This is a genomic window from Myxococcales bacterium, assembly GCA_016717005.1.
Classification (GTDB): Bacteria; Myxococcota_A; Polyangia; order Haliangiales; family Haliangiaceae; genus UBA2376.
This window is the reverse complement of sequence record JADJUF010000039.1, coordinates 690,320-747,990: the sequence shown is the minus strand read 5'-3', so window position 1 is coordinate 747,990 and position 57,671 is coordinate 690,320. Positions and strand designations below refer to the sequence as shown.

Sequence of the window (57,671 nt, the reverse complement as noted above, 5' to 3'; positions counted from 1 at the left end):
CGATCGTCGGGCGCGCGCACGTCACGATCGAGGGCTGCGGCGCCCGGACCCGGTGGCGCCCCGACGAGGGCAAGCCGTGGACGCTGCTGGTCGTCGGCGGGCACGATCTGATCGTGCGCGACCTCCTGATCGACGCCGGCGAGGCGTTCGGCATCGTCCTGTTCGACGCCGCCAAGGGCGCCAACGTCGGCTCCATGGCCGACGCCGCCTGGTCCGGCTTCGAGCGGCGCCTGGCCCGGGTCCGGCTCGAGGAGCTGCGGATCGAGGTCCTGGGCCGGAGCGCGATCGCCGCGATCGGCGGCGTCGACGTCACGATCCGCGGCTGCGAGCTCCTGGCCGGGCCGCTGGCCAAGGTCATCGACGGCAGCTCGGACCTCGGCCGGTGGCCGACGATCCTGTCGTTCGCGGACGACGTGGCCATCCTCGACAACCGGGTGCTGGCGCGGGTCGAGGACACGACCGTGCCCGGGGCCGTGAACGCGGCCGGCCAGGTCACCTACACCCGCACCGCGCTCGGCGGCGTCCAGCTCGGCGGCGGCACCGAGCGCGCGCAGGTCCGCAGGAACCACGTCGAGGGCGGCAACGGCGACGGCATCACGCTCGGGTCCTGGGCCTGGGTGCGCCGCAAGGTCCGCGACGACGGCGCGTGGTCCGACTGGGCCGACGACTGGAGCTGGCTGGCCGGGATCAGCATCACGATCAACGAGGCCGGCTGCATCGAGATCGACTGGGATCCGCCGCCGCCCGACGACGACGGCGACGAGTGGGTGCCGGTGTCGATGGGCGACCTCTACGACGTCCGCATCACCGACAACGACATCACGCGCATGGGCCGGGCCGGCGTCGGCGTGGTCCGGTTCTTCGACCTGGCCGGCGTCGACGAGATCGTCGGGGTCCACGGCCTCGAGCTCAGCCGCAACCGGATCCACGGCTGCGTGCGCCTGGCGGTGCCGGCCGTGCCGCTGGCGATGCGCGACGTGTCGGCGGCCGGCGCGATCGTGCTGGCCGACGTCGACGAGCTGACCGTGCGCGACAACGACGTCGTCGGCAACGGGCGCCGCCACACCGAGCCGATCTGCGGCGTGTTCGCGCTGCGCTCGTCCGGGGTGGTGATCGAGCGCAACCGCATCATCGACAACGCGCCGTTCGCCGCGACCGAGGAGCCGATCCGGCCGGGCTGGCGCGGCGGCGTGGTGCTGTACCGGGCGCTGCCCCCGGCGGTGACGCTCGACGTCGGCCTGAAGCAGCCGCTCTTGCGCCAGGACGGCCAGCCGTCGGCCCGCATCGCCGACAACGTGATCGTCGTCCCCAGCGGCCGCGCGATCCTGGCGCTGGCGGTGGGCCAGGTGGCGATCGTCGACAACCACCTGACCGTGCGCGGGGCCGCCCGGGCCGACGTCGGTCAGATCTTCGGCGGCCAGCTCGGCGAGGACGTCCTCGTCAACGCCGAGGCGATCGCGGCCAACCAGGGCACGGCGCTGCAGACCCTGCTCGACTTCATCGGCGGGGTCGCGGTCCTGGTGGTCGATCTCGGCATGAGCAACGAGCTGTTCGGGCTGCAGATCTTCTCGTACCTGGGCGCCAAGGACGTCGAGCCCGGCGGCGATGGCCTCGACGCCCAGCCGCCGATCGCCGCGAGCGGCCAGATCCTGTTCGACGACAACGTGGTCGGGGTCGACCTGCTCGGCCCGCCGCTCAACACCGTCCTGTCAGCGGTGGCGCTGATCTCGCTCGATGACGTCGGGATCGCCGACAACCAGATCGAGATCGATCGGGCCTACGACCGCGTGCTGGCGACGGTGATCGCCTTCGGGCTGACGACCCGGATGACCGGCAATCGGGTCAAGGAGGCGATCCTGCCCGGCACCGCCGCGGCCGTGCTCGGGCAGCTGTTCGGGGTCTCGGCGCTGACCGTGGGCCTGTTCATGAACAACACCTCGGCCAACCAGACCACGCGCTGCTTGACCATCGCCGGCGCGCGCAAGATCGACGCCCCCAACCAGGTGTTCCTGTCGTTCTTCAGCAAGTCGGCGTGCGAGGGCGCGGCCGACTCCCAGCGCGTCGTGGCGCCCTTCCTGTACCAGCGGAAAGACTGAACGGAGCCGGCCATGTGGAAACTCACCAAGCTCGAGCAGAACGTGCCCGACGGCGGCGGCGGCGGCGGGACCACCGGCGAGGGGCCGGTCACCCCGCGGTCGGGCAAGACCGCCGTCGTCACCGCGGCGGCCTTCGCCGGGGCCGAGCTGGCGCTGCGCGCCGTGGCCGGTCGCGCCGCCACCGTCGAGCGCACGCGCGCCGGCCAGGCCGCGCGCGAGGCCGGTCGGCTCACCGCCAAGCACGGCGCGACGTCGGCGCCCGCGACCGCCGCCGCGGCCCGCGCCACGGCCCGGCGGGTCGAGGCCTCGTACGCCAAGGTCGCGGCGGCCCGGGCCGAGGTGCCGATCGTGACGGCCGCGGCCGACGCCGCGGTGTTCCACGGTCGGGTCGTCGATGGCAAGCACGACGGCGTGGCCGGGGTCGACGTCGAGGTCCGGGTCGACGCGCGCACCGTCGTCAAGACCACCACCGATCGGGACGGCTACTACCGCGTCGACGTGCCGGTCGCGGCCGCCGCACCCCCGGGGCGCATCCCGATCGTCGGCGCGCGCCCGAGCGCGGCGCGCCTGATCGCCGCCCGCGGTAGTCGATCGCTGACCCGCGACGGCGTCGAGCTGACCGTCGCGGCTGGCCGGGTCGCGTACCGCGAGCTGGTGGTCGACGACGATGGCCCGGTGCGGTGATGCTCCCCGACGCCGCGCGGGTCGGTCGGCCGCCGAGCGATGGCGTCGCTTGTGCCTGCCCGCACATCTCGACGACGAACTCCGGAGCATCATGACGCCCATGACGCGCAGTACTCTCGCGGTGCTGACCACCGTCGTGCTCGGCTGCAACGGCCACCGCAGCACGACGCCGTCGCCATCCCCCGGACGCGATGCGGGCGGCGATGCCGCGATCGACACCGGCGCGACGGTCGATGCGCCGATGACGTGGACGCCAACCGATCGCCGCCCCGACGACCACGAGTTCGTGGCGTTCCCGTACCTCGATCGGCTCGTCGACGACGGCGTACCCTGCGCGGACACGTTCGCCCTGGCTCCCCACGACGAGCGGATCGGTGAGAGCCCGCACGGTTCGATCGCCTTCCGGATCGGCGCGTTCCACCGCGGGTGCTTCTCGCGCAACCTGTTCAAGGGCTATCTCCTCGACCATCGGCCCGCGCTGGTCGCGTGCTTCCACGCCGCGACACCGGGCGTGGCCGGCGCCGCCACAATCCGCACGTACTGGGTACCCCCCGATCGGTACGACGAAGCGCCGCGTCTCCTCGCGCGCGTCGAGGTCCTTCATGCCCGCGGGGCCCGCGACTTCGACGTCGGCGTACTGCAGCAGTGCCTGCAACACGCCCTCGGAGATTTCCGCGAGCTGAGCAGCGATCCCGCGCTGCCCGCCGAGCTCGACCTCGCCCTGGTGTTCATCGAGCCTCCCGGCCCCGCCGCGATTGGGGGTGGCTCGTGACCCACGGTGCGCTCCTGGGACTGATCGCCACGGTGTGGGCCTGCGCGGCGCTGGTCGTAGCCGCCGCGTGCGGCAGCAGCGGTGGCGGCGCAGGCCGCGGACCGCGCCTCGATCCGGCTGTGCTGCCGAGCGAGCTGCGCGGCCTGGTGCCCGGCGTCAGTGGCGAACGCGAGGTCATGGCGGCTTGGCCGGACGCCAAGGTGATCCGTGACCGCGCCTTCGGTGGATCGGGCACCGCCGCCCGCCAGGGATGGCCCGCGATCGTCGTCGAGCACGCCGCCAGCCGCGCCCACGTCGACCTGATCGAGCGCGACGGCGCGGTGCGCATCGTCCGCCTCAGAGTGCCGGTCGCCCGCGCGTGCGCCGAGGTCTTCGCCGCGTTCGGGACCGGCCTGCGCCCGGGGCCGTGCGGCAACCGCGTCCCCGACGACGGCGAGCACGTCGCCTGCACCGCGACGCCCGACAGCAAGCACGCCGTCGCCGTCACCTGCCGCGACGCGGGGATGCTCGACCTCCTGGTCGCGTACCCTCTGGGCCACTATGGCGACTGATCTGATGTCTCGCGACGCGGGGCCGCCACTGTCGGCGGTCGGCCCGATCGTGGTCGACGTGCTGTTGGGCTTCCCGGCCGCGCCCGACCCGTGGTGGCGCGCCGCGTCCGCGCGCCCGACCGGTCAGGTCAGGTCGTAGGTCACGACGATGTCGATCGTCAGCGGCTGCAGGTCGCCGCCGAGCGCGGCGGCGCCGGCGCCGCTCGACGGGAAGTACTCGTTGGAGAACAGGAAGCTCTGGTTGGCCTCGGCGACGGCGGTGACGGCGCCGAGCCGGACGCCGAGCGCGGCGGCGGTCTCCTGCGCCTTGGCCCGGGCGGCGGCGATGGCCTTGGCGCGGACGTCCTTCTTGAGCGCCTCGAGATCGGAGCGCCGGAACCGGCTGCTCATCTCGGTCGCGCCCGCGTCCGCGGCGGTCTCCATCAGCGGCGCGATCTGGTCGAAGGCGCGCGTGGTCGCGGTGATCGTGGTGTGGGCGCGGTAGCCGCGCAGCACGCTGCGGCCGGCGGTGTAGTCGTAGACCGGGTCGACGCCGAGGTGCGCCAGCGTGACGTCGGCGTCGGCGAGGCCGAGCTGCTTGAGCGCGGCGACGAGCGCGGTCTGGCGCTCGCGCACCTGGGCGATCGCGTCGCGGGCGTCGGGCGCCTCGCGGCTGATCGTCAACGTCAGATCGGCGCAGTCGGGGCTGACGCCGATGGTGGCGGTGCCGGTGGCGGTGAGCCCGGCGGCGCGATCGCCGGAGCCGGCGCGGACGACGACGCTGGGCGCCGGGTGGTTGCAGGCGGTGGCCGCCAGCGGCAGCAGGGCGAGGGAGAAGGCGAGGGCGAGGGCGCGGGTGCGGGTCACGGGTGTCTCCTTGGGGTTCACCCGGACAACGAGCCGCGCGCCCGATCGGCGCACAGAAATTCGCGGGCCACGTCAAGGCTGGCGCTGCCACAGTCTGCAGGCCCGACGCGGGAGGACCGAGACGGCCGAGTGATAGGCTGCGGCCATGAGAATCGGATATTCGTGGAGCACGGTGACCGGTGACCCGTGCGACGTGTGCAAGAAGGACGTCGTCACCAAGAACAAGCGCCTGTGGCTGTTCGGCATCCCGCTCGGCAAGGGGTACACGACCGTCACGTGCGGTTGCCCCAAGGGCGGCGCGCAGCCCCCGGCGGCGACCCCGTAGGGCTCGACGGCGGCGCAACGCGGCCGCGTTCGAGGGCTTTGCCTTGGCGCCCGAGACGCCGACCTGGTCTGGATGAGACCTCGGACCTCGGAGTACCCCCTGTACCTGCCTGGGCGTGGCGACAGGCCCTCTGAAACTCAGGTCAGAGCTTGGTAACTTTTTCGGTCGTGCACCGGTCGACGCGCCGGGAGTTTCGCGTCCTGGGTGGGGGCCCTCATCGGGGCTTGCCCCCGATGGGGGAGGGTTCGGCGACGAACCCTCTGAAACTCAGAACAGAGCTTGGTAACTTTTTCGGTCGTGCACCGGTCGACGCGCCGGGAGTTTCGCGTCCTGGGTGGGGGCCCTCATCGGGGCTTGCCCCCGATGGGGGAGGGTTCGGCGACGAACCCTCTGAAACTCAGAACAGAGCTTGGTAACTTTTTCGGTCGTGCACCGGTCGACGCGCCGGGGTTTGGCGTCCTGGGTGGGGGCCCTCATCGGGGCTTGCCCCCGATGGGGGAGGGTTCGGCGACGAACCCTCTGAAACTCAGAACAGAGCTTGGTAACTTTTTCGGTCGTGCACCGGTCGACGCGCCGGGAGTTTCGCGTCCTGGGTGGGGGCCCTCATCGGGGCTTGCCCATGGGAGGACCCTTGTCAGAACAGACTTGGTAACTTTTTCGGTCGTGCGGTCGACGCGCCGGGTTTCGCGTCCTGGGTAGGGGCCCTCATCGGGGCTTGCCCCTGGGGTAAACTCAGAACAGAGCTTGGTAACTTTTCGGTCGTGCCGGTCGACGCGCCGGTTCGCGTCCTGGGTGGGGGCCCTCATCGGGGCTTGCCCTGGGGGGGCGACCCTTGGAACTCGAACAGACTTGGTAACTTTTTCGGTCGTGCCGGTCAACGCGCCGGGGTTCGCGTCTGGTGGGGGCCCTCATCGGGGTGCCCTGGGAGGTCGGCACCCTCTGAACTCAGTGGGGAGCGGGCGGGGGTGGCGGCGCGCGGCCCGTCGGGGTTGGTGCCCGCGCCGGCGTTGTGCCGATGATCCACTGCTTGCCGACCGGGATGCCGGCCTCGGTAGCCGTGATGTCGGTCGTGGCGTTGCCGTAGGCCAGGTCAGGCGGCGCCGTGGCCTCGTCGTCAGCCACCGGCCTTGGCCCACCGCGGGGATGTCGGCGTTGGAGTCGGCGGTGTGGATCGGGCCGGGCGCGAAGCCGAGCCGGGTCAGCCAGGCGCGGGTCATCGGCAGGAGCCACGCCGGCCGGCCGGTCAGGTACACGACGACGTGGCCGCGCTCGGCGTGGGCCTTGGTCAGCGCCACCGCCGACGGGTACGCGGTCGGGACGTAGCTGCCGTCGAAGAGCTGCGCGAACAGCTCGGTGTCGCTCGTCGTCATCGTGCCGTCGATGTCGGTGACCGCGACGTGGGTGCCCGCGGCACCCAAGGTGAGCGTGGTGGCTGGTCGCCGCGGGCGCGGCGGACCTCGTACTCGCCGGCGGCAGGCCGAGCTGACGGCAGCGTGGCGAGCCGTCGCCGTCGGTCCGGACCGTCGCGACCTCGACCCAGCGGGCGCAGTTGTCGAGGTAGACCGTCGCGTTCTCGTCCTCGGTCCCGCCGGCCCGTAGGCGCGACCAGCCGGGCGCCTGGGGTGCACGATCGTCTGGGCGTGGTGGCGAGGCGCCGCCAGTTGCTGGTGGTGTGGCGAACCGCCGCGCCGGGTGAACGGACGTCAGTGCGCGCAGGGCCCGTGGGCTGCCCCCCCTGGGACCGGATCGGCTGCGTCGGCACAGGCCGCGGCGAAGGCGATCGCGAGAGACACCGCAGCGGTCACGACGAACGTGGTTCGGGACATCCGACACTGCGTACACCAACCGACATACAGCTGTCGATAGCCAAGTTCTCACCTTGTGTCCCCCGTCGGGGACGGCTACAGGGCGGCATGCCGTTCACCCAGGCCCACCCAGGGCTCCAGGCCGCGCTCACCGCAAGGGCCTACGCTGCGCCGACCCCGGTGCAGGCCGCGATCCTCGATCCCGAGGCGCGCGAGCGCGATCTCCTGGTGTCGGCGCAGACGGGCTCCGGCAAGACCGTGGCGTTCGGCCTGGCCCTCGCGAGCACGCTGCTGGGCGAGGCGACGAAGTTCGCCCAGGGCCCGGTGCAGGCGCTGGTGATCGCGCCGACCCGCGAGCTGGCGCTGCAGGTGCAGCGCGAGCTGGTGTGGCTCTACGCCAACACCGGCGCGCGCATCGTCTCGTGCGTCGGCGGCATGGATCCTCGGCGCGAGGCCTACCTGCTGCGCGAGGGCGCGCACATCGTCGTCGGCACGCCCGGGCGCCTGCGCGATCACGTCGATCGCGGCAACGTCACGTTCGGCGAGGTCAAGGCGGTCGTCCTCGATGAGGCCGACGAGATGCTCGATCTCGGGTTCCGCGAGGACATCGAGGCGCTGCTCGACCTGACCCCGGCCACGCGCCGGACGCTGTTGTTCTCGGCGACCCTGCCGCGCGAGATCCAGGCGCTGGCCAAGCGCTACCAGAAGGACGCGGCGCGGATCGCCACCGTCGACGAGCGCGAGCCCCACGTCGACATCGACTACCAGGCGATGCTGATCTCGCCGCGCGAGCGCGAGCTGGCGGTGGTCAACGTGCTGAGGTTCGTCGACGCCGGCGGCGCGCTGGTGTTCTGTGCGACCCGCGACGGCGTCACCCACCTGGCCGCGAACCTCAACGAGCGCGGCTTCGCGGTCGTGGCGCTGTCGGGCGAGCTGTCCCAGGCCGAGCGCACGCGCGCGCTGCAGTCGCTGCGCGACGGGCGCGCCCGGGTGTGCATCGCCACCGACGTGGCGGCGCGCGGGCTCGACCTGCCCGACCTCGGGCTGGTGGTCCACGCCGACCTGCCGCAGAACGGCCAGGTGCTCCTGCACCGCAGCGGCCGCACCGGCCGCGCCGGCAAGAAGGGCCAGGCGATCGTGCTGGTGCCGGTGCCGGCGCGCAGCCACGCCACGCGCATGTTCTCGACCGCCGGCGTGCGCCCGCGCTGGGTCACGCCGCCGACCGCCGATCAGATCCGCGCCGGCGACGGCACGCGGCTCCTGGCCGAGCTCCAGGCGATGGTTGGCGACGCCTCCGACGACGAGCGGGCCGCCGCCGCGGCCCTGGCCGCCGAGCGCAGCGCGCTGGATCTGGCGACGGTGCTGGTGCGCTGGCACCGGGCGCGGTTGCCGGCGCCCGAGGAGCTATCGGTGATCGCCCCGCCGGCGGCCAAGCAGCGGCCCAACCAGCGCGAGCGTCCGGCGTTCGTGCCGCGCGCCGGCGCCGGCGGTCCGCCGGTGTGGTTCCGGATCGACGTCGGCCGCCTGCGCAACGCCGATCCGCGCTGGCTGATCCCCGTGATCTGCACCCGCGGCGGCATCACCAAGGCCGAGATCGGTTCGATCCGCGTGCTGCCGCGCGAGACCCGGTTCGAGATCAGCGGCGCGGCCGTCGAGCACTTCGAGCGCACCGCGGCGCGCGCGCCCAAGGAGCACCCCGATCGCACGGTCCGCACCGCGCGGATCGATCGCGCGGTGTTCGACGAGTTCGAGGGCGCTGATCGTGGACCGCCGCGCGGCCCGGCCCCGCGCCGGCCGCCGCCGCGCGGTACTAAGGCACGGCGCCGAGACTCGGAGCTCGTACCTTCTTTCTGGTCGAGCACCGGTCCACGCGCCGGGAGTCTCGCGTCGTGGGTGGTCGTGGGTGGGGCCCGTCGGGGCGTGCCCGTCGAGGCGCCGACCTGGTCCGGAACGAAGTCACCAATCTCCGAGTCCCCCTGCACCGGCCTGGGTTCGGTGACGAACCCGCTGAGGCTCAGGGCGACGCGAGCTTGCGGAAGCCGCCGCCGTTGATGACGCGCGTGAAGCCCGCGGCCTCGAGCACCTGCTTGGCCTTGCTGGCGCGGCCGCCGGACTTGCAGTAGACGACCACGGGCTTGTCCTTGCCGCCGGCGAGCTGGGCGATCTCGTCGACGTGCTGGTCGATCGAGCCGACCGGGTAGAGCTTGGCCGTGGGCATGTGGCCCTCGTCCCACTCGTCCTGCTCGCGCACGTCGATCACCGTCGCGCCGCCGGCGATGAACTGCTTGGCGGCGGTGGCGTCGTCGACGGCGCCGGTCGGGGTCCCGGGGGCGGTGGCGCCGGGCGGGGTCCCGGGATCCTTGTCGCAGCCAACAGCGGGGAGCGCGAGGGCGAGCACGAGCGTGGCGATCGAGGCGAAGCGCATGGCCACACCCTAGCGACGTTCGCGCCCGCGCGCACCTGCGACCGGCGGTCGCGTCGCGGTCAGGGCGCCGGGGGCGGACAGGCGCCGGGGCTGGTGGCGCCGCCCTGCAGGCAGTAGCGGGCCGGCGCCGTCGGCCCCTGGGACATGCCCAGCACCACCTCGCACTGTGCGGGCGCGGTCCGGAGGTCCGCGCCCTGGAACAGCTTGACCGTGTCGGTGCGGCGGTCGCCGACCTCGGCGCGGCTCAGGCTCATGAAGAACGCGTCGGTGGTGTCGGTGTGGCCGTCGCAGGCGGCCTCGACCGTGACGTGGGGCGCGACGTGCGGCATCGGGCCGGTGACGGTCAGCTCGATCGACACCGACAGCTCGTGGCCGAACGCGGACGGCGCGAGCCGCAGCGTGACGGCGTCGAACTTCACCGCCGGGCGCCCGTCGCCGGGCGGCGGCGGGGTGTCGGTCACGGGCACCACCGGCGTCGGCCCGGCGTCGCCGTCGGTGGGCGTCGGGGCCACCGGCGTCGGCGTCGATCCGGCGTCGTCCGCGGGGGCCGGGACCACCGGCGTCGGGGCCAGCGGCGTCGGCGTCGGCACCGGCCGATCCGGCGACGGATCGATCGGCTCGATCGGCTGGTCGTCGTCGAACCCGAGCTTCTTGCGCTGGTTCGCGTCGAGCTTGCGGATCGCGTCGGCCCCCAGCTCGACCAGGCACGCGGCCAGGAGCGGGCAGTCGGTCGCCGCCACGACGCACGTGCGGAACTTCTCGACCGGCTTGGCCCCGAGGTCGCGCGCCATGTCGCGCCAGTCGGTCGCGGTCAGGCACTCGACCTCGCCGTGCGCCGCGCACAGCGTCGTGAGCTTCGCGCAGACCGCGCGGTCGGTCGGCCCACGTCGGTCACTGCCACAAGCGGCGACGAGCGCCGCGCCGATGAACCACCAGCTTCGCATGCGCCCACGGTAGCGCATCGGCGCCCGCGATCACCCGATCTGGACCAGCTGCTTGCCGACGTGCGCGCCCTTGAGCATGCCGACGAACGCGGCCGGCGCGCTGGCCAGGCCGTCGGCGATCGTCTCGCGGTAGCGCAGCGTGCCGTCGGCGACCGCGCCGCCGAGCTCGGCCAGCGCCGGCGGCCACGCGTCCATGTGCTCGCTGACGATGAAGCCCTCGATGCGCAGGCGCGACACGAGCAGCAGCTGCGGCGCCGCCATCGGGATCGGCGCGCCGTCGTAGCCCGCGATCATGCCGCACAGCGCGATCCGCCCGAACGGGTTCATCCGCGCCATGATCGCGTCGAGGATCAGGCCGCCGACGTTCTCGAAGTCGCCGTCGATGCCGTCGGGGCACGCCGCCTTGAGCGCGCCGATCAGCCCCCGCAGGTCCGGGTGGGCCTTGTAGTCGACGCACGCGTCGAAGCCGAGCTCGTCGACCACGTAGGCGCACTTGGCAGGGCCGCCGGCGATGCCGACCGCGCGGGCGCCGCGGCGCTTGGCGAGCTGCCCGACGACGCCGCCGACCGCGCCGGCGGCCGAGCTGACGACCACGGTCTGGCCTGGCGTGGGCGCGATGATCCGGTCGAGGCCGTACCACGCCGTCACGCCGGGCATGCCGACCGGGCCCAGGTACGCGCGCAGCGGCACGCGGCTGGTGTCGACCTTGCGCAACATCGCGCGGTGCGGCTCACCTGCGAAGTAGCGCTGCCAGCCGCCCATGCCGACGACGTGATCGCCGGCGGCGAACCCGGCCGCGCGCGACGCCACGACCTCGCCGACCGTGCCGCCGATCATCACCTCGCCCAGCGGCTGGGGCGCGGCGTAGCTCTTGCCGTCGTTCATCCGGCCGCGCATGTACGGGTCGAGGCTCAGGTAGCTGTGCTGCACCAGCACGTGGCCGTCGGCGAGGTCCGCCACGGGCTGCTCGACCACGGCGAAGTTGTCGACGGTGGGGGCGCCGGTCGGGCGCGAGGCGAGGACGATCTGCTGGTTCATCATGGCGGGACTCCTCGTGGGACTCATGGTCGGGCTCCAGGTGGCGTGTCGGGCATGCCCATCGCGACCCGGACGGCGCGAAACTCGGGCGTCCACGCGCCGGCGCGATCGCGCACGGTCAACGTGTGGTCGGCGCGGTCGCCCGCGGCGGAGCCGAGGACGTCGATCGCCACCAGCGGCGGCTTGTCGGTGCGCGGCACGATCTCCCAGTGCGCGTGGACGTGCAGCCCGGCCGCGGCCGCGCCGGCGGTGACGCGCGCGCGCTCGAGGGTCGACGTGCACACGACGACCGCACCGGCCGGCGCCACCGCGGCGGCCGCGGCCGCGAGGTAGTCCTCGACGCCGCCGCGCAGCTCGAACCGACACGGCGCCGCGTGGGGCTTGGCCGACTCGACGCCGGTGCCGCGCGGGAAGTACGGCGGGGTCCCCGTCACGAGGTCGAAGCCGCCGCCCAGCGCCGCCGCGTCGGTCCGGAGGTCGCCGTCGACGATCCGGCACCGAGCATCGACGCCGTCGTAGGCGATCGAGCGTCGGCCCAGGGCCGCGCGATCGGCCTGGGCCTCGACGCCGGTGACGTCGGCGCGGGGCAGCCGCCACGCCACCAGCAACAGCACGCTGGCCTGGCCACAGCCGAGGTCGAGCGCGCGCACCGCCGCGGCGGGGTCGCGCCCGCGCGTCGCCACCCACGCCGTCATCAGATCGTCGAGGCTCCAGCGGTGGCCGGTGCGCTTCTGGAACAGGCGCCAGTCGCCGGCCAGATACGACAGATCCTCATCGGGGCCGGGCGCCAGCTCGGGCCGACCGCGGGCGCCGGCCGGCGCCGGCCCCGGCGCGATCCAGCCGGCGGGGCGACGGGCCGCGGTCACCGCGTGCCCGGCTTCGCGGGCGGCGCGGGGCAGCGCAGCACCGTGTGGCTCAGCCGCCCCTTCGCCGCCGGGCCGACGACGATCTCGTAGCGCAGGGTCTCCGCCACGGCCGGGCAGTACGCGAGCTGGGGATCGAGGGCGTCGGTGGCCTTGGCGATCTGGCGGCCGTCGGAGCCGAACAGCCGCAGCCCGAGCGTGCGGTGATCGCCGGCGCCGGCGGCGAGGATGCGCACGCACCCGCCGTCGACCGCGACCAGCGTCGACACCGTGCCCGTGGCGTAGGTCGAGCGGACCGGCGCGAGCACGGTGCAGCCGGTGGCCACGAGCTGCGCGGTCACCTGCTTGAGCCGATCGGCGCCCGACGCGCCGAAACCCAGCCGGGCCGGCAGGTCGAACACGGTGACGGCGATGATCGTCGGCGCCGCCAGCACCGCGAAGAGCGTCATGATCCGGGCGCCCCAGCGGCCGCGCCGGCGCTCGCGCTTCTCCTCGATCCGCTCCTCGGCCTCGCGGGCCTCGCGCCGGGCCGCGCGGGCGTCGGCGATGTGGGCCTGCTCGCGCAGCCGGGCCTCGCGCTCGAGCTCGAGCGCGTGCCGGCGTCGAGCCTCGGCGTCGGCCAGGGCCACGGTCGCCCCGCAGTACCCGCACCGCATGGTCGTGGCGGTGGGGTCCTCGGGTACGACGAGCGAGGCGTGACAGTCGGGACAGCGGGTCGTCGCCACCGCCCAGACCGTCGACGATCCGCGGCCGGGGCGCAAGGCGTGGCCGCGATCATCGCGGCGCTCCGGTGTACGCGGCCCGACATCTGGACCGCGGTCGCTATCCCGGCGCGCCCCGGCCGTTGCCCCGGCCCCCTACTCCTGGCCTCCGTGATCGCCTAGCCTGCGCTCCATGGCACACACGTGGCACTTCTTCCGCGCCGGCGGCGTCGATCAGGTCGCGATCCGCACCGGCGCCGATCTCCTGGCCTTGCCCGAGCTCGATCAGAAGCTGTGGGTCGCGCTGGCGATGCCGACGCGCGACGTCGCGATCGACCCGGCGACGATGGATCTGCTCGACGGCGACAAGGACGGGCGGGTGCGCGTGCCCGACGTGCTCGAGGCGGTCGCCTGGGTCGGCGCCACCTGGAAGAGCGCCGACGACGTCCTCAAGTCGAGCGACGCGGTGGCGCTGACCGCGATCAAGGACGCGGCGGTCCTCGCCGCCGCCAAGCGCATCCTCGCCGACGCCGGCAAGGCCAGCGCCGCGACGATCGCCGTCGCCGACGTGGTCGACGCGGTCAAGAAGTTCAGCGACACCACGCTCAACGGCGACGGCATCGTGATCCCGGAGACCGCCGGGGCCGACGCCGACACCAAGCTCGCGATCGAGGAGGCCGTCGCCGCGGTCGGCGGGGTCACCGACCGCAGCGGCAAGCCCGGCGTCGATCAGGCCAAGGTCGACGCGTTCTTCGCCGACGTCGAGGCCGCCGCCGCGTGGCACAAGGGCGCCGAGGCGGCCGCGACGCTGGGCGCGGACAGCGCCGCCGCGGCCGACGCGTTGGCCGCGGTCAAGGCCAAGATCGAGGACTACTTCGCGCGCGCGGCCCTGGCCGCGTTCGACGGCCGCGCGGTCGCCGGGCTCAACGGCCAGGAGGCCGACTTCACCGCGCTCGGGGCCAAGGAGCTCACCCGCGGCGCCGATGACATCGCCCGCCTGCCGCTGACCAAGATCGAGCCGGGCAAGCCGCTCGCGCTGCGCGCCGGCGTCAACCCGGCCTGGGCCGACGCGCTGGTCACCTTCGCCGACGTCGCGGTCAAGCCCATCGTCGGCGCCCGGGACGTGCTCACCGCGGATGACTTCGCGGCGGTCGTGACCAAGCTGGCGCCGTTCGAGGCGTGGCGCAGCGCCAAGCCCGGTACCGGCGCGGCCAAGCTCGACCAGCCCCGCGTCGTGGCCCTGGCCACCGGCGACGCGCGCGCGAAGATCGCGAAGCTGATCGAGGACGACGAGGCCCTGGTCGGCGACTACGAGGCGATCGCCTCGGTCGAGAAGCTGTGCCGGTTCCAGCGGGACCTCGGCCGCATCCTGCGCAACTTCGTCAACTTCTCGGACTTCTACTCGAAGAAGGACGGCGTGTTCCAGGCCGGCACGTTGTACCTCGACGGGCGCGCCTTCAGCCTGACCGTGCCAGTGTCGGACGCCGGCAAGCACGGCGCGCTGGCCGGGATGTCGTCGGCGTACCTCGCGTACTGCGACCTCAAGCGCGCCGGTGCCACCCGGACGATCGCCGCGGCCCTGACCAACGGCGACGCCGACAACGTGTTCGTCGGCCGCAACGGCATCTTCTACGATCGCGACGGCAAGGACTGGGACGCGACGGTGACGAAGCTGGTCGCCAACCCGATCAGCGTCCGCCAGGCGTTCTTCGCGCCCTACAAGAAGCTGGTCCGCCTGATCGAGGACCAGATCAACAAGCGCGCCGCCGACGCCGACACCAGGAGCTCGGGCAAGATCGACGCCGCCGCGGCCGCGGTCGCCGCCGTCGACAAGCCCAAGGACGCGGCCGCGGCGCCGCCCGAGAAGAAGAAGCTCGACCTCGGCGTCATCGCGATCCTCAGCCTCGCCATCGCCGCGGTCGCGGGCGCGGTCGGCGGGCTGATCGCGATGCTGGTCAAGATGGGTGTCTGGGCGCCGCTCGGCGTCGCCGCGCTGCTGCTCGCGATCTCGGGTCCGTCGATGCTGCTGGCGTGGATGAAGCTGCGCCAGCGCAACCTGGGGCCGATCCTCGACGCCAACGGCTGGGCCGTGAACGTCAAGGCCCGGGTCAACGTCGCCTTCGGCGCGTCGATGACCGCGCTGTCGGTGCTGCCGAAGGGATCGACCCGATCCCTCGAGGATCCGTACGCCGACAAGAAGAGCCGCTGGAAGCTGTGGGCCGCGTTGGTCGTGCTCCTGGTGCTCGGCGCGAGCTGGTACGCCGGCAAGATCGACACGTGGCTGCCGCGCAAGATCCAGAGCGTCAAGGTCATCGGCAAGAACGCGCCCGGGTACAAGGGCTCGTGGCGCGAGGCCGCGGACCTGGAGAAGAAGGCCGCGGCGGAGAAGGCGATCGCGGACAAGGCTGCGGCGGACGCCGACAAGGCGACCGCGGACAAGGCTGCGGCGGACAAGGCTGCCGCGGACCAGGCGGCGGCGGACAAGGCTGCCGCGGACAAGGCTGCGGCGGACAAGGCTGCGGCGGAGGCCGCGGCGCCGGCGCCCGCGCCGCAGTGATCCTCCGGTGAGGTGAATCCGGAGTCGCGATCAGCGTCGGGATCGGGGTCGGGATCGGGATCGGGGTCGGCGTCGCGATCGGGGGCGGGATCGGGATCGGGATCGGGATCGGGGTCGGGGTCGGCGTCGCGATCGGGGGCGGGATCGGGATCGGGATCGGGATCGGCGTCGGTATCGGGGTCGGCGTCGGAGACCAAGTCGGCATCGGAGGTCGACGTCGGGGCCGGAGCCGTCGGCGACACCGCGCCCATCGACGCCCTTGGCTGCGACACCGCCGCGGGCGTTCACGGGGATGGATCGGTTGACGCCCATGACGCGGGGGGCCACCGTCAGGCCGAAGGTCGGCGCGGTGCGTTGCTATGCGCGACCTCCAGGAGCTCCCCCCGTGAAACGCAGCATCACGATCCGCTCCGTCGCGCTCGCGACGGTGATCTCGTTCGTCTCGGTCTCGTGCGGCCCCAAGGCCGGGTCGCGCCCGCCCACCGGCGGCGGCTCGGGCGTCGTCACGCCCGGTGGTCAGCCCCTGGTCCAGGACGACAAGCCGGGCTTGACGATGCGGCTGTCCGATGGCCGGGCCGGGGCGCCGGCCGCCGACCGATCGCAGCTCCCGCCGACGCAGCAGCTCGATGACGCCGCGGCCAAGGCGATCCTCGATCGGGTCGCGCCGGTCGGCGCCAAGCCCGACGACACGCAGGCGTTCGCGCTGCGCGACCGGTCGCAGCCGCCGCCGCGGACCGGCAAGACGATCAAGGGCACGTTCCCGGTGCCGAACCCGCAGGCGGGGCCGCCGCCGGCGACCAACGACGCCGGCAAGCCGCTGACGCTCGTGCGGTGGGCGCCCGAGGGTGACGTGCCGGTCGCGCCGCAGCTGCAGCTCACGTTCTCGCAGCCGATGGTCGCGGTGACCTCGCAGGACGACGCGGCGGCGGTGGTGCCGGTGACGCTGTCGCCGACGCCGCCGGGGCGCTGGCGCTGGCTCGGCACGAAGACGATCGTGTTCGATCCGACGGTCCGGTTCCCGCAGGCGACGACCTACACGGTCGCGGTCGCCAAGGGCACGAAGAGCGCCACCGGCAACGTGCTGGCCGACGCCAAGCGGTTCACGTTCACGACGCCGACGCCGCGGGTCGAGGCCAGCTGGCCGGGCGGTGGGCCCCAGCGCCTCGACGCGCCGATGTTCGTGCGCTTCGATCAGCAGATCGATCCGGCCGCGGTGCTGGCGACGATCACGGTCAAGGGCGCGGGCAAGACCTACGCCACGCGGCTGCTGACCGACGCCGAGATCGCCACGCACGAGGTCGTCAAGAGCCTGGTCGACTCGACCAAGGCCGCCGAGCAGGACGGCCGCTGGCTGGCGTTCGCGGCCACCGAGCCGTTCCCCAAGGACACCCACGTCGAGGTCACGGTCGGCCCGGGCACGCCGTCGGCCGAGGGCCCCAACCGCACCACCGATCGCCAGGCCTTCAGCTTCGACACGTACCCGCCGCTCAAGATCGTGCGCGCCGAGTGCGGCTGGGGCGAGTGCCCGCCGGGCGCGCCGTTCCAGATCGAGTTCAACAACCCGCTCGAGGTCGATCGCTTCGACGCGGCGCAGGTCGTGACGACGCCGGCGATCGCGCGCGCGGCGGTGACCGCCAACGGCAACTACGTCATGGTCCAGGGCCTCACCGCCGGCCAGACCGCGTACCAGACCGTGGTGTCGGGCGGCGTGCTCGACCGCTTCGGGCAGACGCTGGGCAAGGACGCCGAGCTGCGGTGGAAGACCGGCAAGGCCTACCTGAACTTCTACGGCCCGTCGGGCCTGGTCGTGCTCGATCCCGCGCGCGCGCGCCGACGCTCGACGTGTTCACGACCAACTACGACGGGCTCAAGGTCGCGCTCTACGCGGTCGCGCCGTCGGACTACGCCGCGTTCGGCAAGTACATGAACAACCAGTGGCAGCGCAAGAAGCCGACGCTGCCCGGCAAGAAGGTGTTCGATCAGGTCATCAAGGTCGGCGGCGCCGACGACGAGCTGACCGAGACCCACGTCGAGCTGGCGCCCGCGCTCAAGGGCGGCCTCGGCCACGTCATCGCGGTGATCGAGCCGTCGCCGTGGCGCGAGCGCTACGATCCGCCGCGGCTGATCACCTGGGCGCAGTCGACCCGGCTGGGCGTCGACGCGGCGGTCGACGCCGGCGAGCTGCACGCGTGGGTCAACCGGCTCGGCGACGGCGCGCCGGTCGCCGACGCGGCGCTGTCGATCGAGCCGTGGGGCATCGCGGCCAGGTCCGGCGACGACGGCACGGCCGTGATGGCGCTGTCGGCGCGCGGCCTGACGGGCCCGGGCATGCTGGTCGCCAAGAAGGGCGACGACGTGGCGTTCGTGCCCGACGGCTACGGCTGGTGGGGCGACGAGCCGCAGTGGCGCAAGCGCGACGTCGACGATCAGCTGCTCTGGCACATCACCGACGACCGCCAGATGTACCGGCCAGGCGAGGAGGTGCGGGTCAAGGGCTGGCTGCGCGTGCACCAGGGCCGCGAGGGCGGCGACGTCGCCGGCATCGCCGGGCTGGTGTCGTCGGTCAGCTACAAGGTGATCGATCCGATCGGCAACGAGCTGACCAAGGGCACGGTCAAGGTCAGCGCGCTGGGCGGCTTCGATCTGATGTTCAAGCTGCCGGGCACGCCCAACCTCGGCTACGCGTCGATCCAGCTCGAGGCCAAGGGCCGGCTGTCGGGCTCGGGCTACCACGGCTTCCAGATCCAGGAGTTCCGGCGGCCCGAGTACGAGGTCAGCGCCAAGGCCGACGACGCGATCAAGGTGATCGGCGGCAGCGCCGACGTGACGGTGCAGGCGAGCTACTTCGCCGGCGGCGGCCTCGCCGGCGCCGACGTCAACTGGTCCCTGACCGCGACCGAGACCACGTTCACGCCGCCCAACCGCGACGACTTCACGTTCGGCAAGTGGGTGCCGTGGTGGGGCTGGGGCCGGCGCTGGTGGGACGAAGGTCCGAGCTACCAGGCGCCGCAGAGCTGGAACCACCAGGGCAAGACCGACGCCACCGGCGCCCACGTGCTGCACCTCGACTTCCTCGGCGTCAACCCGCCGACCCCGATGACGGTCAGCGCCAACGCGTCGGTGACCGACGTCAACCGCCAGGCGTGGAACGCGGCCACGACGCTCTTGATCCACCCGGCGGTCCACTACGTCGGCCTGCGCAGCAAGCGGCCGTACGTCGACAAGGGCCAGCCGATCGAGGTCGAGGCGATCGACGTCGACCTCGACGGCCAGGCCGTGCTCGGCCGGCCGATCGAGCTGCAGGCGGTCCGCCTCGACTGGAAGTACGACAAGGGCAGGTACGTCGAGACCGAGGAGGACGTGCAGGCGTGCGCGCTGACCTCGGCCGCCGCCGCCGGCCTGTGCTCGTTCACGACGCCCGAGGGCGGGCAGTACCGCATCACCGGCGTCGTCACCGACGACCGCGGCCGCAAGAACCGCACCGAGCTGACGGTCTGGGTCTCGGGCGGCAAGACCCCGCCGGCCCGCGACGTCGAGGAGGAGCAGGTCACGCTCATCCCCAACGCCAAGGAGTACCAGCCCGGCGACACCGCCGAGCTGCTGATCCAGGCGCCGTTCTACCCGGCCGAGGGCGTGCTCAGCGTGCGCCGCTCGGGCATCGTCTCGTCGTCGCGCTTCACGATGACCGGGCCGACCCACAAGGTCACGGTGCCGATCACCGACGGCTACACGCCCAACCTGTACGTCCAGGTCGACCTGGTCGGCATGAGCGCCCGGGTCGGCGACGACGGCCAGCCCGACGCCACGCTGCCCAAGCGCCCGGCCTACGGCGTCGGCACGATCAACCTCGCGGTCCCGCCGCGGCACCGCACGCTGGCGGTCACGATCACGCCGCCGACCGACAAGCTGGCGCCCGGCGCCAAGACCTCGCTCGGCGTCACGGTCAAGGACGCGGCCGGCAAGCCGGTCAGCGGCGCCGAGGTCGCGGTGATCGCCGTCGACGAGGCCGTGCTGTCGCTCACCGGCTACCAGTTCGCCAACCCGATCGACACCTTCTATCAGCAGCGCGACCTGGGCGCGACCGACCACCGCCTGCGCTCGTTCGTGAAGCTGGCGCAGCCCGACGTCACCGGGCTGGCCCAGCAGGGCCAGGGGCCGGGCGGTGGCGGCCGCGTCACGGCGACGACCACCGCGCCCGAGGCCGCCGAGGCCGACATGGCCGGCGGGATGCCGCCACCGCCGCCGGCGCCGCCGCCGCCGCCCGACGGCAAGCCGTCACCCAAGGTGATCGGCGGCAAGGACGCCAACGCCGCGGCCGCCGCCAACAGCCCGATCGCCGTGCGCACGAACCTGAACCCGCTCGCGGCGTTCGCGCCCGAGGTCAAGACCGGCGCCGACGGCACCGCCACGCTCGCGCTGACCCTGCCCGACAACCTGACGCGCTACCGGCTGATCGCGATCGCGGTCGCGGGCGAGCGCCAGTTCGGCAAGGGCGAGGCGCGCTGACGGCGCGGCTGCCGGTGATGGTGCGGCCGTCGCCGCCGCGGTTCCTCAACTTCGGCGACAAGTTCGAGCTGCCGGTCGTGGTGCAGAACCAGACCGACGCGCCGCTCGCGGTCGACGTCGCGGTGCGCGCGTCGAACGCCACGCTCACCGCCGGCGCCGGCCGGCGCGTGACCGTGCCCGCCAACGACCGCGCCGAGGTGCGGTTCCCGGCCGCGGCCGTGATGGCCGGCACCGCGCGGTTCCAGCTGGTCGCGACCTCGTCGGCCGGCGCCGACGCCGCCGAGGTGGCGCTGCCGGTGTGGACCCCGGCCACGACCGAGGCCTTCGCCACCTACGGCCAGATCGACGCCGGCGCGATCAAGCAGCCGATCGCGCTGCCGGGCCAGGTCGTGACCCAGTTCGGCGGGCTCCAGGTCGAGACCTCGTCGACCCAGCTCCAGGCGCTCACCGACGCGTTCTTGTACCTGATCGCGTACCCGTTCGAGTGCAGCGAGCAGATCAGCTCGCGCGTGGCCGGCATCGCCGATCTGCGCGACGTGCTCGCGGCGTTCGCGGCGCCGGGGCTGCCCAGCCAGGCCAAGCTCGAGGCCCGGGTCGGCGACGACCTCGAGCGCCTGTACGCGCTGCAGAACGGCGACGGCGGCTTCCCGTTCTGGCAGCGCGGCTACGAGTCGTGGCCGTACCTGACGGTGCACGTCGTCAACGCGATGGTGCGCGCCCAGGCCAAGGGCTTCACGATCGAGCGCGGCCCGCTCGACCGCGGCCTCGAGTACCTGCGCACGATCGAGCGGCGCTACCCGAGCTACTACGACCAGCAGACCCGGCGCACGATCACCTCGTACGCGCTCTACACGCGCACGCTCGCGGGCGATCGCGACGTGGCGCGCGCCAAGGGCCTGATCAAGGAGGCCGGCGGCGTCGACCAGCTCTCGCTCGAGGCGGTCGGCTGGCTCCTCGGCGTGGTCGCGCAGCAGGCCGACGCCGCCGACGAGCGCAAGGCCATCGTCCGCCACCTCGACAACAAGGTCACCGAGACCGCCGCCGCCGCGAACTTCACGACCGCGGTCACCGACGGCGCCTACCTGATCCTGCACAGCGACCGGCGCGTCGACGCGATCGTGCTCGAGTCGCTGATCGCCGAGGCCCGCGCCAGCGACCTGATCCCCAAGCTGGTGATCGGCCTGCTCGGCCACGCCAAGGCCGGGCGCTGGGAGTCGACGCAGGAGAACGTGTTCGTGCTGTCGGCGCTCGACCTGTACTTCCACGAGTACGAGAAGGTGACGCCCGACTTCGTCGCCAAGATCTGGCTGGGCGACGGCTACGCCGGCGACCACGCGTTCAAGGGCCGGCAGACCGATCGGTTCGCGATCGACATCCCGATGCAGACCGTCGCCGACAAGGCCAGCAAGGGCCCCGCCGACCTGGTGATCCAGAAGGACGGCGTCGGCCGCCTGTACTACCGGGTCGGGATGACCTACGCGCCGGCCAACCTGCAGCTCGCGGCCGCCGACTACGGCTTCACCGTGCTGCGCCGGTACGAGCCCGTCGACGATCCCGCCGACGTGGTCCGGAATCCGGACGGTTCGTGGAAGATCAAGGCCGGCGCGCGGGTGCGCGTGCGCCTGTCGATGGTGGCCGAGAGCCGCCGCTACCACGTCGCGCTGGTCGATCCGCTGCCGGCCGGGCTCGAGCCGATGAACCCGGCGCTGGCGGTGACCGGCCCGGTGCCGCAGGATCCGCAGCCCGCGAAGGGCGGCAACCGCTACTGGTGGTGGTCGCGCACCTGGTACGAGCACCAGGAACATGCGCGACGAGCGGGTCGAGGCCTTCACGTCGCTCCTGTGGGAGGGCGTCTACGACTACACCTACGTCGCCCGCGCCACCACGCCCGGCACGTTCGTCGTGCCGCCGACCAAGGCCGAGGAGATGTACCACCCCGAGACCTTCGGCCGATCGTCCTCGGACAAGGTCGTCGTCGAGTAGCCGCGCCGGCGGGGGGCTCTTCGGACGCCCCTCCGGTCTCGGCGCGGGCCGGCGATCAACTCCAGGTGCTGACGCGGCTCGGTGCCGATCACCGGCCGTCGGGCACCCAGGGCCTTGGCGAAGCCCTCTCTCAGATCCCGGCGCGCTCGGTCGACGCCAGACCTGCGATCGCGGCTCTGGGCCGTTTCGGGTGGGGGCCCCGGCGTATGCCGGGGGAGGGGCCTTGCGAAAGCCCCTCCTGGAACTCAGTGCGGCGCGGCGGCGGGGACGCGCTCGGCGGTCGGCGGCGTCGGCGGCGCGTCGGTCGACGGCGGCGCGGACGGCGTCGGGGGGCACGGCGTCACGACCTCGACGTTCACGCGGCGGTTGCGCCGGCGGATCAGATCGAGCTGCGCCGCGGGCATGGCCGCCGCCGCCGGCGACTCGGGGTCGGGCTCGTCGATCAACGTCGTCGTCGAGCCGAGGCCGGCGGTGCGCACGATCTTCTCGGCGGCGACGCCCTGGGCGACCAGGTAGCCCTTGACCGCGTCGGCGCGCGCGAGGCTGAGCGTACGGTTCGCGGCGGCGGCGCCCTCCTTCGAGGTGTGGCCCGAGATGCTGAACCGCAGCTCGGGGCAGCTGGCGCCGAACCTCGCCAGGCGCTCGAGCGTCGCCTTGCTGGTCGCGTGGGTGAAGTCGAACTCGGCCGAGCCGGCCTGGAAGTCGATGTCCGAGAAGTCGATGCTGCCGCCCTCGGCGGCGAGGCGCTGCAGGCGCGCGACCTCGGCGGCGACGATCGCCATGAGCCGCTTCATGATCTGCTCGCCCTGGACGACCCGAGGCTCGATCTGGCCCATCACCGCCTCGGCGGCCTGGGCGCTCGCCGCGAAGGTGTTGGCGCCGGCGGTGACCTGGCGCTCGGCGGCGATGCGATCCGGCGACGCCAGCGCGGCGGCGGCGTTGGCCCGGGCCTGCTCGAGCGCCTTGTCGGCGGCGGTGCACGCGCCGTCGATCGTGCCGAGCGCGCCCTGGAGGTCGGCGATGGTCTGGGTCAGGTTGGCGTCCTCGGTGCCCTCGGGCACGGCCAGCGCCGAGATGCGCCCGGACAGGATCTTCTGGCGATCGCGCAGGCCCGACATGCGCGCGACCATGCCGCGCTCGGCGCTGGTCCACGCGGTCTGCGCGGGGTTGTCGGTTCGACGCTCCTTGTGGTCGCAGGCGGCGGCGCCGGCGAGCGCGAGGGCGAGGAGGCACAGCGAGGCGAAACGGGTCGGGGACACGGCGCGCATGGAAGGCGCGGACTACACCAGATCCGCGCGGCGATCGCAAAGGCTGGGGCCGGCTTGGCGCTGGCCCGCGGACCGGACCGTCGTAGAGTGCGCCCATGAACGACAAGATCGTCATGATCACCGGGGCCAGCGCCGGCATCGGGGCGGCGCTCGCCGAGGAGGTCGGTCGCCGGGGCGGCACGCCGGTGCTGCTGGCGCGCCGGGCCGACGCCCTGGCCGCGGCCGCCGGCCGGGCCGGGCCCCGGGCCCACGCCATCGTCGCCGACGTCACCCGCCGCGCCGACCTCGAGCGGGCCGTGGCCGAGACCGTGGCGCGGTTCGGCCACCTCGACGTGCTGGTCAACAACGCCGGGCGCGGCATCACCCGGCCGGCGTCCGAGGTCACCGACGACGACCTCGACGAGATGTGGCTGATCAACGTCAAGGCGGTGATGTACGGTGTGCAGGCGGCGCTGCCGCACTTCCGCGCGCGCGGCCGCGGCCACATCGTCAACGTGTCGTCGGTGCTCGGCCGCATCCCGCTGTTCGGCCCGCGCGCGGCCTACAGCGCCGCCAAGCACGCGCTCAACGCGCTCACGGCCAACCTGCGCGTCGAGCTGCGCGCGGCGTCGCCCGACCTGCACGTGACCCTGGTCCTGCCGGGCGTGGTCGCGACCGAGTTCGGCGCCAACGCTCGCCACGGCGGCGTCGACTCGCGCGCGATCCCCGGCGCCCAGCCGGTGGCCGAGGTGGCGACGGTGATCGCCGACGCGATCGACCGGCCGTGCGCCGAGGTCTACACCCGCCCCGAGTACAAGGCCCAGGTCGCGGCCTACTACGCCGCGCCCGACCTGGCCGAGGTCGAGGCCCGGCCCCCGTTCGTCACGCCGCCGCGGCCGTGAGCCGTCGGCGGGTCACGGCCGCTTGCCGTCGCCGAGCAGGCCGGTCACGCCCTCGGCGCCCATCACCAGCTTGATCGCGCCGACCTTGCCCGCGACCTCCTTCAAGGTCTCGAGCCGCTTGAGCTCGAGGAGCAGCGGCTGCTCCGCGAACACGCGCGCGGTGTTGGCCATGCTGCGGGTCGCCGCCGCCTCCTCGCGCCGGGTGATGACGTTGGCCGCGGCCTCCTTCTCGGCCTCGATGACGCGGTTGAGCAGGGTCTTCATCTCGCCCGGCAGGACCACGTCCTTGACGCCGACCCGGTGGACCGCGACGCCGACGTCCTTGGCCCGCGGCACGACCCGGCTCTCGAGGTAGCGCGTCATGGCCTCGCGGCCCTCGAGCAGCTCGTCGAGCGTGGTCGCGCCGACGTAGTCGCGCGCGGCCAGCTGGACCTCCAGGTACAGCGCGTCCTTCAGGTCGGCGACCGCGTGGATCGCCACCGGCAGATCGGTCGGCGCGTACTCGAGCGTCAGCGTCAGGCGCAGCGTGACCTTGTCCTTGGTCATCAGCTCCTGGGCCGGCACCGCCAGGAGCTGCAGGCGGGTGTCGAGGGCCGCGATCGCGACCTTGGCGTCGGGCGGGTTCCAGAACAGGTACCGACCGGGGCCGAGCTGCTCGACGAAGCGGCCGCTCACGTACTTGAGGCCGCGCTGGTGGTGCAGCACGGTGACGTCGACCAGCTCGTTGGCCGGGATGAGCGCGCGCAGCTCCTCGGTGAGCTCGGGCATCGGCTGGTCGATCTCGTACGCGCGCAGCTCGACCGCGGCGTCGCCGATCCAGTAGCGGTGCAGGCCCGGCCGCAGGAACTTCACCGGGCGGTCGTTCTTCCACAGGACGCCGCGCTGACGCGGCCCGACCGCGGCCTCGGCGTACCAGCCGACCGGCATGACCGCGCGGACCTCGGGCGCGGCGTCGAACACCAGCTCGGCGCGCTCGAAGCGCAGGACGTCGTAGGCGCTGGTCCAGAAGCTGTGCTTGCCGGGCGCGAGCGGACGCAGGGGCACGCCGTGCTTGGTGAGGATGGCGCGCTGGGTGATCGGGATCGTGACGTGCTTCATGGGACACCTGCCTCTCTTGCAGGGGGATGGAGAAAGGAGGTCGGAGGCGACCGGGCCGACCGACGCGGCGGTGGCGCTGAGCCGACGTCCGAGACGTCGACGTCACGCGACCGGCGCGCGCGGGGGACCGACCCCGGGCGGGCGGCGCGGCGGCGCGCGGGGCAGGCGGGCCGGACCTCGTCGACGATTCGGCGAGGCTGGGCCCGGTGACACGCGGTTCGGCGCGACGCCCGGACGAGGAGCGGGTGGCGATGGTGCGAGCACCACCGCCGGGCCCGGCCACGTCCGACCGGCCAAGTTTTTTCGCTGCGAGCGAGTGCTGCTGGTGGGCAGCGGCAGCGTCGGGAGCTGGGATGGCGACCCAGTGCCTTGCCGTTCGGCGTCAGCTCCAGAGTGGGCGGAGCTGGAGGGAGTCGAACCCTCTTTCCCTGACTGACGGGGTGGCGTCGGGACACGAACCTGCGAACACGCCGTGGGGGGCGTGCGCCAGCGTGCCGACCGAGGAGCGCGACGCGACCTGCGACGCCTGACCTCTGCCCTCCCGCCAGGTGCCTCGCCGCTGACGGCGACGAGACAAGGACGCTTCTACGGAATGTCCGCGCGATCGTCAATCACAAAATCGCGCGCGGGCGCACGTGGCGCGCGGTCGCGCTCGGAGGTCCGTGGCTCGTCCTCGGGATTCTGCGGGCCGGCGCCGTGAACGCGCACGCTTGCGCTGGCACATCGTATGCTGCGCTGCAGGTGATGATGATGAACGCCATGATCACGCGCGCATCGATCGGCGCCGCCGCGGCGGTCGGCCTGGCGCTGGCCGGCTGCGGCGGCGGTCAGGACCAGCCGGTGATCGACGCGCCGACGCTCGACGCCGCGCCGCCCGAGGCCATCACGTTCCGGCTGTCGTACCAGAGCGACGTGCCTGACTCGATCTTCGTGCAGTCGGGCACCGGGGCCGGCGGCCAGGGCTGGCTGACGATCCACCCGGTCGGTGGCGGCCCGGCCCTGGCCATCCTCGACGACTGCGGTCTGTGCGACTGCGCGAGCTGCGGCAGCTGTCCGGTGTGCGGCCAGGCCCAGCCCGAGGTCACCGAGCTCGCGCGCGGCACCGCGCTCGACTGGAGCTGGGACGTGCGGGTGTTCGAGCGCGAGACCTGTTCGACGTCGAACCTGACCTGCGAACGCGCGACGTTCCTGGCGCCGGGCGACTACATCGCGCGGTTCTGCTGGTCGCTGACCAGCGACGGCGTCGGCCCCAACCACCACGTCGGGCCGCTGGTCTGCGCCGACGAGCCGCTGGTGTTCCCGCGGCCGGCCGCGGCGCCGCCGATCGAGCACGCCGAGTGCGCCTGCGGGTGAGCGATCGCTCGACCCCACGCGCGTGTGCGCGTACGCCTGATCTGCGCGGGCGGTCGCGCCCGACGGAGCGGGTGCCGCGGCGCTGTCCGATCTGTGCCGCCCGCGGCGCGCGCGTGGGGAAGATCGGACGCCCGCCGCACGCGCCGACGCGGACTTCGGCGTGGCCTGGGCGTTGCAGTGCGTGGCGGCGATGGCTCGCCCCGCGTTCGCCGTGACCACCCTGGCCACGCTCGTGGTCGCCGCAGCGTCAGCGCTGGCCGGATGTACCCAGCACGCCGATGGCTCGTGCCTGTGGGTGCCTGGCGACGACGGCACCTGCAGCGGCCGCGGCGGCGGGGGCAGCCACGTCGATCCGCCGCCGCCGCACATCAGCTTCGCGGCCGCCGCGGTCGCCCCGGACCGCGTGTTCGTGATCCAGCGGGGCGACGGGCAGGAGGCGCTGCTCGAGGCGCCGCTCGACGACGGCGGCCGCCCGGCCGGCGACCTGACCCCGAGCGCGATCGCGCTGCACGGCACGCTCGCGATCTGGCCCGGGCTCGCCGGGCAGACGCTGGTGACCGCGACGTCGTACAACGGCGGCGCCAACCCGTTCGTGGCGTGGACCGAGTGGGCCGCCGTCGAGGAGCGCTATCGGGTGCAGGTCGCGCGGGTGTTCGCCGACGGCGCGATCGGCGCCCGCGTCGAGCCGATCGTGCTCGATCCCGACGACCAGAACGGCACGTTCCAGCTCGCCACCGACGGCGCCGGCGGCGTGCTCATGACCCGCGGTGTGCGGCGCGGCTGGCGCCTCAACCCGTCGCGGCCGCTCGAGCTCGAGGCCGTGGCGCTCCACGACGGCGCGGTCGTCGGCGGGCCGCGGGTGCTCGCGGTCGACGCCGACACCGCGGTCGGTTGCCTCGGCGACGTCCGCGCGCTGCTGACCGCCGTCGACGGCTATCGCCTGCTGACGATGCGCCGGCCGTGCGCGTGGTCGGCCGAGCCGCCGCCGCCGGTGCTGGTCGAGCTGCGCCTCGATCCCGCCGGCGGGTCGGCGGTCGAGGCCGCGTCGCCGCTGGCGCTGGCCGAGCTGCCGCGGACCTGGGTCCCGGGCCCCGGCGGGTTCCTGGCGACCGACGACCACACCGCGTGGTTCGTCGACGACGCGCTCGTCGCGGCCCGCGTGGCCTGGACCGGCCTCGACGGCGAGACCCTGGCCGCGGTCGGCGCCCTCGCGCGCAGCTACGTCCTCGCGCTCCACATCCGCGGCGACGAGGCCCGCGTCGACCTGCGCCCGGTCGACGGCGCCGCGACCGACCAGGTGACGATCGCGCGCGAGTACGACCTGCCCGCCGAGGGCGGCTGCTCGACCGGCGGGGGCGCGCCGCCGCTGGTCCCGGGGCTGGCGCTCGCGCTCGCGGTCGCGTGGCGCCGCCGCGCACCGGACGCGTCCGGTGTTGGGTAGCGCGCCGCGGTGTCGGCGAGCGACTCCGCGGTCGCCGCGCGGCGGCCCACGGACCCGGCCGGCGGGTCGCGTGGCGCGCGGTGGTGTCGGCCAGCGACCGCGCGATCGCCGCGCGGCTCACGTAGCCGGCGGGGTCGGATAGCGCGCCGCGGAGTCGGCCAGCGACTGCGCGATCGCCGCGCGCCAGCTCGCCGGCGCGACCAGCTCGGCCAGCGGGCCGAAGCCCAGCACCCACGGCACGATCTCCCACTGCGCGCTCGAGCGCACGCGGTAGCGCAGCCGGCCGTCGCGGTCGCGGGCCTTGCGCTCGTCGGGGTGGAACGTGCGCTCCTCGAGCCGCCACGCGATGCTCTGGTCGAAGACGATCTCGACGTCCTCCTCGGCGTCGCTGACGAAGATGCCGAACGCGCGCCGGGCGTGCTCGTCGACGTCGACCCGCGGCGCGGGGAACGGCTCGCGGCCGATCTCGAGCGCGGCGATGCGCTGCACCGCCAGCGTCGTGATGCGTTCGTGCTCGCCCAGGCACGCCAGCAGGTACAGCGCCGAGCGGTGCCAGATCAGGCGCAGCGGCCGGGCCGCGTGGCGCCGGGTCGTGCCCTGCCAGGCCGCGTGGTAGGTGAGCGTGCAGCGGCGGCGGCGGGCGATCGCGTCGGTCAGCTGATCGATCAGCTCCTGCTGGCCGCCGTGGTCGACGTAGCCGCGGGCGTGGCTCGCGAACACCCGGGCCAGCGCGTCGAGCCCGCCGTTGTGGCGCGGGCTCAGGAACCCGCGCAGCTTGAGCGCGAGCGCGCGCAGATCGTCGTGGATCGGCGTGCCGCCCAGGCCCGCCAGGCCGGCCAGCGCCGCGTGCAGCGCCAGCAGCTCGGTGGTGCCGAAGGTCAGGCTCTCGAGCGCGCGCACCTGCTGATCGAGCCGATAGACCTTCTTCTGGCGCCCGGCCTCCTCCTCGATCAGCGCGAAGTCGCGCTCGAGCGTGGCCAGGTCGCGCTCGATCGTCGCCTTGCTGACGCCGAGCTGCTCGGCCAGCTCGCGCACGCCGAACGCCCGGCCCGACGCCGCCAGCAGCCGCAAGAGCGCCCACTGCCGCACCAGCTGCTGCGAATCCGCACGTCGTCCGACGACCTCTCTCGACTTCGGCACGGCGCCAGTGTCGCCCGGTTCAGGCCGAGGTGGCCAGTCTCCGGCCCGCCACCGCCGCGCAGGCTGCGGCGGTCGTGATCGATCAGTAGGGGGATGCCGCCGCCCGAGCCCTCCGACCTGCTGACCGCGCCGACCCTGGCCCGGCAGCAGGTGTCGCGTCACCGCACGTACCTCGCGCTCGAGTGGCCCGCCGTCGCCGCCGGCACCGCCCGCGCGCACCGGGTGGCGCTGCTCGGCGAGGTCTGGGACCAGCCGCGCGCCCTCGCCGTCGAGCTGACCACGCCCCACGCGCTGCCCCACGCCGAGCTGCGCGCCGCCCACGCCGACGTCACCGACGAGCTCGCCTCGCTGGTCTACGCCCTCGCCGTCCCCGATCCCTGGGCCGCCGTCCTCGCCGATCCGCTGCCCTGGCTCACGCTCCACGCCGCCATCGTCTGGAGCCCCTACGACCTCTCGCCCGAGGGCCAGCAGCGCCTGCGCGCCCGCATCACCGCCCACGGCCGCTGGATGCTCGGGCCGCGGTGAGGGGCGGGGTCAATCTCCCGAGTCGGCCACGAGCCGCCTCGACCGTGCGCGGTCAGGCCTCGAGCGGCACGGTGATCGGCGCCAGCAGCTCAGCCAGCGCGCGGCGGCGGGCCTCGGTCTCGGGCGCGAGGGCGTCGGCGACCGAGGCGGACAGCTGGAGGTAGAGCAGGTCGCCGACGTCGTGGACGACCGGCGGCGCGACGGCGGCGAGCAGGCGGTCGCGCCCGCCGACCGCGTCGACGTGCGCGCGGCGCAGGAAGGTCGCCCAGCCCGGCGGCCGGACGTAGCGCTCGCCCAGCACGTCGCGCACGCGGGCGATGCGCGACGACTCGTTGGCGGGGTGGTCGGGCGGCTGCTTGGGCTGGGAGGTTCCGGACAGGAACTGCCGGGCGACGATCGGGCGCTCGTCGGTGTCGACCCAGATCACCCCGTGGACCGCAGTCGTGACCACGGCCAGGCCGCGGACCAGCTCGAGCCAGGCGTCGATCGACGTGCCCGGTGGCACCGCGCTCCGACACATCCCGACGGCTCGCATCGGGAACGCGATGCGCTCCTGGTACGAGCTCAGGCGCCCGTTGTCGACGACGCACCACGCGTGGTTGCCGCTGTCCTTGCGGCTCAGGACGAGGTGGATCGCCTCGGCCTGGTCGCTGCGCATGATGTCCTCGATCGTCTGGCCCAGGCTGACGGCTGCGACCTTGCCGCTCGGCCACGGGTAGATCGGGCCGCCGGTGCGGTGCATCGGTCGCACGAGGCTCGGCTGCCACGGCCAGCGTGGATCGGTGAGCAGCCGCGCGATCGCGCGCGCGGGTGTCGGCTCGAACAGCGGCGTGCGATGGATGAACCAGAAGCCGAGCGATGGCGGGGTCATTCCCCGGTCTCGGCGACGTCGAGCGTCGCCTCGTCCAGCAGCTCGCCCAGCTGGTTCCGCACCGTCGCCGAGGATAGCGCGTAGGTGATCAGCTCGGTCTGCAGGTTGAGCCCCTGACTTATCGCGCTGGTCGCGCGGTCCGCCGGACACGGTCAGCCGGCCGGGGCCGGATCGGCGAGCGGCACGGTGATCGGTGCCAGCAGCTCAGCCAGCGCGCGGCGGCGAGCCTCGGTCTCGGGCGCGAGGGCGTCGGCGACCGAGGCGGACAGCTGGAGGTAGAGCAGGTCGCCGACGTCGTGGACGACCGGCGGTTGGACGACGGCGAGCAGGTGGTCACGACCGCCGACCGCGTCGACGTGGGCGCGGCGCAAGAACGTCGCCCAGGCCGGCGGCCGCACGTAGCGCTCGCCCAGCACGTCGCGCACGCGGGCGATGCGCGACGACTCGTTGGCGGGGTGGTCGGGCGGCATCCGCGGCTGGGGGCTGCCCTGGACGAAGATGCGCGCGAGCAGGACGCGCTCGTCGGCCTCGGCCGCGATGATGCCGTTGCCCGGGTCGAGCGTGGCGGCGAGCTCACGCACGAGCGCGAGCCAGGCGTCGATGCCCTTGCCCGTCGGCACGTCGGTGCGGCACAGCCCGCGCGCGTCGAACGGATACGACTGGCTGGCGTGGCGATGGCCAGGGCGGCCGCTCTCGACGTTGTACCAGGCGTTGTTCCCGGCCTCGGTGCGACTCGCGACCAGGTTCACGCCCTCGGTCAGCTCGGAGCGAAGCACGTCCGCGACGACGCCCGGCAGCGCCGCGCGCGCGGTCTTCCCGCCGCGCCACGGGTAGAGCGGCTGACCTGGCCGCTGCGTCGGCCGGACGATGGACGGCAGCCACGGCCAGCGGTCGTCGGTGAGCAGGCGGGTCAGCGGCGCGACGTATCGATCTTCGAACAGGGGCGTCCGGTGCACGAACCAGAACCCGAGCGTCGGCGACGTCACTCGCCGGTCTCGGCGGCGTCGAGCGTTCCGCACGCGAACCGCGTCCCCAGGTCGCGCATCTCGCGTGCACTGTACGCCGCGGCGCGCGGCCCGCCACTCGTTCGACCACGTCACCACGAGGCGATCACCCCAGCGGGAGGATGGTCCTGGAAGGTGGTTCTCGGTAACGTGCGAACTTCGAGGGCTTCGAGGTGGCGCGGGCGCAATCCGTGGCGGCTGCCAGTCGTCGAGTTTGCCGAATCGAGAGGCGCCGTCATGAACCGGATCCGGGCCCTGACACGATCGATCCACTGGCTGGTCGCGGCGTTCGCGCTCGCGTTGGTCTGCCGGCCGGGCGCGCCGCTGCGGGCCGACGACAAGAGCGATCTCATCAGCAAGATCGAGGACAAGCTCGGCGACGCCGCCGACGCGCTGGCGCGCCTGCCGGACGACTCGAACGACAGCGCGATCGATCGCGCCCGCGGGTACGTCGACGAGGCGCGGCGCTACGCTGAAGATCTGGGGCGCGTCGCCGGCGATGACTCGTCCGCCAAGCGGATCGCAGAGGGGTTTCGCGACATCCAGGACGACTGGAACGACGCGAGCAACTACCTCCGCCAGTTGAAGGCCGGCATGCGCCAGGCCGAACCGATCGCGACGACCTGCGGCGAGCGCGACAAGGAGCTGGTCCGCAGGGCCCGCGAGTACGAGTCGAGAAACGATCCCGACGGGTTGGTCGAGTTGCCCAAGGAGGCCGCGGCGATCCAGGACGCGGTCAAGCGTCAGCTCGACGAGCTGCGCCGCAACGATGACCGCATGGACGACCTGGCCGACAGCGCCGACGACTTCCGCGGGGATGGCCCCTGGCGCGAGCTGGTCGGCGCGGTCGCGCAGACCGCTCGGCGCTCGTTCGAGGTGTGGCGCAAGAGCTTCGAACAGACCCAGCGGGCGTGCGAGAACCTGACCAAGGGCGTCGACCACCCTGAGGTCAAGGACGTCCTCGCCCGGCTCGGGAACTCGGCCGGCGGCCGCAAGGCAGTGATCGAGCAGCTCAACAAGGACGCGCGCGAGCTGTGGACGACCCTCGCCGGCGTGTCCGAGGACTCGGGCATGGGCTCGGTCGAGCGGGCCAAGGGCCTGCTGCAGAGCATCGAGCGGGGCGTCGAGGCGCTCGGCCGGACCGCGACCACCGACAAGGAGACCCGGCTCATCCTCGAGAAGTGGCCCGAGGGCATCCGCCAGCTCAAGGACGCCCTCGACGATCTCGAGGACCTGAAGCTCCACCAGCACGACATGGACCCGCTGCCGGACCGGTGCGTGGCCAAGGAGCGCGAGTTGCAGGACGCGATCGGCAAGAACGGCAGCGACACCGACGGCATCGAGGACCTGCCCAAGCTCGCCGACGCGATCGCGCAGCCCGTGATCGCGGGCCTCGACAAGGCCAAGGAGCGGATGAAGGAGGAGGGCGACGATCTCCAGCGCGCCAAGGCGATCTCGGTGAGCGAGGGGCCGTGGAGCGAGATCCGGGCCGCCGAGCAGCGCGACGCCGACGAGACGTTCAAGACCTTCGAGGACAACTTCAAGAAGACCGAGCAGGCCTGCGCCAACGTCATCAAGGGCAAGGACGCGCCGGCGGTGAAGGAGGCGATCGAGCGGCTGGCGCGCGGCGCGCAGTCGTCCGGTTCGCAGCTCGAGACCGACGTCGATGTCTGGGTCGCACGCGCGAAGGCGGTCTACGTCCTGGACTGCCAGGGCATGAAGGACATCTGGGCGGGCTACTGCGCCCAGGACTGGGGCCCAGGCGACGAATCAGAGCAGAAGGCGGCCGCGCGCACGATCGCCGACCCGATCAAGGACCGGATGAGGTCCGCCATCGACGGCGTCATCGCGGATCTCCCGGCGCTCGAGGCGCGGGTGAAGCTCCTGGCCGACAAGCGCGAGACCCAGCGCGCCGGCAAGGCGCTCGAGACCAAGCTGAGCAAGGAGCGGAAGCGCCTGGACCGGCTGAAGGCGAATCCGGCCCTTGCCGGCAACTACGACATCATGCTGCAGTTCTCGAACAACTACGGCAAGCAACAGCACGAGCGCATGTGGGGGCGGTTCGGGTGCACGGTGCCGGTGAGCTCGACCGCCGAGGCGAAGTTCCCGTCCGAAGGGCGCAAGCACAACAAGCCCGACTGCGTCGACCCGAGCGGCTGCAAGATCTGGGAGTTCAAGGCCAAGGGGCCGGACGGCGAGCGCGACGGCCCGCGCCAGGCAGCCGACTACCAGCACCTGGTGCCGCTGTACTACAACAAGCTGGTGAAGCCCGACGGCTCGTACGCGCCGGCGGACAGCAGCCTCGGCGGCCAGGCGATCATGGACACGCTGATGCAGCGCTGCTATCGCAACAAGGAGATCGAGCTCGAGGCGCGCGTCGAGTACTACGATCCATGCAAAGAGCAGTATGAGTGCACCACGGACTAGCCAGCACCTCGCGGTCTACCTGCGCGTGCTCGATCAGCCGGCGTCCCGCGAGGTCGTCGCCGGTGCGATCGCGGGGTTCTTCGCCGCCAACGGGGTCGTGCCCGGTCGGGTCACGTCGAGCAGCCCGGCGGGCGCGCGGTCGCGGGCGCTGCCGCTGGCGCGGCTCCCGGACGTGGTCGCGCACCCCGAGTACAACGCGGTCACGATCTGGCGCAAGGACCCATGCGAGACCACCGACATCACCGTCTACCTCGCGCCGTTCGATCCTGCGAACCAGCGCAGGCAACGGCGGCCGATGTGCGTCATCTGGACGTCGGCGCGCCAGGTCATGGGTGACGACGTCAGGACGTTCCTGTGCGACATGGTGTCGACCTATCCGGTGGCGCACGGCTTCGTCGGTTCATTCCGGTCACGGGCCTTCGCCGGACGCGAGGTGTTTCAGTCGATGGACAGCGTGTCGGAGATAGACGCGTCGACAGATGCGCGCCTGCACGAGGACGCGATGCTCGACTACCTCACCAACGACCGGTTGCGCCGGTTGTACCCGGTGACGCTCATCGGCCCCGCGATCTGGGCGCAGTTGCCGCCGATGCCGGCGTGCGACCCTGCGCCGACGGTCGAGGACCTCGGGGACTGCAAGCTGCTGACCGTGTGGCCGACCTTGTGCGAGCCGCGCGACCCGGCGTTTCTGCGTGGCACCCGCGCGCTGCGCGAGTGGCTGTGGCCATTCACGATCCAGAACCCGGCCGACCACGTCGACAATGACCCAGTCGGTTGACCGGCGTGCTCGGGCGACCTCGGGCGGATCGATGAGCGTCGGCGAGCGACTCGAGCGGTGGCCGTGCCCGTGCTGCGGTCATCGCACGCTCGCGGCGCCGACGCCGTCGTGGGCGACGTGCCCGGTCTGCTTCTGGACCGACGAGGACTGCGTGGACCCAGCGCTGCTCGATCAGCTCTTCCACGCCCAGCGCGCGTTCCAACACTTCGGGGCCAGCGCCGAGCGCTGGCGCGCCGCGGTGCGCGCGCCGGTCGGCGATGAGGCCCCACCGGCGGCGTGGCAGCCACTGCCCGAGCCCAGCGCGCGGCAGGTGGAGCGAGCGGCGTTGGTCGGCGCGATCCGCGCGGCGTTCGCTGACGTCGACGATCGCGGCCGGCCCGGGCTGACCGAGACCTTCCGCCTCGACTATCACAGCGAGCCGGACGTTGCATGGGACGACCAGGACCGCGGCTGGGCGCAGATCCCGGGCGAGGTCCTCGACTACTTCGGCACCGGCACGACGGTCTTCACGTTCGGCAACCTGGCCGGGTATCGCTACTACCTGCCGGCCTTCATGCTGCGGTCGCTGGCGACCGAGGTCGTGCTGACCGCGGCGCGCGTCGTCGATCTGCCGCTGCGTGCGGACCAGGATCCGCCCGAGCTTCCCGAGGTCCAGTCCTTGACTGCGCCCCAGCGGGCCGCGGTGGCCGGGTTCGTGCGCTACGTGGTTCGCTACCATCGGCCGGCCGTGTGGGCCGAGCGGGCGCTGGCCCGGATCTGGGCGCCGGTGACCGGGATCTCCGCGCAGGCTTGGTAGCCGCTGCCAACGGCCGCGGGCGCGACAGGTGATCGCGGCTCGCGGTAGGCTGCGCGGGTGTGGATCTCATCCTGAGCAACAACCGCCGCCCGCCAAACGATCGAGATCATTGGCGACCCGACGAGGAAGCGGCCTGGCAGGCGCCCAAGGTGGCGACGAGTAACGCGCCGGCAACCGGACCGGCCGGCGACCATCGCCCGTCGGTGATCAGCATGAGAGCCACACCCGTTCGCGGCCGTCTTGCCGAAGATCCACGCGCTGCTCGACGCCCTCGACGATCGCCCGTTCCCCAGCGAGGAGGAGGTCGTGGTGCCGACCGGCTCGACCTTCATCGAGGCGCTGCCCGGCACGCGCCCGGTGCTCGAGGACTTCCGCCTGCTCCACCGCGCCATCGACGTGTCGCGGGCCGCCGCCGAGGTCCGGCACCGCGAGCTCGACAACCTGCGCCGGGTCGCGCTCATCCGCGCCGGCCAGCTCGGCGACCCCGACATCGAGACGATGGTCGTCGCGCCGCCCGGCACCGAGACCGTCGTCGACGGCCGCACGCCGGCCGGCGCCGGGAACGGCGAGGACCGCTAGCGATGCCGGGCCCAAAGGACCGGGACGCAAGGCTCGCCGAGCTGGCCGCCTCGATCGGTCGTCTCGATCCCGAACAGCGTGCAAAGCTCTACCTGCACTTGCTCGCGTCACGCGACGATGCCGGACCCTTCCGGTCGGGCGCGCGACCTCAACCAGTAGTTGGGCCGACCGAGCACCGCCGCACGGGCACGCCGATGCGCATAGAGCCACTGGGCGACCTCGACGGAAGTGAATTTAGGCCACCGGAAGCTCGAGAGTATCTCCGCCAGTATGGCTACGTCCCGCCGGAGTCACTCGTTCCGCCGACTCGGAAGCCCAAGAAGGTCAGCTTGCGTCTCTATGATCTAGATGGCGTCATGCCAGCGTTTGGCCGTGAAATGATGAGTCGCCTCGCAGGGCACCTCGCCAGGGTCGACCAGTGGACTGACAAGCTGAAAGGGCATCTCGCTGAGCATATCATATCGTTTGATGTCACGCGCCAGTCCAAGGAGCCGACGGCCCAGGAAAGGGCAGATATGCCTGCGCTGGTGTTTCCGTTCTACTTCATCAGCGAAAAAATTGGCGTCGGCCGGTCCGCGAAGGTCGCTCGGCTGCACCGAATCATGGATGAACACAAGGTGCCCGTCAAGGTCCCTGGGACGGCGGCCAACATCCGGAGGCAGGTCGCCAGCGAGTGGGAATCCGGGATTCGAGCGGTCACGGTGCCACCCGGTGGCCTTGGTGGTGCGAGGCGGGCACCGAAGTGCGTCTTCTTGAAAGGCGATCAGATGGCACGCGAGGCCGCTGGAAACGAAACCTACTATTCAAACGTCATCATTCATGAGTTCGGTCACGCGTGCAACATCTTCGGGGCGGGCGCTCACCCGCTCGATGGCAGTGCCATGGAGAAGGCGAAGACCGTCAATGCGATGAAGTCTCACTTGTACGCCTACAATAAGCGTCACGCGACGGTGATCTCATCGACGTTGGCGCTGCTCTCGGCCCTCGCTGCGCTGCTTGTTCTCTCCGCTGGCTGTGGCGGTCGTGTCGCGAACGTTCCGTGCGGTGGCATCAAGGAGACCGTGGATGGTTGCCATGGCTGTGATGCGCCCTCACAGCTCTCTCGTTCCGCGGAGCGCGCGCTCGGCTCCGCCGTCGTCGCGAGCTTGGTCGCCAACGATCGACGAACCGGGAACCTCACGGACGGCGTCAGCGACCCGCTCGCATTGCGGTACTTCGAGGCGATCCCAAGCGACCTGTACCCGACGGCGGCCGGTGACGCACCGGTCGTCGGCGGTGTCGGCGCGCTGGATTCGGTTGCCAAGGAGAATCCGCGCCGCCCCGTCTACCTGGCCACGTTCCACGTGCTCGGGTACGCGGGCCATGATCGCGTGCTCGTGCGCGTCGAGGTCGTCAACCACGCGTGGCTTGGCGACCGGTTCTACGACGAGAAGAGCGACGCGGCATACTGCGTGCAGCGGGTCGGCGGCCAGCTGAAGCTCCATGTGCTTGCTCCGGTCTTTCTTATCTCGGACTGATGAGTCGGCGAGTCTCGTCATCTTCGACAACAAACTGACCCAGACAACGTCGTGGCGTAGAGTGAGCATGGACGATCTAGCAATCTCGAAAATCATGATCGTCGGGCTCCTGGCGTCGTGTTCGGCGCCGACCAAGCCATCGCCGATCTGTCGGAGCCCGGTTTCCGGGACGATGCCCTGCGATGCGCCCGGGGAGGTCGCCCCAGCCGAGCAGGGTGCCTTTTTCGAGGCGGCGCAGATGGCGTTGCTGGTCGGCGAGGTCAATGGTCGGACGATGACCGTCGCGACCTTCGAGCCAGGCACGCCACCGTACGAGGACGCGCTCGCTGCCGCGATCTCGACCCGCTACTTCAGCTCGGACTCGATCAAGGCTCGCGTCGGTGGCTATGCGAGCGAGTCGCCAGATGCAAAGCAGCCCGATGCGGTCCTCTATTCGCTCAAGACCGTTGGATACTCAGCACGCGACCGAGTTCATGTCCAGGTCGACATCTTGTCGCCGTCCGGGACGCCGCCGAGGTTTCGTCGCGAAATGACCACCTACTACTGCGTCGTCGTCGGGCCGGGCGCAGAGACGCGCATCATTCCGCGCTGGTCGTTCTAGAATGGTACGAGCCCACGTCTCCATGAGCGGTGTGCTGGCGCTCCTCTGCCTCGCGGCGTGTGCGCCTCGCCTGGGCGCGCGCGTGCCGGGCGCTGGGCCGTGCACGTACGCGCCAGAGCCCGGGCTCTCGTGCGGGCCGTGCGCCGATGGCCCGGTTCGATCGGTCGCGGCGAGCGATGCGCTCGTCCGCCAGACACTCGCCGGGCTGATGATCGCCGAGGGGCAGCGGGGACTGCTCACGAACCTCGACGCGCACGGGGCCTCGACCCGGTTCTATCGGACCGCGGACGGGCGCCCGCTGGACCTCCCGGCGGGTGCGCCCCGGTTCGCGGGCGACGTCGCCGCGCTCGATGACCTCGCCCGCGCGCGCCCGTTCACGCCCGTGTTCTTGATCGCCATCGAGGTCGTGGGCGTCGGCTTCGATGGCCACGTCTTTGTCCGGCTGACGGTCACCGATCACACGTGGCTCGACGATCGCGGGGTCTTCATCGATGAGGTCGTGCCGGCCGAGTACTGTGTCCAGCGTCGAGGCGACCGCCTCGAGATCCTCGTCGTTTCACCTCCGATGCACCTCGGGTAGGGCGCGTGACATGGGACCAACCGGTGACCTCCTCAGGGTCTCTGTCGTCGTGGCGATGGCGTGCGCCGCGTGCGCGCACGCCCCGCACGATGGTGGTCTGCGCGCGGTCGCGCCGCCGCGCTGCGAGGGTGCGCCAACCGCCTGGAGTTCGGAGGCTCGGCGTGACGCTCGCCGCGTGCTCGAGGCCGCGCTGGAGGCGGACTACGGCAGCACGCCGCTGAGCATCCATGGCTTCGCCGGGCCAGGGACCGACGTGGTGGTCGTCGTCGCACCGGATGTCGAGTTCGCGCTTCGACCTCACGAGCAGCGCGCGTCGCGCGTCCCGCCGGCCCCGCGCGCGGGCGAGATCTGGTACTGGAAGGTGGAGCTCCGGTCTCGCTACCAGGATGGCGCGCTCTACGTTCGAGAGCAGGGGACGATCTTCGCAGGCGGACGGGTGGCCTCGACGGTGCTGTTCGCGTGCGGTGCGGTCGTCAACGGCGCACCCAAGGTCACCGAGCTCTGGGGCTTCGGGAGTTAGGTCGGAGCTGGAGATGTCGGCGAGTTGGTTGGTTCGGCGCGGTTCGGGCGCGGCGCGGCTCACCTTGCTCGCGTCGATAGCGTTCGTGTGCGGCTGCCGTCCGACGGCGGCGGTGACCGGCGTGACCGGCGGCCGCTGTGCCCCTTCGGCAGCGCTGGATAACTGCGCCGGCTGCGAGCTGCCGTCGGCGCTGGACGCCAGGCAGGCGCGCGCGCACGACCGACCACATGTGGCTGGGCGACCGCTTCTACGACGAGCAGACCGATGGGACCTACTGCGCGCACCGCGTCGGGGCGGCGGTCGAGCTCGACGTCGTGGAGCCGCCGCTCTTCTTGCGAGATTGAGACCGCGCGGCGCGGCGCGCGGGATCGGCGCGCGGGATCGGCGCGCGCGCGGCGGCGGCGTGGGTCAGCGCTTGCCCTCGTTGACCTCGCGGTAGCAGGTGTTCATGGCGTCGTAGTTGTCGACGACGGCCTGGGGGATCTTGTCGGCGGCGACCAGCTTGCTGTACGTGCGCTGGATCTGCTCGGCCTTGCCCTTGGCGTCCATGGCGCACTGCTGCGTCGAGCACGCGCACACGGCGTCCTTCTGCTGGACGAGGCGGGCCTCGAGCTGGGCGGGCGTGGCCTCGGTCTGCTTGCCGCAGCCGGCGGCGGCGAGGGTGAGCGCGAGCGTGGCGAACAGGAGGCTGGTTGTCTTCATGGTGCCGGTCACCAGAGCAACGGCCGGGCCAGCGCCGCGCGGCGTGGGGGCGTCGTGGTCCGGCGACGCGCCGGGGCTCGTCTTGGTCGCTGGCGGTCGCGGCCCCGTGGTCGCGCACGCGCCGCGCGGTGGCATCAAGGGGACGCGCACCGGATGCCACCGCGGCGACGCGCCCTCGCCGCGGTCCGGCTCGACCGAGCGCGAGCTGGGCGCCGCCGTCGTCGCGAGCTTGGCCGCCGGCGATCGTCGGACCAGGAACCTCACGGACACCGCGCCCCGGACCGGCCTCGACGCCGCCCGAGGCCTGGATCGGTCGCTCGTCAGACGGGCGCGGTATGTGATCCGCCCGATGCCCGTCGCCAACTCGCCGTCGTCCGGGCTGGCGCAGCGCTGCGTGCGCTGGTTCTCGGCGACCACGATCGGCCGAGCGCAGCGCTACGTCAGCCGGGTGCGGGTGGTCGAGCTCGAGGCGCGGACGGCCGTGGCCACGGTTGAGGGCTCGGCGTCGCGGCCCTATGTGATGAACCTGGCCGCGCCGATCCACCTGGCTGGCGTGCTGCGCGGCGCGTGTTCGTGCCCGGTCGGCGACCGGGGGGAGGCGTGCAAGCACCTCTATTCGTTCTTGCTCGCGCTGGACCTGCGCCGCGCGGACCTGGGGTTGGCGGGCGCGAGGGTCGCGCTCAGCGTCGAGGACGTGTGGATGTCGCCGGCGCCGGGGGCCCAGGCGATCCAACGGCCGGCGCCGGCGCCCCGCGTCGAGCTCAAGCGCCCGCGCGCGCCGCGGCCGCGGGCGGCCGAGCGGCGCTCCCGGCGGCGCCCCCGCGCCGGCTGGCGTGCGCTGATCGCGGAGGTCGAGCGCGCGTCCGCGCCCGCGCCGCGCACCGACGCCGCCGGGGTCCTCGAGTACCACCTGGTGCAACACGCGGCGGGCGCGCCCGACGCCTCCGATCGCGACGCGATGCTGTTCGCCGAGGTCCGGACGGCGCAGCGCGGCCAGCGGTTGGATGGGACCCTGGGACCGCGACTGGCGTGCCGGCTCGGGTTCGATGGCCGCGACGCGCTGTACGATCCGGACGATCGGCTCGCGGTCGCGGCGCTGCGCGCGGCGGCGCCGGTCGGGCCGCCCGCCCCGATCGGCTGGGGCCAGCGGCAGAGCCGGGCCGCGGTGCTCATCCACGCGGCCACCGTCGACCGCATCGTGCCCGCGCTCGCGGCGACCGGCCGGCTGGGATGGCTCGACGTCGGCGACGATGATGACGCGCCGCTGCGGCCGCTGCGCTGGGATGGCGGTGGACCGTTCCGGGTCGTGTTCTCGGCGGTCGCCGACACCGTCGACGGCGGGTGGTCGGTGGTCGGCTGGCTGGCGCGCGGCGACGAGCGGATCCCGCTGGCGGCGCTGTCCGCGGTGTTCGGCGGAGGCTGCGTCGCGGTCGACGCACGCTTGATCGTGGTCGCCGATGGCGCCGCGCTCGCGCGCTGGTGGCTCGTGACCGGCGCGGCGCCGATGCGTGTGCCCCGGGGCCAGATCAGCGCGTTCCTGCGTCAGTTCGCCGGCGCGGCGCAGGCCCCGGCGCTCGAGCTGGCGCCGGCCCTCGACTGGCGGATCGAGCCGGTGGCCCCGGTCCCGTCGCTCGAACTGGACGAGCGGTCGCCGGGCCACTACCGGGGCACGATCGCCTTCCGCTACGGTGAGGTCCGTCGCGACGCGGACGACGACGGCGTGTTCGCGTTCGACGCCGTCGGCCAGCGCCTGCACCCGGTCGACCGCGGCGTCGAAGCCCGTCGGCGCGACGAGGCGATCTCGCGCCTGGGGCCGCCGTGGGGGTACGCCAACGAGTGGTGGATCCCGGCGACGCTGCTGGTGGCGTCGGTCGACGATCTCGTCGCGTCGGGATGGCAGGTGTGGCTGCGCGCCAAGCCGGTCCAGGTCGCGCGCGACTGGAGCGCGGTCGTGTCGTCCGGCGTCGACTGGTTCGACGTGGCGGTCGGCGCGACGGTCGGCGGCGAGGCGATCGACGGTCAGGCGCTGGTCGCGGCCCTGGCGGCGGGGCGCAACCTGGTGCGGCTGGCCGACGGCAGCCACGCGGCGCTGCCCGAGACCTGGGGGACCGCGTTCGCTGGGCTCAGCCTGGTCGGTGCGATCGACGGTGGTCGGCTGCGGGTGCCGCGCAGCCGCGTGGTCATGCTCGATCTGCTGCTCGCGGCCGTCCCGGAGGTCGAGGTCGACGCGCGGTTCGCCCGGCTCCGCGACCGGATCGCGGCGTTCACCGGCATCGTCGCCGGTCGCGAGCCGCGCGGCTTTCGCGGTGAGCTGCGGCCCTACCAGCGCGACGGCCTGGGCTGGCTGGCGTTCCTGCGCGAGCTCGGCTTCGGCGGTTGCCTGGCGGATGACATGGGCCTGGGCAAGACGGTCCAGGTGCTGGCCGCGGTGGTCGAGGCGCGCGGCGGGAGGCCGGCGCTGGTGGTCGCGCCCAAGAGCGTGGTGTGGAACTGGCTCGACGAGGCGGCGCGGTTCGCGCCCGCGCTGCGGGTCGTCAACTACACCGGGGCCGATCGCGGCGCCCGGCTGGCGGACCTGGCGACGGCCGATCTGGTCGTGACCAGCTACCCGACCGTCCGCCAGGACGTGCTCGAGTTGACCGGCCGGGCCTGGAGCTACGTGGTGCTCGACGAGGCCCAGGCGATCAAGAACCCCAACGCCCAGCTCACCAAGGCGGTGCGCCTGCTGCGCGGTGACCATCGCCTGGCGCTGTCGGGCACGCCGATCGAGAACCACGTCGGCGACCTGGCGTCGATCTTCGAGTTCTTGAACCCCGGCATGTTCCGCGACGTCGCGGCGCTGCGGAAGGTCCAGACGGCGGCGCCGGTCGGGGCGGGCGACGTCGCGCCGCTGGCGCGCACCCTCCGGCCGTTCCTCCTGCGCCGGACCAAGGCCCAGGTGCTGCCGGAGTTGCCGCCGCGCACCGAGCAGGTGCTGAAGGTCGCGCTCGGGCCGGCCCAGCGCCGGTTCTACGATCAACTGCGCGATGGCTACCGCGCGACCCTCCTGGCCCGGATCGAGACCGATGGGATCAAGCGGTCGACGATGCACGTGCTCGAGGCCCTGCTGCGCTTGCGCCAGGCGGCGTGCGCGCCGGCGCTCGTGACGCCGGACCGCGCGGTCGACGGCAGCGCCAAGCTCGACGTGTTGCTCGAGCAGCTCGCGGAGGTCGTCGACGCCGGCCACAAGGTGCTGGTGTTCTCCCAGTTCACGTCGTTCCTGGCGCTGGCGCGGGCGCGCCTCGGCGCGGCCGGGATCACGTACGAGTACCTCGACGGGCAGACCCGCGATCGCAAGACCGGGGTCGAGCGGTTCCAGACCGACCCCGCGTGCTCGACGTTCCTGATCAGTCTCAAGGCCGGCGGGACCGGGCTCAACCTCACCGCCGCGAGCTACGTGTACCTGCTCGATCCGTGGTGGAACCCGGCGGTCGAGGCCCAGGCGATCGATCGCGCGCATCGCATCGGCCAGGCCCGTGCGGTCACGGCCTACCGGCTGGTGGCCGACGGCACGATCGAGGACAAGGTCCTGGAGCTGCAGCGCAGCAAGCGCGCGCTGCTCGAGGGCCTGTTCGCGGAGGACGCGCGCGCGATCGGCGCGCTCACGGCCGACGACCTGCGCTTCTTGCTGGCGCAGTAGCCGCGCGGCGGGCGCGGGCGCGCGGCGAGGCGGTCAGTCGAAGCGGAACGTGTACTCGAGCGCGATCGTGCCGCCGGTGCCGAAGGGCGGCAGGGCCAGCTCGTCGATGCGGTCGCGGAGGCACGCGTCGAGCGCGGGATCGATCGGCTGGCCGGTGCGATCGTGGATCGCGGCGGTGTCGATGACGGTGCCGAACTCGGGATCGGTGATGAGCGTCATCGCGGCTGCGGCGGTGCGGCCGGGCGCGCCGTCGGGCAGATCCTGGTAGCACTCGGCGAGGATCGAGATCGACTGCTGCAGCGCGTCCTGCAGCGGGCCGGCGATCTGATCGAGCGGGATGCGGACGTCGTCGGTGATCGCCGGGGCCCCCGGGGCGGCGGCGCGGGCAGCCTGGGCCCGGCGCCGGGCGCCGGCGATCTGCGCGGCGAGCCGGCGGTGCTCGTCGGCCGGGAGGCGGCGGACCCGGGCGCGCTCGGCGGCGGCGGTCGGTGGTGGCGCGCCTGGCGTCGAGGGCGCGGGGGCGCCGGCGCCGGTCCCGGCGTTGGCGTCGACCGGCGCGGGGGGCGCGCCTGGGCGGGCGTCGCGGCGCCACCACAGCAGCGCGAGCGCGGCGACGAGCGCGACCGCGACGACGGGGAGGGTGGTCCGGCGGGACATCGACCGTGGCGTACCACGGCGGTGCCCGCGCGCGCCGAGCGCCAGCGCGGCGGTCGCTGCCGCGCGGCGGGCGCGCGCCGCGTCGCGACGGCGCAGCGGGTGATCGCTCCGGGCGGTGGCGATGTCACCGCTGGCGACCGGCGCAGCGGCGCCGCTTGCGGCGACACCAGCACGCTGGGCGAGCGTGGCGCGACGTCTGGTCCGCACTGCGGTGCGCGAGACTGACGACTGGGTCGGGGCGGGTGCCTGCGCGCCCAGCGCAGGCGGCCACCGTGGGCTCCGCCGTGCAGCGCGACGAGCCGCCGGTCGTCGTCGGTCAAGGCGAACCGCGCGGCGCAGCCGAGCGATCGAGGCCGCGGATGGGCGGTGTCGAGGTCGGGGTGGCTGTTCGGGGGCTGCAGGCGGCCGTGCTCCGCCGGTACCAATGCCGCGGTCAGGCGATGCCATGTCCCGCACGTCGCGCGCCCGCCGGTGACCGCGCCGCTGTCGCGGCCTGACGGGGGCGCATGGGCCGAACGACACGAGGGACGAGCGCCAACGATTCTCAAGCGCCGTCACGCGCAGTGCCAGCGCGCCCGGCTGGCGAACCCAGAGCGGCTCGATGAGGAACTAGGCACCGTCGTGCTCAGCCCCGATCCGGCGGCACAGCATCAGGCCGTCGCATGAACCTTCGGCGACAACTACCTGGACGCGCACCGTTGGAAGAACCTGTCAGGAGCCAGCCCCGCCTGTACCCCATGCCCCTCGACGTGAGGCTTGACGATCGCTCGCGCTGAGCTATATATGCCATAATCAAAAATGAGCGCCACCCGACGCCCCCGCACGCCGATCCAGCTCACGCTGGATCAGGCGCGTCGCCCGACCGGGCACGGCGGCTGGCGTCCGGGCGCCGGCCGCAAGAAGCGCAAGGGCAGCTGCGCGCACCTGCCGCGCGTGCGCTTTCCGGCGTCGGTGCCGGTGCACGTCACGCTCAAGGTCGTCGGCGGCCTGCCGTCGTTCCGGCGCGCCGCGGTCATGCGGGTCGTGCGCGCGGCCATCAGCGCCGGCGGCCACCGCGGCGACTTCCGCGTCGCGCACTACAACGTCCTCGGCGATCACCTCCACCTCGTCGTCGAGGCCGCCGGCGCCGCGGCGCTCGCGCGCGGCATGCAGGGCCTGACCATCCGGCTGGCCCGGCGCCTCAACGTGCTGCTCGGCCGCCGCGGCCGGCTGTTCGCCCAGCGCTACCACGCGCGCCCGCTGCGCACGCCGCGCGAGGTGCGCAACGCCCTGCGCTACGTCCTGCTCAACGCCCGGCACCACGTCACCGCGCGCGGCCAGGTGCTCGCCCCTGGCTGGGTCGATCCGTTCTCGAGCGCGCTGTGGTTCGACGGCTGGAAGGCCGCGATTCGGACCGACGCTCCGTGGCTGCGCGCGCTGGCTCGCGACGGATGTCCGACCGCCGCGCCGCACACCTGGTTGCTGTCGGTCGGCTGGCGCCGCGGCGGCGGCCTGATTGACGTCGACGATGTCCCCGGGCCGGCCCCGTGAGCCGGGCCGCGGGCATGTGGCGGGTCGCGGTCGGGCGGCCTCGTCAATGTCGAGGTCCCGGGCCGGCGCTGGCGGTCGGGCGGCTGGCGGCGGCCTCGTCGACGTCGCGGAGGTCCCGGGCCGGCGCTGGCGGTCGGGCGGCTGGCGGCGGCCTCGTCGACGTCGCGGAGGTCCCGGGCCGGCGCTGGCGGTCGGGCGGCTTGCGGCGGCCTCGTCGACGTCGCGGAGGTCCCGGGCCGGCGCTGGGGGTCGGGCGGCTTGCGGCGGCCTCGTCGACGTCGCGGAGGTCCCGGGCCGGCGCTGGCGGTCGGGCGGCTGCCGGTCGGCTGGCGCCCGGCGGTTCGCGCGCCACCGCCATGCTCGACGAGCTGCGCGAGCTGATGGGGGCGGCGCCGGCGCGCGTCCAGCTGCGCGGGCGACGCTGCCGATGCGCGACGACCCGCGCGAGGTCCGGGGCCGGCGCGCGTCGAGCTGCGACGGCGCCGCCGCCGCGATGAGCGACGGCTTGCGCGAGCTGACCGGTCCGGCGCCGCGCGCCCGGCTGTGAGGACTACAATGCCGCCATGAGCGACGACCTGAGCGAGCTGATCGGCGCGGCGCCCGCGGCGCGACCGGGCGCGAGCGCGGCGGCGGGGGATGCGGTGGCGCCGTCCCCATACCAGCCGCCGCCCGAGCCGCAGGACAACCCGGCGGTGCCGGTGAGCAGCGCGCGGAAGACGTTCGCGATCTGGCTGGTGCTGATCATGACGTTCGCGGCGGTGTACGCGCTGTACTCGGGGCCGCCGGGCGTGCGGACCTGGCGCGACGTGGTGCTCGGGATGCTCGGCGTCGCGTGGCCCTTCCTGCTGTTGCTGTTCGTCCTGTCGTGGCTGTACCGACAGCTGCGCGGCGGCCAGCAGCTGGGCGCGCGGGTCGCCGCGGCCGAGGCGGCGCGCGTGGCGGGCCAGTCGACCCGCGCGATCGAGCTGGCGCGCGCGGTGGTCCACGACTACCGGCGCCAGCCGAGCTACCAGGCGATGGCACGGCTGCACCTGGGCATGGCGCTCCTGCACGCCGGTCAGCTCGACGAGGCTGCGGCCGAGTTCGCGGCGGTCGAGCGCACGGGCGGGCTGCAGTTCAGCGCCGACGCGCGCGTGCAGGCGGTGGCGCTGCTCGCGTTCGCCCTGGCGACGCGCGGCGACCTCGACGGGGCCGACCGCTGGCTGGCCGATCTCGACCGGCGGCTGGCGCGGGTGCAGCCGGGCGGCGTGCGGGAGCACATCGTCGCCAACCGGGCGCTGGTGGCGATGATCGTCGCGGCGCGGCGCGGTCAGGCCGACGCGGTCATCCGCGTCTACGACGCGTCGGTGGCGCAGCTCGAGTGCGCGGTGACCGTCGCGACGATGCGGATCGCGTGGCTCGTGCGCGCGTTCGCGGCGGCGCGCTGGGACGGCCCGCGCGAGCTGGGCGCGGCCGAGCCGTGGCTACGGCTGGTGCGCGGCGCGCCGCCGGCGCAGCTCGACTTCCTGGCGACCGCGTGGCCCGAGCTGCAGGCGTTCCGCGCCGCGGCGTGACTCACGGCCGGCGGGCTGGGCGCGGCGATCGTGGGCGCGGCGGCGTGGGGTCGTGCGCGATGCGCAGCCGCGACTCGAGCTTGTGCAGCTGCAAGCGGTAGGGCTCCATCGACCGGTTGCGGCGCAGCCCGAGCAGGAGCTCGGGCGAGTCGGCGAAGTAGTTGTGGACCAGCGCCGCGTACGGGCGCCGCTCGGCGAAGCGTCCGAAGATGCGCGCGGTGCGCGGGCCGCGCAGGTCGTAGAGCGCGCGCAGTCCGGTCGCGTAGTCGTTCGCGGCGAGCGCGCGCTCGAACAATGGCAGCGCGGCCGCCCCCAGGTTCGCGATGACCCGCTGGTCGAGGCTGGTCCCCGGCCTGAACGCACGCCGGGCCAGCGCGGCGTCGCGGAGCAGGTAGAACACCTCACCGGGCGCCCGCCAGCTCGGCCCCCCGTCATCGAGCGCCGCGCGGGTGACCTCGGCGGCGCGCGCGGCGTCGTCGGTCGCGATCGCCAAGCATGATCGCGCGCGTGCGGACGCGGCGTGCCAGCGCTCGGCGACCGCCGCGCGGAGCGCCGCCCTCGTCGCCTCGTCGCCGTGGTCGGTGACCTGCGCGAGGTAGTAGCTGAGGCGCTCCTTGCCGTGATCGTACTGGAGGCCGAGCCCGGTCGGCGCGTCGAGCTCGGTCGGCGCGTCGGCGCCGTCGACCCAGATCGCGTCGTCGTCCTCGCCGCGGGACCCGCGCGGCGCGTGCCGGACGATCCGCATCGAGCGCGTCGCGATCAGCGCGTCGACCGCGAACGCCGGGCCGCGGCGCACGACCAGCTCGCACAGCTGGTCGACCACGTCGGCGTAGCCGCCGATCAGCGTGACCGCCCAGGCCGCCTGGTGCGGCGTCACGTCGTCCGGCAGCGCGCCGGTCGCGAGCCGCGCGTGCGTCCACACCACCGCGGCGTGGCCGACCGGGCCGGCGAAGGCGAGGCCGCGCTGCCACAGCGGCGTGAAGCGGGTGATCGACGCGGCGACGTGAGCGTTCAGCGAGGCGTCGTCGGCGCCGGTGTGCAGGAACACGCTGTGGCGCCGCAGGCTCGCGAGGGTCGCGCGACCCTCGTCGGTCCAGACCACCTCATCGCGCATCGGCGCCTCGAGGGCCGAGGCCGCGCCTCACGGGAACGGCCCGGGGCAGCCGCTCTCCTGGCAGCCGGATCCGGGCGCGCACGGCGCGATGCAGCGGTCTTCGCAGTTGGCGACGCCGCACGGGTAGCAGCACACCAGGCCGGCGCCGCACGGGCGCGCGCCGGCGTCGAGATCGACCGGCGAGTCGCCGCAGACCTCGCCGGCGCCGGCGCAGCCGCCGTCGCAATCGGGCGCGCCGGCGTCGACGCTGGCGTCCACGGTCGCCGCGTCGATGACCGCCGCGTCGATGGGGGTCGTGCTGTCGCCGCACCCGAGCAGGACCAGCGTCAGGACGATCGGCGCACGCGTCATGCCGCGATTGTACGGCGCGGCGCCGGGCGGTGGCGCAGAATCACGCGCTCAGCCGGCGACGTAGCCGAGCAGCATCGCCTGCAGGCGCGCGGCGGCGGCGGGGTCGCGCACCGCGCGCTCGATCTCGCCGCGGACCCGGCTGGCGACGGCGGCGCGGCCGATGCGGACCCCGGTGCGCACGACCAGGCCGAGGCCGAGGAGCGCCAGCGGCGCGTCGAGGAAGTTGGTCAGCGTCGCGTCGACGGTCGCGTGCAGCGCGCGGGCGAGGACCGGCGGCGGCACGTCCGCGGCGAGCGCGGGCGTCAGGGCCTCGGCCAGCGCTGGCTCCAATGGAAACACGATCGTCGCGGCCGGGCCGTCGGCGACGTGGGCGTCGAGGAACGCGATGAAGCCGTCGGCGTGGACGGCGTCGAGCCGGCGGGTGCCAGAGCCGACGATCGTATCCGCGAGATCGCGGATCGTGCTGGCGGTGCGGCGACCGGCTGCGCGCCCGCGGGCCGCCGCGGCCAGCGCCAGGACGAAGCCGTCGAGGATGGTGTCGACCCAGGCCTCGCCGGCGGTGCGGGCCGCGGCGCGCAGCTCGTCGACGGGGGCGTCGGGGAGGGCGGCCCGCCGCAGCGCCGCCGCCGCCTCGACCAGCGCGGCCCCGGCCGGGATCGCGAAGCGATCGCCGGCGACCAGCACGCGCGCGGGCGCGCTGGCGGTGATGGGCAGGCTCTGGGCGTCCACGACGGCGATGCGTATACCACGATGACTCGGGGCTCGTGGGCGGGCGTTCGGCGGCGCCAGCGGCGGATCGGATCCGGGATCGGGATCGGGAATCGGGATCGGGATCGGGATCGGGATCCGGGATCGGGATCCGAGATCGGGATCGGGATCCGAGATCGGGATCGGGATCCGAGATCGGGATCGGGATCCGAGATCGGGATCGGGGATCGGCTCCGGCTCCGGCTTCCGGCTCCGACACCGGCTCCGGCTCCGGCTCCGGCTCCGGCTCCGGCTCCGACACCGGCTCCGGCTCCGGCTCCGGCTCCGACACCGGCTCCGGCTCCGGCTCCGGCTCCGGCTCCGGCTCCCCGAAAATGCAAACGGCCCGGGCTGTGTGCCGGGCCGTCTCGGACGCGCGAGCGGTTCGCTCAGAGGACGTAACGTGTTCGGTCGAGCACCGGTCCACGCGCCGGGAGTCTCGCGTCTCGGAGGGGAGGCTCGTCGGGCTTGCCCCGACGAGGGGAGGCCTGGCGACAGGCCTCCCGAGGAACTCAGTTGTTCGCGGTCTTGAGCGTGAAGGTCGACGCGGCGTAGCCGTGGACGCCGATCTGCAGCGTGCCGTTCGAGGTCGGCGTGTAGGCGATGGTCTCGGCGCCCGACGAGGTCCAGGCGCGCATCGTGTACGCGCTGGTGGTCGGCGCGGCGCCCATCATGATGTAGAGGTCGACGTCGTTGGGGGCGGTGGTGCGGATGACGATCTTCTTGCCGGCGATGACGTCCATCGTGAAGAGCTTCATCTCGCCCTGGGCGACCGAGCCCGAGGTGTCGAGGTGCGTGACGGCGGCGGGCGGCGGCTCGACCGGCGGGGCGCCGGTGCCCTCCTTGTAGGTGATCTTGAGCGCGAAGGTCGACGAGGCGGCGTAGCCGTTGACGCCGACGTAGATGACCGCGGGGCCGACGATCGAGCACTCCTCGTCGGTGCCGTTGCGGTAGGGGCGGCAGTCGTAGGTCGCGGCGGTGGGCGCGGCGTTCTTGCGGACGTACAGGTCGGCGTCGTTGTCGCCGGTCATGACCGCGGTGAACGTGGCGCCGGCGGCGACGTTGTACGGGCCGTAGTGCTTCCAGGCGCCCTTGGTGACCGTGCCGGCCTCGTCGACGACCTTGTCGCCACCGGTGGTCGGCGGGTTGCCATCGGCCATCGACAGGTCGTAGATGGTCTTGACGTTGGCGTAGGTGATCTTGCCGCCGGCGACCGACGAGCCGCGGACGCTGATGGGCAGCCACACGAAGTCGGGGTGGGCGCGCTTGGACTCGCCGAGCCACTCGCCGCCGATGATCTTGCCCGCGGCGTCGATCTCGAGGATGTAGTCGTAGCGATCGGTGTGGGTGTAGCGGTCGATCGTCGAGGCCAGGTTGCCGTCGGTCGAGGCGTTCGACTCCGAGATGTAGTCGACTTCGGTGTGGACCTTGAAGAACTTGACGGCCTTGTCGTTGAAGACGTAGGTCGAGGGGATGGCGCCGCCGCTGGTGATGCTGGCGGTGTAGGTGGCGGCGGTCTCGCTGTAGCCGAGCACCGCGACGAACGCCTGGGTGGCGCCGGCCGGGACGGTCAGGTTGCAGGTCTCGTTGGAGTCACCGCCGTAGGGGCGGCAGTCGTAGCTCGACGCGGTCGGCGCGCTGCCGAACTTGACGTACAGGTCGGCGTCGCCGGTGCCGGTCATCGCGACGGTGAAGTTCGAGCCGGCGGTCACCGGGAACGAGCCGAGCTGGGCCCACGCGCCCTTGGCGACCGAGCCGGTCTTCTCGGTGGTGGTGCCGCCCTGCGGGGTCACGCCGACGAGCTTGTTGGCCTCGAGCGCCGAGACCTCGGTCTGGGCGGTGACGCGGTAGGCGCGCAGCGGCTGGTTCCAGACCTCGTCGTCGTAGGTGCGGTCCTCGGCGAACGACGCGCCCTGCTTGCCGAGGTAGTTGGCGAGCAGGACGTGGTACGTGCCGGGGTTGGTGTCCTTGCAGCTGGCGTCGCCGCCCTGGGGCCGGCCGTAGTTGTCGAAGTTGATGCCGGGCGTGCCCTGCGCGTCGGTGTTGCAGCGGAGCGAGACGAACTTGGTGTTGGTGCTGTTGTGCACCAGGGTGAGCAGGGCCTTGATGTCCTGGACCTTCAGCTCGACGCCGTTGTAGGTGACGGCGTGCTTGGGCTCGGGCAGGAGGATCGCGGCCGGGGTCCAGGCGTGGCAGATGCCCCACCACGTCGGGATGCAGCGGCCGTTGGTCTGGCCTTCGCGGATGGCGCACGACTCGCCGATCTGGGCGTTGCACTGCGCGTCGGTGGTGCACGCGGTGCGCGACGACTGGGCGTCGATGCCGTGGTTCCGGGAGACGGCGTCCTCGACGCCGGTCACGCCGAACGCGCGGCCGTACTTCGCGGAGGGCGACTCGCTCGAGGCGCCGGCCCACTTGTGGTTGATGCTGTCCTGGTAGACCGGCCAGTAGTTGCCGGCCCACGGCACGTTGGTGGCCTGGCCGTTCATCGGCAGCTCGGCGAGCTTGTACTCGAGCGAGTCGCTGAACAGCGCGGGGTTGTCGGCGGAGCCCCAGGCCTCGGCCTTGCCGTCCGCGCCGCCCTTGACGTCGCTCTCGTCGGGCTTGCCATCATCGAAATCGGCGCACCCGGCCACGCCGATGAGGCAGCCGAGCGTGAAACGGAGGATCGTCTGGGTCTTCATGGGTGTTGCCAGTCCCAAGAGCACGGACCGTGCCGCCCTGGCGCAGTCGCGCGGTCCTCTGATCTCCGCACCTTGGTTGACGCGTGAAGTCGGAGGCGCCGGCGCGCGGCGTGGCCTGGCTTGTCGGCTAGCCGGGTGTACAGGCCCCGCCCGAAGCCGCCTCGGCAAGTAATTCCAGTTGGTTAAATGGCCTGGCGGGCCCTGTCGCGAGTGCCGGTCGATGCCGCGTGTTGCCAGTCACTTTGCCCGCGAGCCCACCTCCAGTCGGTATGCGCAAAGCCATGCTGGCCGTATCCCCCCTCCTGCTCCTGTTCACCATGGGCTCGACCGACTGCGACGCCTACTCGACGGTCACGGTCCCGGCCTCCGACCCGACCGCACCGGACACCTACGACGGGGTCTGGTGGGACGACACCTACGAGGAGCTGGTCAGCCAGGACGCCAACTTCACCTACCACCTGGGCGCGAACGCCTCGGTGATCGCGGTCGGCTCGGGCCTCGACCTGAACGGCGGCGTGAAGCGGGTCGACATGTACCCGGTGGTGACGCGGACCTGCTGTCTCGCGGGTGCGTGCACCACCGGCACGTTCATCAAGCCGACCATCACCGACAGCCAGGCCGGCTCGGTGGGCTCGTCCGTGTCCAACGGCGTCTGGGTCGGCGCCGAGGTGTCGCGGGCGGCGCAGGTGCCGTCGTGCCCGACCGGCTTCTCGCTGACGGCCTGGACCTACCGCTGGAACACCGTCGCGACCAACTTCTCGAACAAGTCGCGCACGTCGCCGACGCGCAAGATCGTCTACCCGTGATCCCTCACCAAGTTGGCGCCGACCGCGTCGCCGCGGTCGACGTCGACGTGGACCACGAGGCGATCGTCACGCGAACCGCGTGAAGTCGGGGCGGCGGCGGGCCATGAGCGCCATCGCCGCCTCGGCGGCCTCGTCGGACACGAGCCGGGCGCGGAACTCGGCCAGCTCGGCGGTCATCGCGGCGGCCAGCTCGTCGGCGGTGGCGCGGGCCAGGAGCGCCTTGGTCGCGCGGATCGCGCCGGGCGCCTTGGCGGCCAGCTCGGCGGCGACGGCCTGCGCGCGGGCCAGGGGATCGTCGGCGACCTCGCTGACCAGGCCCCAGGCGGCGGCGGTGGTGCCGTCGATCTCGCGGCCGAGGTAGATCAGCTCGTGGGCGCGGCGCGGCCCGATCATCCGCGGCAGCAGCACGGTCGAGCCGGCCTCGGGGCAGACGCCGAGGTCGACGAACGGCGTGCGGAAGCGCGCGGTCGGAGCGGCGTAGGCGAAGTCGCAGTGGAGCAGCAGCGTCGTGCCGATGCCGACCGCCCAGCCGTTGACCGCGGCCACCAGCGGCTTGGGGAACGCGATCAGCGCGCGCAGGAAGTCGCTGGCGGACAGATCGCCGCCGCCGGCCCGGACCCGGGCGAAGTCGCCGAGGTCGTTGCCCGCGGTGAACACCTCGCGGGTGCCGGTGAGGATCGCGACCCGCACCGTCGGCTCGGCGGCGGCGTTGGCGAGCGCGTCGGTGAGGCCGCGGTAGGTGGCGGCGTCGAGCGCGTTCTTCTTGGCGGGCCGATCGATCTGGATCGTGGCGACGCCGGCGGCGATGGTGGTGAGCACGGTGGCGGTGGGCATGCGCGGCCAGCGTACCCCGGGTTCGCGCGCGTGCTCGCTGCGGTGGTGCGACCGTGGGCGTCGATCCGGTCGCGGCGCGCCAGCGGACGTGCGGCGGTGCGACAGCCGGCGCCGATCCGGTCGCGGCGTGCCAGCGGCCGTGAGCGAGGCCCGGACCGCGTGCGCGCGGCCGCGTGATAGCGGTGGACCATGGGGATGTCACTCGGTCGTCAGGGTTCATCGCGCAGCGACATCAACGTCACGCCGCTGATCGACGTGGTGCTGGTGCTGCTGATCATCTTCCTGGTCACGATGCCGGTGCAGCTGCGGGTCACACCGCTGGAGATCCCGCCGCCAGCGCCGGCCGACGCGGTCGTGCCCGCGGCGCCGATCGTGGTGCGGGTCGCGGCCGATCTGTCGGTGACGATCGCCCAGGGCGAGCGCACCAGGGACGTCGGGCCCGGCGCGCTGCCGGCGGCGCTCCGGGCCAGCCTGGCCGACGCGGCCGGCCCGCCCCAGGTGTTCGTCGCGTTCGACGATCCGGTGCCGTGGCGGGAGGCGGTGGCGATCATGGACACGGTCCGCGGCCTGGCGGCGGATCCCGATCACAACGGCGTCACCGTGGCGCTCGCGACGCGGCCCGAGGGAGCCGGACCGGGCGAGTGAGCGCGTCACCGGCGCGGTGATTTTCCGCGCGGGCGACGTCACATCCAGCGGCGGCCGGCCTCTACGATGGAGACCTACCCGGAGCCGACATGTCGCTGACCTCTGCCCTGGATGACGACGACCGCACGCCCGACCGCCTCGACGACCGCGGGCTGGTGCCGCTCGACGAGGCCCGGTCGATCCTGGCCGCGAACCCCGCGGTCACCCGCGACAACCTCGACCAGGTCTGGGCCGCGCTGGTGAGCCTGGCCGACGGCGCCGAGCTGGCCGCCGCGGCGGCGCAGCTCGAGTGGCAGATGCCGCCGCGTGGGCGCGACAACATCGCGCTGGTCGAGCGCTACGGCGCGGGCGCGCTGGCGTGGCTGCGCACGCGGGTCGGCCACGGCGTGCTCATCAACCACCCGTGGTGCGTGCTGCCGTGCGTGATGGCGCTCGACGATCCCGGGGCGCTCGAGCTCTTGCTCGAGGTCGACGGCGTGATCGCCGATGGCGGCACGATGGTGGCGTGGGTGTTCGAGCGGCCGCCGGTGCCCGACGATCACGAGGCCCTCGCGGCGGCGGCGCTGGACCAGGTGCTGGCGTGGACCCGCACGCACCCCGACGTTGCCTACCCGGTGCTGGCGCGGCGTGCGCGCACCGTGCCCCGGGCGGCGGCGGCGCTCCGGGCGCTGGCGCTGCGGTCGCCGAGCGACGTCGGGGCGCGGCTGGCGGCGGCGGGCGCGCCCGAGCTGGTGGCCGAGCTGGACCTGGCCACGGGGCTGACCGCCGAGGCGGTGCTGGCCGAGCTCGAGGACGCCAGCGCGCGCTCGTGGCCCACGTTCCACGCCGGCGTCGACGGGCGGCTCGAGTACTTCGGCCAGCGGCTGATCGGCGTGCGCGCCCCCAGCGGCGACGGGTGGGCGGTGGTGATCGAGCGCATGCAGGGCTCGGACCCCGACATGTTCATGATCGCGCGCTACGCGTACGGGCCCTACGCCGAGGGTGGCTTCGCGTTCGATCACCGCGTCGACCTACCGTTCGAGCTCGAGTGCGACGAGGAGGACGCGCCGGTGTTCCGCGGCGCCGTGGCGCAGGGCCCGGCCGGCGAGCTGCGCATCGACGAGTCGGTGTTCGCGCGCCACGACCTGCGCCCGGGCTGGAACACCGAGTACGGCAGCTGGTCGGCGCGGACCATCGCGATCCGCGCGTACCTGGCCGAGCACCCGGACGCGTACTGGCCGCCGGTCGCCGACGCGCTGGCGGCGGCGGGCCTGCCCGACGGCGAGGTCGTGGTGGCGAGCCAGGCCTACGAGCACCCGTCGAGCCCCGGGCCCGACGGCGGCGAGCAGCCGTGGCACGTCGCGGTGTCCGACGCGCCGGCGATCCGCTCGCTGGTCCTTGCGCTGGTGGCGCGCGATCCGGCGCGGTTCGCGCCGGGGCCGTCGAACCTCGACTGGCGCGTGCACGCGCTGTGCGAGAGCGAGTTCGTCGACCCGTGGACCGAGCACCGCGTCGACACCGCGGCGGGCTACCTGCCGGCGGCGATGCAGGAGGCGGCGGTCGAGGTCGACGCGCGCGGCCTGATGCCGCTGGCGGAGGCGCGGGCGCTCGTGGCGACCGCGACGTCGCTGGCGCGGGGCGACGGGCGCTACGTCGGCGCGCGCTGGGTGTGGGATCACGATCGCGCGTGGGCGGCGCTGTTGTCGCTCGAGACCGCCGACGAGGCGGCGGCGGTGTTCGGGCGCCTCGACCTGGCGGCCGGGCCGCGCGCCGCGGCGGAGAACCGCGCGCTGGTCGAGCGCTACGGCGACGGCGCGCTGGCGCTGATCGCGGCGCGGGCCCGGCCCGACGGCGTGATCGCGGCGACCTCGCCGCTCGTGCGCGCGACGGTGCTGGCGGTGGCGTCGTCGGCTGGCTTCAAGTTCGTCTGGGACCTGGGCGGCTGGGACGAGCCCGGCGCCACCGGCACGCCCGACGCGCAGGCCACCGCCCTGTTCGGCGCCTGGGTCGGCGCGCACCCGGAGGTCGGGTTCGTCGAGCTGGGCCGGCTCGCGGCTGGCGGCGACGCGGCCGCCGCGTCGTTCCTGCAGACCTGGGCGACGCCGCAGGCGCGCAAGGTCTTCAGGTGGCTGGTGGCCGGCCTCGACGAGCAGCGGGCCCGCGCGCTGTACGCGCAGATCGGGCTGTCGGCCGAGCTGGTGCCGGCGCACGTGCTGGCGTGCCTCGACTACTGGGCGGCCCAGGCCGGCGACGCGTGGCCGCGGTTCGTCACCGGGGTTGGTCCGTCGCGTGAGTACCACGCGCTGCGGCTGATCGGCGCGCGGGTCGCGGGCGGCGACGACTGGATCGTGGTGCTCGAGCGCCTCGAGGGCTACGCCCACTACCTGAAGGTGCAGCGGTACGTCTACGCCGACGATCTGCCGTCGGGGATGCAGGCCGGGCACGCGCGCGCGCTCGCGGACGTGGCCAGCGGGCTGCACCAGCAGGTGACGCCGACCGACGCCGACGCCGCGCTGATCGAGGCGCCGGACTACTGGACCAGGATCGACGGCGCGCCGGCGCAGGTGGCGCTGGCGCGCGGGCTGATCGCGGCGGCGCCGGCGCGGGTCTGGGCCGACCCCGCCGAGGTGGTCGCGGCGCTGGGGCGGCCGGCCGAGGTGATCGTGGCGATGACCGCGTTCGCCCACACCGAGGGCACGCCGCTGCCGTCGCAGACGGCGTGCTTCCGGTCGCTGGCCGAGGCGATCGTCGCGCGCGATCCGGCGCGGTTCACGCCGGGCGACTCGAACCTGGCGCCGCTGGCGCACGTGGCGACCGCGGGCGAGGGGTAGCGTCCGTCCGCGCCGGCCCGATCTTCGCGGCGATCGCGCGGCGGGGCCGACCGCGGTACACCCGGGCGATGTCCCGCCCGCTCG

The 57,671-nt window shown here is 73.3% G+C and carries 48 protein-coding genes and 1 pseudogene (2 of these 49 running past the window's edge); 30 read left to right on the top strand and 19 right to left on the bottom strand.

Going from position 1 to position 57,671, the window contains the following annotated elements:
• From IPL61_34155 to IPL61_34140, 4 genes are all read left to right on the top strand, one after another.
• Positions 1–2,096, top strand: partial view of a hypothetical protein gene (locus tag IPL61_34155; GenBank protein MBK9036234.1) — the 3' portion only. The gene continues 1,504 nt to the left of window position 1, outside the view; the window shows 2,096 of its 3,600 coding nt (coding positions 1,505–3,600); its start codon lies off the left edge, out of view; it ends in the stop codon at positions 2,094–2,096.
• Positions 2,097–2,108: 12 nt separating this feature from the next.
• The gene (locus IPL61_34150; GenBank protein ID MBK9036233.1) at positions 2,109–2,780 is read left to right on the top strand and encodes a hypothetical protein; all 672 of its coding nucleotides are present in this window, start codon (positions 2,109–2,111) and stop codon (positions 2,778–2,780) included.
• A gap of 100 nt (positions 2,781–2,880) precedes the next feature.
• Positions 2,881–3,552 (top strand): hypothetical protein, encoded by a 672-nt coding sequence (locus IPL61_34145; protein ID MBK9036232.1) that lies wholly within the window; start codon positions 2,881–2,883, stop codon positions 3,550–3,552.
• Positions 3,553–3,728: 176 nt separating this feature from the next.
• Positions 3,729–4,103, top strand: a complete 375-nt coding sequence (locus IPL61_34140; GenBank protein MBK9036231.1) for a hypothetical protein — start codon at positions 3,729–3,731, stop codon at positions 4,101–4,103.
• A gap of 123 nt (positions 4,104–4,226) precedes the next feature.
• On the opposite strand, the gene IPL61_34135 is transcribed toward IPL61_34140, so the two are convergent.
• The gene (locus IPL61_34135; GenBank protein ID MBK9036230.1) at positions 4,227–4,949 is read right to left on the bottom strand and encodes an SIMPL domain-containing protein; all 723 of its coding nucleotides are present in this window, start codon (positions 4,947–4,949) and stop codon (positions 4,227–4,229) included.
• 145 nt (positions 4,950–5,094) lie between these two features.
• On the opposite strand from IPL61_34135, the gene IPL61_34130 reads away from it, so the two are divergent.
• Complete coding sequence (locus IPL61_34130) at positions 5,095–5,274, top strand: hypothetical protein (protein MBK9036229.1); 180 nt, start codon at positions 5,095–5,097, stop codon at positions 5,272–5,274.
• 945 nt (positions 5,275–6,219) lie between these two features.
• On the opposite strand, the gene IPL61_34125 is transcribed toward IPL61_34130, so the two are convergent.
• Complete coding sequence (locus tag IPL61_34125) at positions 6,220–6,396, bottom strand: hypothetical protein (GenBank protein ID MBK9036228.1); 177 nt, start codon at positions 6,394–6,396, stop codon at positions 6,220–6,222.
• A 791-nt stretch (positions 6,397–7,187) separates the two neighbouring features.
• Here IPL61_34125 and IPL61_34120 point away from each other — a divergent pair.
• A complete protein-coding gene (locus tag IPL61_34120) occupies positions 7,188–9,131 on the top strand; it encodes a DEAD/DEAH box helicase (protein MBK9036227.1) in 1,944 nt (647 codons plus the stop codon).
• On the opposite strand, the gene IPL61_34115 is transcribed toward IPL61_34120, so the two are convergent.
• The 5 genes from IPL61_34115 to IPL61_34095 are packed head-to-tail and all read right to left on the bottom strand — an operon-like array spanning position 9,094 to position 13,074.
• Positions 9,094–9,504: a rhodanese-like domain-containing protein gene (locus IPL61_34115; GenBank protein ID MBK9036226.1), complete on the bottom strand. Its 411-nt coding sequence runs from the start codon at positions 9,502–9,504 to the stop codon at positions 9,094–9,096. The two genes, IPL61_34120 and IPL61_34115, sit on opposite strands and share 38 nt — an antisense overlap.
• A gap of 59 nt (positions 9,505–9,563) precedes the next feature.
• Positions 9,564–10,448: a hypothetical protein gene (locus IPL61_34110; protein MBK9036225.1), complete on the bottom strand. Its 885-nt coding sequence runs from the start codon at positions 10,446–10,448 to the stop codon at positions 9,564–9,566.
• A gap of 30 nt (positions 10,449–10,478) precedes the next feature.
• Positions 10,479–11,489: an NADP-dependent oxidoreductase gene (locus tag IPL61_34105; GenBank protein ID MBK9036224.1), complete on the bottom strand. Its 1,011-nt coding sequence runs from the start codon at positions 11,487–11,489 to the stop codon at positions 10,479–10,481.
• A 20-nt stretch (positions 11,490–11,509) separates the two neighbouring features.
• On the bottom strand, positions 11,510–12,352 hold the full coding sequence (locus tag IPL61_34100) for an SAM-dependent methyltransferase (GenBank protein MBK9036223.1): 843 nt from the start codon (positions 12,350–12,352) through the stop codon (positions 11,510–11,512).
• On the bottom strand, positions 12,349–13,074 hold the full coding sequence (locus tag IPL61_34095; protein MBK9036222.1) for a hypothetical protein: 726 nt from the start codon (positions 13,072–13,074) through the stop codon (positions 12,349–12,351). The genes IPL61_34100 and IPL61_34095 overlap by 4 nt, the downstream gene beginning before the upstream one ends.
• Positions 13,075–13,243: 169 nt before the next feature.
• Between IPL61_34095 and IPL61_34090 the strand changes: the two genes are divergently transcribed.
• The 5 genes and pseudogenes from IPL61_34090 to IPL61_34070 all read left to right on the top strand — a co-directional run bounded on the left by IPL61_34090 (position 13,244) and on the right by IPL61_34070 (position 22,096).
• A complete protein-coding gene (locus IPL61_34090; protein MBK9036221.1) occupies positions 13,244–15,607 on the top strand; it encodes a hypothetical protein in 2,364 nt (787 codons plus the stop codon).
• Positions 15,608–15,992: 385 nt separating this feature from the next.
• The gene (locus IPL61_34085; protein ID MBK9036220.1) at positions 15,993–17,534 is read left to right on the top strand and encodes an Ig-like domain-containing protein; all 1,542 of its coding nucleotides are present in this window, start codon (positions 15,993–15,995) and stop codon (positions 17,532–17,534) included.
• Positions 17,450–20,113, top strand: coding sequence for a hypothetical protein (locus IPL61_34080; protein ID MBK9036219.1), 2,664 nt, complete (start codon positions 17,450–17,452; stop codon positions 20,111–20,113). Before IPL61_34085 ends, IPL61_34080 begins: the two co-directional genes overlap by 85 nt.
• A gap of 17 nt (positions 20,114–20,130) precedes the next feature.
• Positions 20,131–21,918 (top strand): annotated as a pseudogene (locus IPL61_34075) (hypothetical protein).
• On the top strand, positions 21,917–22,096 hold the full coding sequence (locus IPL61_34070; GenBank protein MBK9036218.1) for a hypothetical protein: 180 nt from the start codon (positions 21,917–21,919) through the stop codon (positions 22,094–22,096). Before IPL61_34075 ends, IPL61_34070 begins: the two are co-directional and overlap by 2 nt.
• Positions 22,097–22,341: 245 nt before the next feature.
• Here the strand turns inward: IPL61_34070 and IPL61_34065 are convergent, their stop codons facing one another.
• Positions 22,342–23,355, bottom strand: coding sequence for an OmpA family protein (locus IPL61_34065; GenBank protein MBK9036217.1), 1,014 nt, complete (start codon positions 23,353–23,355; stop codon positions 22,342–22,344).
• Positions 23,356–23,459: 104 nt separating this feature from the next.
• On the opposite strand from IPL61_34065, the gene IPL61_34060 reads away from it, so the two are divergent.
• The gene (locus IPL61_34060; protein MBK9036216.1) at positions 23,460–24,245 is read left to right on the top strand and encodes an SDR family oxidoreductase; all 786 of its coding nucleotides are present in this window, start codon (positions 23,460–23,462) and stop codon (positions 24,243–24,245) included.
• Positions 24,246–24,257: 12 nt separating this feature from the next.
• On the opposite strand, the gene IPL61_34055 is transcribed toward IPL61_34060, so the two are convergent.
• A complete protein-coding gene (locus tag IPL61_34055; protein ID MBK9036215.1) occupies positions 24,258–25,343 on the bottom strand; it encodes a slipin family protein in 1,086 nt (361 codons plus the stop codon).
• 759 nt (positions 25,344–26,102) lie between these two features.
• Between IPL61_34055 and IPL61_34050 the strand changes: the two genes are divergently transcribed.
• Positions 26,103–26,696 (top strand): hypothetical protein, encoded by a 594-nt coding sequence (locus tag IPL61_34050; protein MBK9036214.1) that lies wholly within the window; start codon positions 26,103–26,105, stop codon positions 26,694–26,696.
• Positions 26,697–26,886: 190 nt separating this feature from the next.
• Entirely contained in the window at positions 26,887–28,137 is a 1,251-nt protein-coding gene (locus tag IPL61_34045) for a hypothetical protein (protein MBK9036213.1), read from the top strand.
• 117 nt (positions 28,138–28,254) lie between these two features.
• On the opposite strand, the gene IPL61_34040 is transcribed toward IPL61_34045, so the two are convergent.
• Positions 28,255–29,277: a transcriptional regulator gene (locus IPL61_34040; GenBank protein ID MBK9036212.1), complete on the bottom strand. Its 1,023-nt coding sequence runs from the start codon at positions 29,275–29,277 to the stop codon at positions 28,255–28,257.
• Positions 29,278–29,370: 93 nt separating this feature from the next.
• Here IPL61_34040 and IPL61_34035 point away from each other — a divergent pair, with 93 nt between their 5' ends.
• The gene (locus tag IPL61_34035; protein MBK9036211.1) at positions 29,371–29,802 is read left to right on the top strand and encodes a hypothetical protein; all 432 of its coding nucleotides are present in this window, start codon (positions 29,371–29,373) and stop codon (positions 29,800–29,802) included.
• 52 nt (positions 29,803–29,854) lie between these two features.
• On the opposite strand, the gene IPL61_34030 is transcribed toward IPL61_34035, so the two are convergent.
• Together IPL61_34030 and IPL61_34025 are read right to left on the bottom strand one after the other, a co-directional pair.
• A complete protein-coding gene (locus tag IPL61_34030) occupies positions 29,855–30,673 on the bottom strand; it encodes a hypothetical protein (protein ID MBK9036210.1) in 819 nt (272 codons plus the stop codon).
• Between the two features lie 152 nt (positions 30,674–30,825).
• Positions 30,826–31,629: a hypothetical protein gene (locus tag IPL61_34025; GenBank protein ID MBK9036209.1), complete on the bottom strand. Its 804-nt coding sequence runs from the start codon at positions 31,627–31,629 to the stop codon at positions 30,826–30,828.
• 285 nt (positions 31,630–31,914) lie between these two features.
• Here IPL61_34025 and IPL61_34020 point away from each other — a divergent pair, with 285 nt between their 5' ends.
• The 8 genes from IPL61_34020 (at position 31,915) to IPL61_33985 (ending at position 39,475) form a co-directional block, all read left to right on the top strand.
• Positions 31,915–34,104, top strand: a complete 2,190-nt coding sequence (locus IPL61_34020; GenBank protein ID MBK9036208.1) for a hypothetical protein — start codon at positions 31,915–31,917, stop codon at positions 34,102–34,104.
• Positions 34,105–34,276: 172 nt separating this feature from the next.
• The gene (locus IPL61_34015) at positions 34,277–34,882 is read left to right on the top strand and encodes a hypothetical protein (protein MBK9036207.1); all 606 of its coding nucleotides are present in this window, start codon (positions 34,277–34,279) and stop codon (positions 34,880–34,882) included.
• A 31-nt stretch (positions 34,883–34,913) separates the two neighbouring features.
• Entirely contained in the window at positions 34,914–35,678 is a 765-nt protein-coding gene (locus IPL61_34010; GenBank protein MBK9036206.1) for a hypothetical protein, read from the top strand.
• A 240-nt stretch (positions 35,679–35,918) separates the two neighbouring features.
• On the top strand, positions 35,919–36,257 hold the full coding sequence (locus IPL61_34005) for a hypothetical protein (protein MBK9036205.1): 339 nt from the start codon (positions 35,919–35,921) through the stop codon (positions 36,255–36,257).
• A gap of 2 nt (positions 36,258–36,259) precedes the next feature.
• Complete coding sequence (locus tag IPL61_34000; GenBank protein ID MBK9036204.1) at positions 36,260–37,774, top strand: hypothetical protein; 1,515 nt, start codon at positions 36,260–36,262, stop codon at positions 37,772–37,774.
• Between the two features lie 67 nt (positions 37,775–37,841).
• Entirely contained in the window at positions 37,842–38,375 is a 534-nt protein-coding gene (locus IPL61_33995) for a hypothetical protein (protein MBK9036203.1), read from the top strand.
• Positions 38,376–38,583: 208 nt separating this feature from the next.
• Entirely contained in the window at positions 38,584–38,955 is a 372-nt protein-coding gene (locus IPL61_33990) for a hypothetical protein (protein MBK9036202.1), read from the top strand.
• Between the two features lie 175 nt (positions 38,956–39,130).
• Positions 39,131–39,475: a hypothetical protein gene (locus tag IPL61_33985; protein ID MBK9036201.1), complete on the top strand. Its 345-nt coding sequence runs from the start codon at positions 39,131–39,133 to the stop codon at positions 39,473–39,475.
• A gap of 408 nt (positions 39,476–39,883) precedes the next feature.
• Here the strand turns inward: IPL61_33985 and IPL61_33980 are convergent, their stop codons facing one another.
• Positions 39,884–40,177: a hypothetical protein gene (locus IPL61_33980; protein MBK9036200.1), complete on the bottom strand. Its 294-nt coding sequence runs from the start codon at positions 40,175–40,177 to the stop codon at positions 39,884–39,886.
• A gap of 349 nt (positions 40,178–40,526) precedes the next feature.
• Between IPL61_33980 and IPL61_33975 the strand changes: the two genes are divergently transcribed.
• Complete coding sequence (locus IPL61_33975; protein MBK9036199.1) at positions 40,527–43,856, top strand: DEAD/DEAH box helicase; 3,330 nt, start codon at positions 40,527–40,529, stop codon at positions 43,854–43,856.
• A 33-nt stretch (positions 43,857–43,889) separates the two neighbouring features.
• Here the strand turns inward: IPL61_33975 and IPL61_33970 are convergent, their stop codons facing one another.
• Positions 43,890–44,513: a hypothetical protein gene (locus IPL61_33970; protein ID MBK9036198.1), complete on the bottom strand. Its 624-nt coding sequence runs from the start codon at positions 44,511–44,513 to the stop codon at positions 43,890–43,892.
• 798 nt (positions 44,514–45,311) lie between these two features.
• On the opposite strand from IPL61_33970, the gene IPL61_33965 reads away from it, so the two are divergent.
• Both IPL61_33965 and IPL61_33960 read left to right on the top strand, forming a co-directional pair.
• Positions 45,312–46,043: a transposase gene (locus tag IPL61_33965; protein ID MBK9036197.1), complete on the top strand. Its 732-nt coding sequence runs from the start codon at positions 45,312–45,314 to the stop codon at positions 46,041–46,043.
• Between the two features lie 563 nt (positions 46,044–46,606).
• Positions 46,607–47,596, top strand: a complete 990-nt coding sequence (locus IPL61_33960; GenBank protein MBK9036196.1) for a hypothetical protein — start codon at positions 46,607–46,609, stop codon at positions 47,594–47,596.
• Position 47,597: 1 nt separating this feature from the next.
• Here the strand turns inward: IPL61_33960 and IPL61_33955 are convergent, their stop codons facing one another.
• From IPL61_33955 to IPL61_33940, 4 genes are all read right to left on the bottom strand, one after another.
• Positions 47,598–48,710, bottom strand: a complete 1,113-nt coding sequence (locus tag IPL61_33955) for a hypothetical protein (protein MBK9036195.1) — start codon at positions 48,708–48,710, stop codon at positions 47,598–47,600.
• 27 nt (positions 48,711–48,737) lie between these two features.
• Positions 48,738–49,061: a hypothetical protein gene (locus IPL61_33950; GenBank protein MBK9036194.1), complete on the bottom strand. Its 324-nt coding sequence runs from the start codon at positions 49,059–49,061 to the stop codon at positions 48,738–48,740.
• 48 nt (positions 49,062–49,109) lie between these two features.
• Positions 49,110–49,790, bottom strand: a complete 681-nt coding sequence (locus IPL61_33945) for a hypothetical protein (protein MBK9036193.1) — start codon at positions 49,788–49,790, stop codon at positions 49,110–49,112.
• A gap of 530 nt (positions 49,791–50,320) precedes the next feature.
• Positions 50,321–52,492 (bottom strand): pre-peptidase C-terminal domain-containing protein, encoded by a 2,172-nt coding sequence (locus IPL61_33940; protein ID MBK9036192.1) that lies wholly within the window; start codon positions 52,490–52,492, stop codon positions 50,321–50,323.
• Positions 52,493–52,773: 281 nt separating this feature from the next.
• Here IPL61_33940 and IPL61_33935 point away from each other — a divergent pair, with 281 nt between their 5' ends.
• Positions 52,774–53,298, top strand: a complete 525-nt coding sequence (locus IPL61_33935; GenBank protein ID MBK9036191.1) for a hypothetical protein — start codon at positions 52,774–52,776, stop codon at positions 53,296–53,298.
• Between the two features lie 66 nt (positions 53,299–53,364).
• Here IPL61_33935 and IPL61_33930 read toward each other — a convergent pair whose 3' ends face one another.
• Positions 53,365–54,132, bottom strand: coding sequence for an enoyl-CoA hydratase/isomerase family protein (locus IPL61_33930; GenBank protein MBK9036190.1), 768 nt, complete (start codon positions 54,130–54,132; stop codon positions 53,365–53,367).
• A 189-nt stretch (positions 54,133–54,321) separates the two neighbouring features.
• Between IPL61_33930 and IPL61_33925 the strand changes: the two genes are divergently transcribed.
• The 3 genes from IPL61_33925 to IPL61_33915 all read left to right on the top strand — a co-directional run.
• Positions 54,322–54,777, top strand: a complete 456-nt coding sequence (locus IPL61_33925) for a biopolymer transporter ExbD (GenBank protein ID MBK9036189.1) — start codon at positions 54,322–54,324, stop codon at positions 54,775–54,777.
• An 89-nt stretch (positions 54,778–54,866) separates the two neighbouring features.
• Positions 54,867–57,587, top strand: a complete 2,721-nt coding sequence (locus IPL61_33920; protein MBK9036188.1) for a hypothetical protein — start codon at positions 54,867–54,869, stop codon at positions 57,585–57,587.
• Positions 57,588–57,655: 68 nt separating this feature from the next.
• Positions 57,656–57,671, top strand: partial view of an SDR family NAD(P)-dependent oxidoreductase gene (locus IPL61_33915; protein MBK9036187.1) — the 5' portion only. The gene runs 851 nt beyond the window's last position; the window shows 16 of its 867 coding nt (coding positions 1–16); its start codon is at positions 57,656–57,658; the stop codon falls past the right edge of the window.

Excerpts from the sequence above, each read along its gene's own strand:
- IPL61_34035 (MBK9036211.1), top strand. The coding sequence starts at position 29,371 with ATGCCGCCGCCCGAGCCCTCCGACCTGCTGACCGCGCCGACCCTGGCC.
- IPL61_34145 (MBK9036232.1), top strand. The coding sequence starts at position 2,881 with ATGACGCGCAGTACTCTCGCGGTGCTGACCACCGTCGTGCTCGGCTGC.
- IPL61_33980 (MBK9036200.1), bottom strand. The coding sequence starts at position 40,177 with ATGAAGACAACCAGCCTCCTGTTCGCCACGCTCGCGCTCACCCTCGCC.
- IPL61_34120 (MBK9036227.1), top strand. The coding sequence starts at position 7,188 with ATGCCGTTCACCCAGGCCCACCCAGGGCTCCAGGCCGCGCTCACCGCA.
- IPL61_34060 (MBK9036216.1), top strand. The coding sequence starts at position 23,460 with ATGAACGACAAGATCGTCATGATCACCGGGGCCAGCGCCGGCATCGGG.
- IPL61_34140 (MBK9036231.1), top strand. The coding sequence starts at position 3,729 with ATGGCGGCTTGGCCGGACGCCAAGGTGATCCGTGACCGCGCCTTCGGT.
- IPL61_33930 (MBK9036190.1), bottom strand. The coding sequence starts at position 54,132 with ATGCCCACCGCCACCGTGCTCACCACCATCGCCGCCGGCGTCGCCACG.
- IPL61_33970 (MBK9036198.1), bottom strand. The coding sequence starts at position 44,513 with ATGTCCCGCCGGACCACCCTCCCCGTCGTCGCGGTCGCGCTCGTCGCC.
- IPL61_34045 (MBK9036213.1), top strand. The coding sequence starts at position 26,887 with ATGGCTCGCCCCGCGTTCGCCGTGACCACCCTGGCCACGCTCGTGGTC.
- IPL61_33990 (MBK9036202.1), top strand. The coding sequence starts at position 38,584 with ATGATCGCCGAGGGGCAGCGGGGACTGCTCACGAACCTCGACGCGCAC.
- IPL61_34000 (MBK9036204.1), top strand. The coding sequence starts at position 36,260 with ATGCCGGGCCCAAAGGACCGGGACGCAAGGCTCGCCGAGCTGGCCGCC.
- IPL61_33920 (MBK9036188.1), top strand. The coding sequence starts at position 54,867 with ATGTCGCTGACCTCTGCCCTGGATGACGACGACCGCACGCCCGACCGC.
- IPL61_33960 (MBK9036196.1), top strand. The coding sequence starts at position 46,607 with ATGAGCGACGACCTGAGCGAGCTGATCGGCGCGGCGCCCGCGGCGCGA.
- IPL61_34050 (MBK9036214.1), top strand. The coding sequence starts at position 26,103 with ATGATCACGCGCGCATCGATCGGCGCCGCCGCGGCGGTCGGCCTGGCG.
- IPL61_34030 (MBK9036210.1), bottom strand. The coding sequence starts at position 30,673 with ATGACCCCGCCATCGCTCGGCTTCTGGTTCATCCATCGCACGCCGCTG.
- IPL61_33935 (MBK9036191.1), top strand. The coding sequence starts at position 52,774 with ATGCTGGCCGTATCCCCCCTCCTGCTCCTGTTCACCATGGGCTCGACC.
- IPL61_34150 (MBK9036233.1), top strand. The coding sequence starts at position 2,109 with ATGTGGAAACTCACCAAGCTCGAGCAGAACGTGCCCGACGGCGGCGGC.
- IPL61_34105 (MBK9036224.1), bottom strand. The coding sequence starts at position 11,489 with ATGATGAACCAGCAGATCGTCCTCGCCTCGCGCCCGACCGGCGCCCCC.
- IPL61_34110 (MBK9036225.1), bottom strand. The coding sequence starts at position 10,448 with ATGCGAAGCTGGTGGTTCATCGGCGCGGCGCTCGTCGCCGCTTGTGGC.
- IPL61_33925 (MBK9036189.1), top strand. The coding sequence starts at position 54,322 with ATGGGGATGTCACTCGGTCGTCAGGGTTCATCGCGCAGCGACATCAAC.
- IPL61_34070 (MBK9036218.1), top strand. The coding sequence starts at position 21,917 with ATGCGCGACGAGCGGGTCGAGGCCTTCACGTCGCTCCTGTGGGAGGGC.
- IPL61_34090 (MBK9036221.1), top strand. The coding sequence starts at position 13,244 with ATGGCACACACGTGGCACTTCTTCCGCGCCGGCGGCGTCGATCAGGTC.
- IPL61_33965 (MBK9036197.1), top strand. The coding sequence starts at position 45,312 with ATGAGCGCCACCCGACGCCCCCGCACGCCGATCCAGCTCACGCTGGAT.
- IPL61_33975 (MBK9036199.1), top strand. The coding sequence starts at position 40,527 with ATGCCCGTCGCCAACTCGCCGTCGTCCGGGCTGGCGCAGCGCTGCGTG.
- IPL61_34130 (MBK9036229.1), top strand. The coding sequence starts at position 5,095 with ATGAGAATCGGATATTCGTGGAGCACGGTGACCGGTGACCCGTGCGAC.
- IPL61_34020 (MBK9036208.1), top strand. The coding sequence starts at position 31,915 with ATGAACCGGATCCGGGCCCTGACACGATCGATCCACTGGCTGGTCGCG.
- IPL61_33940 (MBK9036192.1), bottom strand. The coding sequence starts at position 52,492 with ATGAAGACCCAGACGATCCTCCGTTTCACGCTCGGCTGCCTCATCGGC.
- IPL61_34055 (MBK9036215.1), bottom strand. The coding sequence starts at position 25,343 with ATGAAGCACGTCACGATCCCGATCACCCAGCGCGCCATCCTCACCAAG.
- IPL61_33995 (MBK9036203.1), top strand. The coding sequence starts at position 37,842 with ATGGACGATCTAGCAATCTCGAAAATCATGATCGTCGGGCTCCTGGCG.
- IPL61_33950 (MBK9036194.1), bottom strand. The coding sequence starts at position 49,061 with ATGACGCGTGCGCCGATCGTCCTGACGCTGGTCCTGCTCGGGTGCGGC.
- IPL61_33955 (MBK9036195.1), bottom strand. The coding sequence starts at position 48,710 with ATGCGCGATGAGGTGGTCTGGACCGACGAGGGTCGCGCGACCCTCGCG.
- IPL61_34010 (MBK9036206.1), top strand. The coding sequence starts at position 34,914 with ATGAGCGTCGGCGAGCGACTCGAGCGGTGGCCGTGCCCGTGCTGCGGT.
- IPL61_34115 (MBK9036226.1), bottom strand. The coding sequence starts at position 9,504 with ATGCGCTTCGCCTCGATCGCCACGCTCGTGCTCGCCCTCGCGCTCCCC.